We start from the raw sequence: 56246 nt of genomic DNA, 5'->3' as shown, positions 1-56246 counted from the left end.
CGACGACCGTGCCGGCGAACGCGGTCGTCGTCAGGTCGGTGCCGCGCCGCACCTCGAGGTTCCAGCCGAGGAGGGTGGGCCCGTCGATGAGGTTGCCCTCGAACGGGGTCAGCGCCGGGTTGGCGAACACGAGCTGCTGGATGGCGATCGCGCCGGCGAGCGTGACCACCGCCAGCTGGGCGCCGCGGATCCGCAGCGCCGGCAGGCCGACGGCGACACCGACGAGCGTGGCGACGCCCGCCGACACGAGGATGGTGAGCGGGAAGGGCAGCCCCCAGGCGACGGTGGCCCGGGAGAGCACGAACCCGCCAGTACCGGCGAAGGCCATGGAGGCGAGGGAGATCTGCCCCAGGTAGCCGGTGAGCACGACCAGGGACAGCGCGATCAGCGCCATGATGATCGAGGTGACGACCCCGAAGCGCCAGCTGCCGGACGTGAGGGCGATCGCGGCGGCGGCCACGCCCGCGAGCAGCAGGCCCGCCCGCAGCCGGCGCCGGGGCAGCGCCACCGCCGGCATCCGGTCCGCGCCGGGCGCGCCGCGGGCGGGGATGCCGCGGCCGAGCACGACGAGCGCGACGACGACGAGCACGAACGGCACCGCGTCGCCGAGCCCGGCCTGCGCCCAGGCGGGCCAGCCGTCGACGGTGCTCGCCAGCAGCAGCAGCGACTGGAAGCAGCCGATGCCGATGCCGGCGAGCCCCGCGGTCATGACCGACGTGAGCCGGGCCAGCAGCGCAGCGGCGAGCCCGGGCAGGACGTAGAACATGTAACCGATCGGGTCGAGCCCGACGGTCGGCGCGGCGAGGACCGCGACCAGCGCCGTCGCGGCGCCGGTGCACAGCCACGCGACGGCGGCGAGCCGGTCCGGCGAGAGGCCGGTGAGCCGGGCGGCCCGCTCGTCCTCGGCGCAGGCCCGGGTCGCGACGCCCCAGCGGGTCCGCCGGAAGTACACCGAGAACGCCACGGTCGCGGTCAACGCCACCGCGAGGAGGATCAGGTCGCTCACGTTGAGCCGCGTCCCGGCGACCCCGAGCGTCCGGTCGGTGAGCAGCGGCGCCGCGAGCGCACCGTCGGTCCGGAACCGCAGCGGCACCAGCGAGCCGATCGCGAGCATCAGCCCGACCGATGCCACCACCTGCGACAGCGGCGGCGCGCCGCGCAGCGGCCGGAACACCAGCCAGTGCGCGGCGAACGCCAGCGCCGCCGTGCTCAGCACCCCGAGCGCCACCGCCGTCCACGCTTCTCTTGCTGCGGTGCCCAACGGCACTGACCCGACCGGCAGAACCAGGGTGCCGCTGCGGCGCAGCTCGGCGACGACCCAGACGCCCCACAGCGCGAGCGAACCCTGCGCGAAGTTGAGGACCCCGGTGGCGACGTGCAGCGCCACGATGGACGTGGCGATGACGGCGTACACGGCGCCGGCGGCGAAGCCGAGCGTGAGGAAGAGCAGGACCTGATCCATGGTGCTGCTACACCGCGCCCGGGATCGCGGCGAGGACCTGCGGGACCGGCGTGATCCAGGTGTCCGTGACGGGCTTTGCCGAGCCGTCGGGCTGCACGACGTACAGCAGGATCTGCGTGGTGCAGTTCGGCGAGGTGGCGCTGCCGCAGTTGAGTCGCGGGCCGAGGAAGCTCGGGAAGTCCTTGAGGCCCTTGAGCGTCTTGAGCACGCCGGGGCCGGTCAGGTCGGTCTCGGCGGCGCTGGACATCGCCTTGGCGAAGTTCACCAGCAGCGCGAACTCGCCGACGGCGTAGTAGCCGCCGGTGCCGCCCTCGACGCCGTCGATGTACTTCGTGGCGAGGGACAGCTCCCGTTGCAGCTCGGCGGGCACGTACTTCGCCGCGACGGGCAGCCAGTTGGAGGAGTACAGCGCTCCGCCGGCGGCCTGCGCGGGGCCGGCCTTGATGTAGTCGGTGCAGGCGGCGGTGAAGATGTCGCCCTTGTACTGCAGCTGCCGCAGCGCCTTCACCAGCGCCGTGCACACGGCCTCGCTGGGGGAGGCGACGAGGCCGCCGACGTCGGGCTTGTCCTGGGCGATGGTGGAGGCGACGGCGGTGAAGTTGGGGTTGGTGGGGGAGAAGTAGATGCCCTTGGCGGTGATGCCGAGGGTCTTCGCCAGCACCGGCAGCAGGTTGTCGATGGTCTGGTGCGACGACGGGGTGTCGACGAGCGCGAGGGTGACCGACGTCTTCCCGGCGGTCTTGAACGCCTGGAGCGCGCCGACGAGGAACGACGCCTGCGGGGCGGCGAAGAACACCCGGTTCTCGGCCTTGGCGCCGGTGACGGAGTCGAACGGGATCATGCCGACGAGCGGGATCTGCGCGGCGGTCAGCGCGGGCAGGGTGGCGCTGGAGGACAGGTTGTAGCCGTCCATGACGGCGACGACCTTCTTCTCCACGAACGTGTTGGCGCACGACTGCGCCTTCTCCGGGGTCGTGTCGGTGTCGCAGTACACGACCTCGAGCGGGTGGCCGTTGATGCCGCCGAGCTCGGTGTTGACGTACTTGAGGGCGGCCTTGACGCCGGTGTCGGTGCCGGGCTGCGGGACCGGCCCGCCGTTCGGGTTGAGGAAGCCGACGGTGATCGGCGGCTTGGCGAAGCTGGGTGTTGCGCGCTGCGGTTCGGCGGTGTCCTCGGCGCAGGCGGCGGTGACCATGACGAGGGCGGCGGCGGTAAGGGCTTTGATTCGGAGCATGGGAACTCCACTTCGATCACATGGTTGCCTCGAGGGGGCGGGCGGGGCCCGTGAGGCGTCGCGGCGAGCTTTCCCGGCGACGCCCGTGGGGCGCCGCCAGCAGTGCTGGCGACGCCCGTGGATCGTGTAGGAGGCACTGTAAGTCAGCGTTAACTTCTTGGGAAGTATCCGCGCGGTCCTACTGTGAATCTCGACTAACTTCGTGCAGCCCGTAGGTCTTGGCGATGATGTCGCGCTGGATCTCGCTGGTGCCGCCGTACACCGTGGAGACGATCGACGAGCGGACCAGGCGCTCCATGTCGAACTCGGTGGCGTAGCCGTAGCCGCCCATCATCTGCATCGCGTCGAGCGTCACCCGGCGGGCGGTCTCGGTCGCCTTCAGCTTCGCCATCGACGTCTCCCGCGGCAGCACCGTGTTGGGCGCGCGGTCGACCTGCGCGGCCGTCGCGTACACGAGCAGCCGGGCGCACTCGATCTCGGTGGCGAGGTCGGCGAGGCGGTGCCGCAACACCTGGAACGAGCCGATCGGCCGGCCGAACTGGCGGCGCCCCTTCACGTAGTCCACGACGTCGTCGAACGCGCGCTGCGCGGTGCCGAGCATGAGGCTGGCGAGGATCAGCCGCTCCAGGTTGAGCCCTGCCATCAGCTGCCGCCAGCCGGCGTCGAGCGTGCCGACGACGGCGTCCGCGGGCAGCGCGCAGTCGGTGAAGTACAGGTCGTTGACCTCCCGGCCGCCCATCGTGTCGATGCCGGAGACGGTCAGCCCGGCCGCCGTCGTGGGCACCTGGAACATGGTGAGTCCACTGTGGTCACCGGCGCGGCCGCTGGTCCGCGCGACGAGCAGGATGCGCTCGGCGAGGTGCGCGTTGGAGCACCACGTCTTCTGCCCGTTGACCACCCACTCGTCGCCGCGGCGCTCGGCGCGGCAGCTGAGGTTCGCCACGTCCGAGCCGGCCTCGGGCTCCGACATGGCGATCGCCTCGATGGCGCCGCGGGCGACCCCGCCGAGGACGACCTTCTTCTGCTCGGGCGAGCCGAAGCGCTCGTACGCGGCGGCGACGATGATCGAGGTGGTGAAGCCGCCGATCGGGGCCATCGCCTTCGAGGTCGTCTCCAGGAACAGGCACAGGTCGACCATGCCGGCGCCGCCGCCGCCGAACTCCTCCGGCAGCGCCATGCCGAGCCAGCCGAGGTCGGCCATCTTGCGGTAGAGCTCGGGGCTGTGGTTCTCCCTGCCAGCGTCGGTCAGCGCCAGGCGCTGCTCCCGGCTGCCGGCCTCCCGGCGGCAGAAGTCCTGCACCGCGGCCACCAGGGATCGTTGTTCGTCGTTGTATTCCACAGCTGGTTCCTCCATGGATGCCGTTGTGAACGCGGGGATTGACACCGAGGCTAAACTATCGAATATCAAATGTCAGGGAGGTCTCGATGACGTCGACCGTCGCGCACGAGGTGGCTGTTGAGGCGGCGGTGGAGCGCGCCCGCGCCGCCGCCGGCTGGTGGGCGGGCCTCACCGCCCGGCAGCGGCGGCACCATCTGCTGGCGTTCAAGGCGTCGATCGCCCGGCGGGTCACCGAGCTCGCTTCGCTGATCCGCGAGGAGACCGGCAAGCCTCTCGCGGGGGCGCTGCTGGAGGTGATGCTCACCGTCGAGCACCTCGACTGGGCCGCCCGCCACGCCGGCCGCGTGCTCAGGCGCCGCTCCGTGTCCTCGGGCATGCTCGCCTTCAACCAGGCCAGCACCGTCGAGTACGTGCCGTTCGGGGTGGTCGGTGTGATCGGCCCGTGGAACTACCCCTTCTACACGCCGATGGGCTCCATCTCGCACGCGCTCGCCGCCGGCAACGCGGTCGTGTTCAAGCCCAGCGAGTTCACGCCCGGCGTCGGGTCGTGGCTCGCCTCGCTCTGGTCTTCGTTGGTGCCGGAGCACCCGGTCCTGCAGGTGGTCACCGGCGACGGCGCGACCGGCGCCGCGCTGTGCCGGGCGGGCGTGGACAAGATCGCGTTCACCGGCTCCGCGGCCACGGCCCGTCGCGTCATGGCGGCCTGCGCGGAGCGGCTCACCCCGGTCGTCATCGAGGGCGGCGGCAAGGACGCGCTCATCGTCACCGCCGACGCCGACCTGCCGGCCGCGGCGAGCGCCGCGGTGTTCGGCGGCCTCGGCAACGCGGGCCAGACCTGCGCCGGCGTCGAGCGCATCTACGTCGTCGACGCCGTCCACGACGCGTTCCTGGCCGAACTGACCCCGCTGCTGCGCGAGGTGCGGCCGGGCGCCGAGGCCGACGCGCCGTACGGCCCGATGACCACGCCCACGCAGCCGGAGATCGTCCGGCGGCACATCACCGACGCGATCGACCGCGGCGGCCGGGCGGTCGTCGGCGACGCGGCCTCGGTGCGCCCGCCGTTCGTCGACCCGGTCCTGCTCGCCGACGTCCCCGAGGACAGCGCCGCCGTCACCGAGGAGACGTTCGGGCCGGTGCTGATCGTCAACCGGGTCGCCGACGCCGACGAGGCGCTGCGCCGCGCGAACGCCACTGCCTACGGGCTGGCCGGCTCCATCTTCACCCGCCGCCGCGCGACCGGCCGGGCGCTCGCCGCGGGCCTGCGGGCGGGCGCGGTCTCGGTCAACTCGGTGCTCGGCTACGCCGCCGTGCCCGCGCTGCCCTTCGGCGGCGTCGGCGACTCAGGCTTCGGCCGGGTCCACGGCGCCGACGGGCTGCGCGAGTTCAGCCGGGCCAAGTCCGTGACGTGGCAGCGCTTCCGGCCGCCGATCGACCTGCTGACCCTGCAGCCCGCCGAGAAGGCGATGCGCACGTCGCTGGCCATGTTCAAGCTGCGTCACGGGCGCGGGTGAGGTCGGCCGTTGCGAAGCCGAAGCCAGTCCAGCGGCCGGGCAGGCCGGTCGTCCAGCAGCCGGTCCGGCGGGCCGCCGCCCCAAAGCCTGTCCACCAGATCGTTCAGCTCCACCAGATCGTTCAGCAGCCGGTCCGGCGGGCCGCCCCAAAGCCCGTCCGCTAGGTCGTCCGGCAGCCGGTCCGGTAGCCCGTCCAGCAGCGCGGCCCCGCCCGAGCTCCTCGAGGCGTCGCGGTCGCCGTTCGCCGGCGGCACGCCGGACGTCGAGCGGGTCGGTGCGGCGCTGCGCCGGGCGGGCGGGTCGTCCAAAAGCCAGTCCGGCAGGCCGTCCAGCGGCTCGTCCAGTGGCGAGGCGGCATGCCGTGATCGGGTGGATTCCGGTGTGCTGCGTTCCGCTCTCAGAGCACCTTACAGCATCTTTCCAAACCGGCAGGTCACGCGTGCTGTCACGATATCACTCACCGTGACGGGTGTCGGTGGGCGGCAAAATGCCAGGTCAGGCGGTCCAGAGGCCGAGGTCGTCGAGGTGCTTCACCAGGCGCTCGGCGCCGTCGGTGAAGTGGCGGGCCATGACGGGGCGGGCCGCGTCGGCGTCGTTGGCCGCCAGGGCCGCCAGCAGCGTCTCGTGGTCGGTGACCATGGCGGCGCGCCAGGCGGCGTCGGCGGCGTAGAAGCGGGTCGGCGTGTAGCGGGTCGCGGCCCGCAGCAGCCACGACAGCTTGCGGGCGTCGGCGAGCCGGTTGATGCCGCGGTGGAACTCGAACTCCAGCTGCTCCACCTTGCTCGCCTGCCGCGCCTGCGCGGCCTTGGCCAGCCGCTGGTGCACCGCGCGCAGCTCGTCCAGCTGTGCCGGGGTGATGACGGTGGCGACCCGGGCGACCAGCTCGCCGGCGATGTGTCCCTGCAGCCCGAAGACGTCGATGATGTCCTGCCGGGACAGCGGCGCGACCACGTGCCCGCGGCGCGGCTGCAGCTCGACCATGTCCTCGGCGCGCAGCATCAACAGCGCCTCGCGGACCGGGGTGATGCTCAGCCCGGTCTCCTCGGCGACCTGCTCGAGCCGGATCCGCGAGCCGGGGCGCAGCTGGCCGGACATGATCCGGTCCCGCAGCAGGCTCGCCACGGTCTCCGACAACTGCGGGCGGCCGTCTGACAGCTTGGACATGCCCGCAATAGTATCAAATGTCAAAAGTCAAAGAGGGAGCGCGATGAGCAGTGCCCTGCGGGTCGAGACCCGCGACGGCGTACGCACGATCTGGTTCGACCGGCCGGACCACCGTAACGCCATGACGTGGGAGATGTTCCGCGACTACTACGCGGCGCTCAAGGCGGCCGACGACGACCCGGCGATCCGCGCGATCGTCGTCACCGGCGCCGGTGACTGGTTCTGCGCCGGCGCCGACCCTGCCGCGCTGCAGGCGTTGCTCGACCCCGGGCACCGCGACCGGCTGCTGCACGAGCTCGGCTTCGCGCCGCACCTGCCGCTGACCCTCGGCACGCCGATCGTCGCGGCGGTCAACGGCGGCGCCGCGGGCCTCGGGCTCGTCCACGCCCTCTACGCCGACGTGCGGTTCCTCGCCGCCGAGGCGCGCCTGTCCACCGCGTTCAGCCGGCTCGGCCTCATCGCCGAATACGGCAGTGCCTGGCTACTGCCCCGCCTGATCGGCGTCGGGAACGCCATGGACCTGCTCGTCTCCGGCCGCAAGATCGACGCGGCGGAGGCGCAGCGGATGGGTCTGGCGCAGCGGGTCCTGCCCCGCGCCGAGGTCCTGCCCGCCGCCCAGGCCTACGCCGCCGACCTCGCCGTGCACTGCGCGCCGTCGTCGATGGCGATCATCCGGCGCCAGGTGTGGGCCGGCCTGGACAGCACCGCACAGGACGCGACCGCCGACGCCGTCCGCCTGATGGGGGAGTCCCTGTCAGGCCCGGACTTCCGTGCCGCGGCGGCAGCGTTGGTACAGGGCAGCACACCGAGGTGGGACGCATGAGCGGCCGGAGTACAGCGGAGGAACTGCGGATCGGCAGCGCAGCGGAGGTGGCGGCATGACCGGACCGCTCACGGGTGTCAGGGTCCTGGAGCTCGCCGGCATCGGGCCCGGACCGTTCGCCGCCATGCTGCTGGCCGACCTCGGTGCCGACGTCGTGCGCGTCGACCGCCCCGAGCCCGGCCCGCTGGCCGCCGGCGACCCCCGCACCGACCTGCTCAACCGCGGCAAGCGCTCGATCGTCGTCGACCTCAAGGACCCCGCCGGCGCCGGCCGGGTCCTCGATCTCGCCGCGAAGGCCGACATCGTCGTGGAAGGCTGGCGCCCCGGCGTCGCCGAACGCCTCGGCGTCGGCCCGGACGCGGCCCTGGAGCGCAACCCGGCCCTGGTGTACGGGCGGATGACCGGCTGGGGCCAGGACGGCCCGCTCGCGCAGACCGCCGGGCACGACGTCGACTACATCGCGCTCGCCGGCGCCCTGCACCCGATCGGCGCCGCCGACGGCCCGCCGCAGATCCCGCTCAACCTCGTCGGCGACTTCGGCGGTGGCTCGCTGTACCTCGTCGTCGGCTGCCTCGCCGCGCTGCACGTCGCCCGCACCACGGGCGTGGGGCAGGTCGTGGACGCCGCGATCGTCGACGGCACCGCGCACCTCACCACGATGTTCGCCGGGTTCCTCGCCACCGGCGCCTGGCGCCCGCAGCGGGGGCGGAACCTGCTCGACGGCGGCGCCCCGTTCTACGCCGTCTACGCCACCGCCGACGGCGGGCACATGGCCGTCGGTGCCCTGGAGCCGCAGTTCTACGCCGAGCTGCTGCGCCTGCTCGGCCTCGACGCCGACCCGGACCTGCCCGCCCAGCACGACGTCAAGGGCTGGCCCGTACTACGGGAGCGGCTCACAGCGGTATTCGCCACCCGTACCAGAGCGGAATGGACCGCGGTGTTCGACGGTAGCGACGCGTGCGTGTCGCCGGTGCTGTCCCTGGCCGAGGCCGCGGGCCACCCGCACCTGGTCGCGCGCGGCACCTTCGAGGTCCACAACGGCATCGTGCAGCCCGCCGCCGCGCCCCGCTTCTCGCAGACCCCGGGCGCGATCGGTGGCCTGCCACCGGTGCCCGGGCAGCACACCGACGACGTACTCAAGGACTGGCTGGGAGGCTCCTGATGCGCATTGCCACCGCACTCCCGGTGGACGCCGACCCGAGGACGGCCGCCGACCGCGTCGCGGCCTGGGAGGACGACGGGCTCGACATCGTGTGGGTGTCCGAGGCGTACGGGTTCGACGCGCCGACCGTCATGGGCTACCTCGCGGCGAAGACGACGAGGCTCAGCATCGGATCCTCGATCCTGCCGCTGTACTCCCGGACCCCCGCGCTCATCGCGCAGACCGCGGCCGGCCTCGACGCGGTCTCCGGCGGCCGCGCCATCCTCGGCGTCGGCGCCTCCGGGCCGCAGGTCGTCGAGGGCTGGCACGGCGTCCCGTACGACAGGCCGCTCGCCCGCACCCGCGAGCTGATCGGCATCTGCAGGAGGGTGTGGCGCCGCGAGACCCTCGTCAACGACGGCGCCTACCAGCTGCCGCTCCCGCCCGGCGCCGGGACGGGCCTCGGCAGGCCGCTGAAGATCCTCAGCCACCCGGTCCGCGACAGCATCCCGATCTACGTCGCGGCGCTCGGCGACCGCAACGTGCGGATGACCGCCGAGCTCGCCGACGGCTGGATGCCGTTCCTGTACGACCCTTCCCGCGCCGCCGACGTGTGGGGCCCCGCCCTGGCCGCCGGCCGGGAGAAACGCGACCCGGCGCTGGGGCCGCTGGAGGTCGCCGCCGGCGGGCCGCTCGCGATCGGCGACGACGTCACCGGGCTGCGGGACCTGGCCCGCCCGCTGATCGCGCTCTACGTCGGCGGGATGGGCGCCAAGGACCGCAACTTCTACCACGACCTCGTCAGCCGGTACGGGTTCGCCGCCGAGGCCGACCGAATCCAGGAGCTGTACCTGGCCGGCCGCAAGGAGGAGGCGGCCGCCGCCGTGCCGGCGGAGCTGCTGGAACGGACCAGCCTCATCGGGCCGGAGAGCTACGTCCGGGACCGGGTGCGGGCATACCGCGACGCCGGCGTCACGATCCTCAACGTGACGCCCCTCGGGCCCGACCCGCGCCGCCTGATCGCCGCCGTCAAAGCCATGACCCAGTAGGGAGTCACCGTGGAGCGCACCGTCTTCACCGCCGAGCACCGGGCGTTCGCCGAGCTGGTGCGGGCGTTCATCGACAAGGAGATCGCCCCGCACCACGAGCGGTGGGAGGCCGACGGGGTCGTCGACCGGGACGTGTGGCGGGCCGCCGGCGCCGCGGGCCTGCTCGGGTTCTTCGTCGACGAGCGTTACGGCGGCGCCGGCGTCACCGACCGGGTGTTCAGCGCCGTCCTCACCGAGGGCCTCGCCCGCGCCGGCGCGACCGGGCCCGCGTTCGGCCTGCACAACGACATCATCGGCCCGTACCTCACCGACCTCACCGACGAGGAGCAGAAGCGGCGGTGGCTGCCGGGCTTCTGCTCCGGCGACATCATCACCGCCATCGCCATGTCGGAGCCGGGTGCGGGCAGCGACCTGCAGGGCATCACCACCACCGCGGTGCGCGACGGCGACACGTACGTCGTGAACGGGCAGAAGACGTTCATCAGCAACGGCATCCTGTCCGACCTCGTCATCGTCGTCGCCCGTACCGACCCGGCGGCGGGGCACCGGGGGATCAGTCTGCTCGTCGTCGAGCGCGGCATGGCCGGCTTCGAGCGGGGCCGCAACCTCGACAAGATCGGGCAGAAGGCGCAGGACACCGCCGAGCTGTTCTTCTCCGACGTGCGGGTGCCGGCCGCGAACCTGCTCGGTGAGGAGGGGCAGGGCTTCGCGTACCTCATGCGGAACCTGCCCTTCGAGCGGCTGTCGATCGCCGTCGCCGCGCTCGCCGCGGCCGAGGCCGTGTTCGAGCAGACCGTGGCGTACTGCCGGCAGCGGCAGGCGTTCGGCAAGCCGATCGGCAGCTTCCAGCACAACCGGTTCGTGCTGGCGGAGCTGGCGACGGAGCTGCGCCTCGGCCGGGTCTTCGTGGACCGCTGCCTGGTCGAGCCGACGCTGACGGCCGAGACGGCGGCGATGGCGAAGTGGTGGTGCACGGAGCTGCAGCAGCGCACCGTGGACCGGTGCCTGCAGCTGCACGGCGGCTACGGGTACATGCGCGAATATCCGGTGGCGAAGGCGTTCCTGGACTCGCGGGTGCAGACCATCTACGGCGGCACCACGGAGATCATGAAGGAAGTGATCGGCCGGTCGCTGGGGCTGTGAGCAGGCCCGCCTCCCGCACCTGGGTCAGGGAGACCGTGGCGAGGCTGAGCTCGTGCGGCGCCGGATCGTCGACGAGGACGATCCGGCGCAGGCTCGGCAGGTCCGCGAGGATCGGCCGCCATCTGGCCAGCTCGGCGGCGCTCTCCAGCACGAGCAGCTGCGGTGCGGCGTGCCGGGCGAGGTGCCGCAGCCGGTCGGGGCGCGTCGCCGGGTCGACCGCCGCGGGCACCGCGCCGAGCGAGGCGGCGGCGAGGTCGATCAGCCACTGCTCGGCCCGGCCGGGCAGCACGATCAGCAGCCGGCCGCCGGGCCTGAGCCCGATCCGGGTCAGGCCGCGGGCGAGCAGTGCCACCTCGGGGGGAAGGTCGGCGTCCATGGCTTCATTCCGGGCGCAGCATCGGCACGAGGAACTGGCGGGCGACCGCCGCCAGCTGCTCCTCGTCGTCGAGGTCGACGACCTTGCTCGGGATCGCGAGGAACGACGCGGAGACCCGGACCATCATCTCGGCGACGAGGTCGGCGTCGAGGTCGCCGGGCAGGTTGCCGGCGCGCTGCTCCTGGCGCAGCTGCCCGGCGACGAACTGCCGCACGGTGGCGAGGGTCTGCCCGCCGTCGCCGAGCATCGAGGGCATGAGCAGGTCGGGCTCGGCGGCCATGAGCCCGCCGATGAGCGGGTTGCGCCGGATCGCCCGCAGCGAGCTCACGAACCCGAACACGACCCGGTCGGCGACGGTCTCGGCCTGCTGGATGTCGGTGAGGAACACCTCGAAGTAGCGCCGGAACTCGCGGCGCACGACGTGCTCGACGAGGAGGTCCTTGGTGGCGAACCGCCGGTAGACGGTGATCCGGGAGACGCGGGCCCGCCGGGCCACGTCCTCCATGGTGGAGCGCTGGATGCCCATGCGGCAGAACTGCTCGTAGGCCGCGTCGAGGATGCGGCCGCGGGCCTCGTCGAGGTCGTCGACGCGCTCGACGGCGTCGAGGTAGGCACGCTCCAGCAACGACTGGTCCGGGTCCACGATCACCTCCTGCTGGTGCCGATTCTGCCCTGCCCGGCAGTCGATGTCACTGGATGCCTTGTGATTACCGACACCATGTGTTGTCATCGATGATACACGGACGCGGGATGCGTTTCATCGTATCACTGCCGGTCCGGTACTCGAAGGAGGCGAAGGCATGGGCAACATCAGCCGGCGCAAGGTATTGACCACCGGCACTGCATTGGGCGCGCTCGGCGCGCTGAGCGTCGCCACGCCGGCCTGGAGCTGGTCGCCCGCCGGGTCGGTGGCCGGCGCGGGACCCGGCGCCGACCCGCGCTGGGTGTGGGACGACGAGGCCGACCCGCTGGTCGCGTCGCTGCTCGACCGCGGCGACGTGCCGCAGGTCAACGCGCTGCTGCGCACCTGGAAGAAGAACGGCCAACCGCTGCCCGACGGGCTGCCGGCCGACCTGCGCGACTTCATGGAGCGGGCCCGCCAGCTGCCCGCGTGGACCGACCAGCGCAAGCTGGCCCTGGCCGTCGAGTTCAACCGCAAGCGCGGCCTCTACCTCGGCGTCCTGTACGGCCTGGCCAGCGGAATGATGAGCACCGTCATCCCGCACGAGGCCCGGGCCGTGTACTACTCCCAGGGCGGCGCGGACATGAAGGACCGCATCTCCAAGACCGCCAAGCTCGGCTACGACATCGGCTCGCTCAAGGCCTACCAGCCCGACGGCGAGATGATCGTGACCTGCGTCAAGACCCGCCTCGTCCACGCCGCCGTACGCCACCTGCTGCCGCAGTCGCCGTACTGGCCGGGCGCCGCCGACGAGCAGATCCCGATCAGCCAGCGCGACATGATGGTCACCTGGCACAGCCTGCCCACCACCGTGATGCAGAAGCTGACCGACTGGCGGGTGCCGATCCCCGCCGCCGAGTCCGACGCGTTCCTGCACTCGTGGCAGGTCGGCGCGCACATGCTCGGCATCCGCGACGAGTACATCCCCGCGTCGTGGGCCGAGGCCAACTCGCAGGCCGCCCAGGTCCTCACCCCGGTCCTGGCGCCGACCCCGGAGGGCATCAAGCTCGCCGACATCCTGCTCAGCCTGGGCGCCGTCGTCGACGCCGGCATCCTCACCAAGCCGATCCTGGGCTCCTTCACCCGCTTCATGCTCGGTGACCAGATCGCCGGATGGCTGCGGATCCCGCGCGAGCCGGTCTGGGACTCGCTGCTCAAGGTCGCCTGGGGGCCGTTCATCGCCGTCCGCGAAGGGCTGCTGCCCTTCCCGCTCGCCCCGCAGGCGTACTGGCTCTTCGACGAGTTCCTGCGCAAGGCGGCGCTGCTGTTCCTGTCCGAAGCCGGCCCGATCAGCATCGAGATCCCGCAGACCAACCGCCCTTCATGAATTGGACATCATCGATATGACGGAATTGAGCAGACGCAAAGTGCTGATGGCCGGCGGCGCCCTCGGGGCGCTCGGCGCGCTGAGCGTCGCGACGCCGGCCTGGACCTGGGCCCCCGAAGGGTCGATCGCCGGCGCCGGCGTGGGCGCCGACCCGCGCTGGGTGTGGGACGAGGAGGCGGACCCGCTCGTCGCGTCGCTGCTCGACCGCGGCGGCGTCCCGGAGGTCAACCGGCTGCTGTGGGACTGGACCCGCAACGACCAGCCCACGCCCGCCGGCCTGCCCGCCGACGTGAAGGCGTTCATCGACCACGCGCGGCAGCTGCCGGACTGGGCCGACCGCGGCAAGCTGGAGGCCGCCGCCACCTTCAACAAGTCCCGCGGCCTCTACCTCAACCTGCTCAACGGCGTCGGCGGCGGCATGCTGAGCACCGCCATCCCCAAGGAGGCCCGCGCGGTCTACTACTCCAAGGGTGGCGCCGACATGGAGGACCGCGTCGCCAAGACGAGCATCCTCGGCTTCGCCGTCGGCGCGCTCAACGCCTACCGCCCCGACGGCAACTGCATCGTCAACGCCGTCAAGACCCGGCTCGTGCACGCCGCCGTCCGGCACCTGCTGCAGCAGTCCCCGCACTGGGACGGCACCATCCCGATCAGCCAGGAGGACATGCTCGTCACCTGGCACACCCTGCCGACCTTCGCGATGCGCAAGATGCGCGAGTGGAAGGTGCCGATCCCCGCCGCCGACGCCGAGGCCTACCTGCACGTCTGGCAGGTCACCGCGCACCTGCTCGGCATCCGCGACGAGTACATCCCCGCCACGTGGACCGCCGCGAACGCCCAGTCCGACCAGGTCCTGCCCCGCAACATGGGACCGACCCCGGAAGGCGTCATCCTCACCGACGTCCTGCTCGGCCAGCTCGCCGAGCAGACCAGCCCCGGCAGCGTCAGCCGGCCGCTGTGCAACGCGCTCGCCCGGTACCTCGTGGGCAACCAGGTCGCCGACTGGGACGCCATCCCGCGCGAGCCGGTGTGGGACCCGCTGATCGCCACCGTCTGGCCGCCGCTCGTGAGGTTCCGCGAGGGCCTCATGCCGCTGCCGCTCGTCCCCGCCGCCGCGTGGGTCGTCGACGAGGCGGTCCGCCAGTACATCCTCTTCTACCTCACCAAGGGTCAGGAGACGAAGATCGAGATCCCCACCATCAACCGGCCGTCGTGAGCGAGGGCATCCGGCGGCGGCAGTTCATCGGCTTCGTCGTCGCCGCTCCTGTACTGGTGACCGCCGCCGCACTGGATGCCCCGGCACCCGCCGCCGCTGCCGCCGCCGACATCACCGACATCGTGGACCTCAACGACCTCATGACCGTGGCCGCCCTGCCGACCTCGGGCCTCATCTCCGTCGAGGTCACCCCGGACGGCACCGTGTCGTTCGCGCTGCCCCGCGCCGAGGTCGGGCAGGGCATCACCACCTCCACCGCCATGCTGATCGCCGAGGAACTGTCCGTGCCGCTGGAGCGGGTGCGGGTGACGCTCGCCGACGCCCGGCCCGAGCTGCTGTTCAACCAGCTGACCGGCGGATCCAACACCACCATCGCCACCTACACGCCGATCCGGGTCGCCGCCGCGATCGCCCGGACCCGGCTCCTGCAGGCCGCCGCGGTGTCCTTCGGCACCGCCGTGGCCGACCTGACCCTGCGGGCCGGAGTGATCACCGATCGCTCCGGCCGGCACGTCGACATCGGTGCGCTCGCCGTCGCGGCGGCGAGCGCCCGCACGACGCAGATGGCGGTGGAGCTCACCGCCCGCGAGAGCTTCACCGTCATCGGCAAGCCCCACAACCGTGTCGACGCCCGTGACGCCGTCACCGGCCGCAAGCGCTTCGCCATGGACCTCGACGTCCCCGACGCCAAGCCGACCATGGTCTGCCGCCCGCCGACCATCAACGGCAAGGTCGGCTCGGTCGCCAACCTCGCCGAGGTCCAGGCGATGCCCGGTGTCACCCACGTCGTCGTCATCGGCACCGGCGTCGCCGTCCGCGCCCAGACGTTCGGCCAGTGCATCGACGCCGTCCGCGCCCTGCGCGTCACCTGGCGGCCCGGCACCGCCGAAGGCAAGTCCGACCAGACCATCCGGCAGGAGCTCGCCCTCGCCGAGCTGCCGATCGGGCTGCGGCCGCCGACCCCGGTCGTCGACGCCCGCTTCACCTTCCACTTCCGCAACAACAGCGCCCTGGAGCCCAACTGCGCCATCGCCGACGTCCGCGCCGGCCGCGCCGAGATCTGGTCGGCGCTCAAGGCACCGATCGTCGCCAAGCAGGCGATCGCCGCCAAGCTCGGTCTGCCGGCCGGTGCCGTCACGGTCCACGTCACCGAGGGCGGCGGCTCGTTTGGCCGCAAACTGTTCTTCGACGCCGCCCTCGAGGCCGCCGAGGTGTCCCAGAAGATCGGCCGGCCGGTGAAGCTCATGTGGCACCGCGCCGACGACTCCCGCCAGGGACGCGTGCACCCGATGGCGACGTCGCGGGTGCGCGCCGCGTACCTCGGCAACACCGTCCTCACCTACGACCAGCGGCACACCAGCGTCGCCACCGACCTCAGCCACGGCCTCGGCGAGATCATCACCGCCTTCGCCGCCCGGCTGCCCGTCGGCGACATCGGCTTCTCCGAGACGTTCTTCCAGCTCAGCCAGACGATGTCCTACGACTTCGGGGTCACCAGCCGGCTGCTCAACGAGACCGACAAGGGCTTCAACACCGGCAGCATGCGCAACGTCTACTCACCCGACGTCACCTGCGCCCGCGAGCTCGTCGTCGACCAGCTCGCCGCCCGCATGGGCCGGGGCCCGTACCAGTTCCGGCGGGCCTTCCTGCGCGACGACCGCTCCCGCGCCGTGCTCGACCGGGTCGCCACCGCCGGCGGCTGGGGCCGTTCCCTACCGGCCGGCGTGGCGCAGGGCATCGCGTTCCACGCCGAGTACAAGGCCGTCAGCGCCGTCCTCGTCGAGCTCGACTGCCGCCCCGCCACCGTCAACCGCCCCGTCCGCGACGGCGTCGCCGGTCCCCGCGTCACCCGCGCGGTCGTCGCCGTCGACGTCGGCCTCGCCGTCAACCCGCGCGGGCTGGAGGCGCAGATGATGGGCTGCGTCATGGACGGCATCGCCCTGGCGCTGACGTCCAGCCTGCACCTGCGCGACGGGTACTTCCTCGAGGCCAGCTGGGACAACTACTTCTACACCCGCCAGTGGAACACCCCACCCGACCTGCAGGTCATCGTCATGCCCAGCACGTCCGACCAGCCCGGCGGCGCCGGCGAGCTCGGCGTGGCCGCCTCGATGGCCGCGGTCGCGTGCGCCTACGGCCGGGCCACCGGCACCATGCCGACCACGTTCCCGATCAACCACGGCACGCTGTCCTTCACCCCCAAGCCGACCGTCCCGCCGATCCCGCCGTCGCCCACCGACGGGCTTGCCTAGGAGCCGCTCGCATGCCCCAGCACACCTTCCGCGTCAACGGCTCCCAGGTCACCGTCGACGCCGCCGACGACGAGCGCCTGCTGTGGGTGCTGCGCGACCTCCTCGGGATCACCGGCCCCAAGTACGGCTGCGGCATCAACGTCTGCAAGGCCTGCACCAGCCACCTCAACGGCCGGGCCGTGAACCCGTGCGCCATCCCGGTGAAGGACCTCGCCCCCACCGACGAGGTCACCACCATCGAGGGCCTGGCCGCCACCGCCGGCGGCGACCTGCACCCCATGCAGCAGGCGTGGCTCGACCATGACGTGGCCCAGTGCGGCTACTGCCAGCCCGGCCAGATCATGGCCGCCGTCGACCTCGTCCGCCGCACCGCCGCCGAGGGCCGCGACATCACCGACGCGGACCTCGACACCCTGCGCAACATCTGCCGCTGCGGCACGTACCCCCGCATCCGCGCCGCCATCAAGGACGCCGCGAAGCGAATGTAGCCCTCGTCAGCTCGGGCACTGGATCGACAGGGCCGCCATCGCCGCGTTCGCCTTGGTGTAGATGTCGCCGATCTTCACGCCGTCGTTGCGGGCGGTGTACTGCTTGAGCTCGCTCACCAGGTTGGCAAGCGGCTGCCGCAGCTCGGCCTGCTGCACCTTGCCGGCCGGCGGCTCCAGCGCCGCCAGACACTCCTTGCCGATCGCCAGCTCCTCGTCGATCGAACTGAGGAATGCGACGTTGTCCTTGCCCTTGCTGAGGGCGATCGGCGGCTACGCGGCGAGGGCGGCGAGGAGGTTGTCCACCGCGGCCTCGGCCGCGCGGCGTGAGCTCTCGGCCGTGGCCGCGCCCAGGTGCGGCGTCGGCACCACCCGGGGCTGACGCAGCAGCTCGGAGGGCTCCGGCGGCTCGCGCTCGAAGGCGTCGACCGAGTAGAGCGCGATCCGCCCGGCGCGCAGCTCGGCCAGCAGGGCGGCCTCGTCGACCAGCGTCGAGCGGGCCGTGTTGAGCAGCACCACGTCGTCGCGCAGCAGGGCCAGCTCGGCCGCGCCGAGCAGCGGCCCGTCCGGGGACGGGGGCACGTGCAGGGACACGACCTCGCTCGTGCGCAGCAGCACGTCGAGAGACACCAGCGGCACGTCCGCGACGTCGACGAACGGGTCGTGGGCCATCACGGTCATGCCGAGCCCGCGGGCCAGCCCGGCGAGGCGGCGCCCGATCGCGCCGTAGCCGACGATGCCCAGGCTGCGCCCGGCCGCCTCCCGGCCGGTGCTGCGCTGCCACGTGCCCGAGCGCAGCGCTTCGGCCGCCTCGGGCAGGCCGCGCAGGCCCATCAGGGTCAGCGCCAGGGCCAGCTCGGCGACGCCCTGCGCGTTGGCGCCCCGGGCGGTGATGACCCGCACGCCGTGCGCCTCCGCGGCGCGCGCGTCGATCGCGTCGCTGCCGGCCCCGTTGCGGCTGATGACGCGGAGGCGGTCGGCGCGGGCCAGGACCTCGGCACCGATCGGCTCCACGCCCGCGACCCAGCCGACCACGCCGGGCACCGCGTCGAGCAGTTCCTCGGTGGTGGGCTGGCGCCCGGGCGACGGGGTGACGATCTCGTAGCCGGCGGCGCTGAGCCGGTCCAGCGCGGGCGAGCCCGCCGCCGACATGCTGCGCGGCGTGACCAGGACCTTCATACGGCCACGACCGGCGCGACGGGGTTGAGCACGCGGATGAGGCGGGTGACCTCGGCGGCCATGACGTCGCGGGCGGGCGCCACGTACTTGCGGGCGTCCATGAGTTTCGGGTCGGCCTCCAGGCGGGCGCGGACCACGGCGGTGAAGCACTTGTTGAGGTGGGTGGCGATGTTGACCTTCGTCATGCCGGCGGTCACCGCCCGGGCCAGCGTCTCGTCGTCGACGCCGGAGGAGCCGTGCAGCACGAGGGGCACCGGCACCCGGGCCGCGATCGCCGCGACCAGCTCCACGTCCACGACGGCGTTGCGGGTCGCCATGGCGTGCGAGGTGCCGACGGCCACGGCCAGGGAGTCCACGCCCGTGTCGGCCACGAACGCGGCGGCGTCGCCGGGGTCGGTGCGTACCCCGGGGGCGTGCACGCCGTCCTTGCCGCCGACCTCGCCCAGCTCGGCCTCGACCGCGACCCCGGCGGCGTGGCAGAAGGCCACGACCTCGCCCGTGACGGCCCGGTTGCGCGCGTCGTCGAGCCGGGAACCGTCGAACATGACCGAGGTGAAGCCCAGGTCGACCGCCTCGTGGACCAGGTCGACGTCCTCGGCGTGGTCCAGGTGCAGCACGACCGGCACCGTCGCGGCCTCGGCGAGGGCCCGGGCGGCCAGGGCCAGCGGGCGCAGGGAGCCGTGGTAGCGGACCGCGTTCTCGCTGATCTGCATGATGAGCGGCGCCGTGGCCGCGTCGGCGCCGGCGGCGAGCGCCTCGGCGTGTTCGAGCAGGGTGGTGTTGAAGGCGCCGACGCCGTGCCCGCTGGCGCGGGCGGCGGCGAGGATGGGGCGTGGATCAGCGAGGGGCACGGTGGAACTCCAAGAGCGTTATGTGACTTCGGACTGGGCCCGCACGGCCGCGCGGGCGGCGTGGAAGCGGGCCCGGGGCAGGGCGTAGTCGGCGGCCGCACCGGCGCGCGGGGCGACGACGTCGGTTTCGCCGGCCTCGGTGCCGGCGGCCAGCGGGGCGGTCGAGTCCCAGGCGCCGATGCCGAGCCAGCCCAGGGCCGCCGCGGCGAGCGCCGCGCAGTGCTGGACGTCGGCGGGGCGGGTGACGGGCCGGTCGAGCAGGTCGGCGAGGACCTGGAGCAGGAGGGCGCCGCGGGCGCCGCCGCCGACGGCGGTGATCGGGGCGCCGGGCGGCGCGCCGGCGAGCATCACCGCGGCGGCGTCGGCCAGGCTGAAGCCGATGCCCTCCACGACGGCGCGGGCGACGTGGCCCTGGGTGTGGCCGAGGTCGAGCCCGAGGAACGCGCCGCGCACGGAGGGGCCGCCTTCCACGACGGTGCCGCCGGCGAGCGTCGGCACGCAGGTCAGGCCGGCGGCGCCGACGGGGGCCTCGGCCGCCTCGGCCAGCAGCGCGTCGAGGTCGCCGTCCCGCCCGAGCAGGCCGGCCAGCCAGGTGAGGCTGCTGCCGCCGCCGAACGTGGACAGCGCCGAGACGTACAGGCCGGGCAGCACGTGGTCGAAGACGAACGGCCGCTGCACGGCGTCGAGGACCGGCTCGGCGCCGGCGACGGTGACCCAGTTGGACGAGCCCAGGGAGAGGTACGCGGCGCCGGGCCGGTCCAGGCCGGCGCCGAGGGCCATGCAGGAGTTGTCGACGCCGCCGGCCACGACGGGCACCCCGGCCGGGATGCCGGTCTCGGCGGCGGCCGCCGCGGTGACGGTGCCGACGACCGCGGTGGAGGCGACGATGTCGGGCCACCAGCCGGCCGGCACGCCGAGCGCCGTGAACACGTCCGGGCGCAGGGTGCGGGTCTGCAGGTCGTAGGCGCCCGACCCGGAGGCGTAGCTGGGGTCGGTGGCCTGCACGCCGGTGAGCCGGGCGTTGATCCAGTCCTTGCTGCCCAGGATGCGTGCGACCCGGGGGCCCAGCGGTGTCCCGGACCGCAGCCAGGCCGCCTTGAACACGGTGTACATGCCGGCGGGGAAGCCGTTGCCCGTGGACGCGTACCAGTCGTGCTCGGCCAGGTGCCCGAAGAAGGCCGTCGCGGCGGCCTCGCCGCGCACGTCCGACCAGATGGGCACGGACTCCAGCAACAGCGCGCCGTCCGTGTCGACCGGGACCATCGCCAGGCTGTGCCCCGACAGCGCCACGGCCCGGACCCGGTGCCCGGACAGCGGCAGCCGGCTCGTCGCGGCGGCCAGGGCGGCCCACCAGTCGGCCGGGCGCTGCTCGTGGCGACCCGGGGCCGGATAGTCGGTCGGGTAGGCGACGAACGCGGTGGCGAGCACGCGCGCGGAGGCGTCGACGAGGGCGGCCTTGCAGCCGCCGGTGCCGAGGTCGAAGGCGAGGACCACATCAAGCGTCGTCATGCGCGCGGCATCCCCGATCGCATCCGGGACAGCCGCGTCTTCATGGTGCGGATGTCCTCCAGGGCGGACTCCTCGCGGCGCAGCAGCACCATCGTGGCGAGGATGTCGACGACGACGAGCTGGGCCAGGCGCGAGATCGTCGGCGTGTAGACGTCGGTGTTGTCCAGCGACTCGACGAGGATGGCGATGTTGGACAGGTCGGCCAGCGGCGACGGGCCGCCGGTGATGCCGATGACGGTGGCGCCGCGCTCCCGCGCGACGCGCACGGTGTCGAGGATGGACACGGTGCGGCCGGTGTTGGAGATGGCCACGAACGCGGTGTCTGGCCGGCTGGTCGAGGCGGCCAGGAACTGCTGGTGGGTGTCGATCTGGGCCGAGCACGGCACGCCGAAGAGCGGGAACTTCTGCTCGGCGTCCATCGCCACGATCCCGGACGCGCCGAGGCCGATGAACACGATGTTCGAGCAGGAGGCGAGGGTGTCCACGGCCCTGCCGATCGCGTCGAGATCGAGGTGGCGGCGCACGTGGTCCAGCGAGGTGATGGAGAAGTCGAAGATCTTGCCGACCGTGGTGGCGGTGTCGTCCTGGGCCTCGATGACCGACTGGGTGGCCGGCACGCCGAGCGCGACGCTCTGCGCCAGCTGGATGCGGAAGTCGTGGAAGCCGTCGCAGCCGATGGCGTTGGCGAAGCGCACGATCGTGGGCTGGCTGACCCCGGCCGCCTCGGCGAGCTCGGCCAGGGTCATCTGCACCACGCCGCGCGGGTTGGCCAGCACCACGTCGGCGACCTTGCGCTCGGAGCGGCGCAGCTGGTCGAGGTGCTGGTTGATCCGGACGAGCACGGGGCCGCCGGCCGGGCCGTTCATCGACGCCCCCGCAGGATGATCGTGGCGCCGTGCACCGGCAGCTGGACGGTGACGCCGAGGCGCCCGGCGAGGCCGAAGTCGAACCCGGCCGGGTCGGCGGAATTGAAGGCGAACATGCCCCAATGATGTGGGACGAGGGTGCCGATCCCGGCGGCGGCGCACAACCGCACGGCCTCCTCGAAGGTGAAGTTGCCGGGCACGCCGTTGTCGCGGCGGTGCGCGTCGCGCCCGTTGACCGGCAGCAGCGCCACGTCGACGGCCATGGACCCCAGCCACTCGGCCAGGCCGTCCCAGGGCGCGCAGTCGCCGGAGTGGTAGACCCGGGTGCCGGCGGCGTCGATGACGTAGCCGAGGAACCGGTCGTCGCCGTGCTCGTCGAGCTCGCGCTCCTCGTGGGCGGAGGGCACCGCGCTGATCGCGAACGGGCCGTAGCCGGTCTGCTCGCCTGCGCGCAGCGGGTCCAGCCGGGACGCGTCCGCGCCGCTGCGGCGCAGTGCCTCCCCGATGACGGCGCGCGGGCAGACCAGGCGCAGCCGCGGCTGGTCTGCCATGAGCGGGGTCAGGGTCGCGGGGTCCATGTGGTCGGTGTGCGCGTGGGTGCACACCACGGCGACCAGCGGCGGCAGCTGCCGCGGGGCGAGCGGGGCGGGGCGCATGCGGGTGTGCGGGAACAGGCGCCCGGCGTACTTCTCGGCGAGTGAGTCGGACAGGTACGGGTCGACGGCGAGCTGCGCCACCCCCGCGGTGAGCACGAACCCGGCCTGGCCGAGCCAGCGGGCCAGCATGGTCACCGGACCTCCTGCGCCGCGGCGTAGAGCCGGTCGAAGCCGGCGCCCTCCGTCGGCAGGCCGAGGTCGAAGACGGCGTCGATGGCGCGGGTCCAGCCGTGCACGAAGTACCGCCACCCGTCCTCGACGGTGAGCGCGTCGGCGGCGGCGCGGGCCCGGGCCTGGCGCAGGAAGCCCAGCTCGCCGCGGTAGTTGAACTCCCAGACCGCCCCGCCGCGCGGGAAGACGGCCGCGTCGGTGAGCGGCGAGCCGGGCCGGTCCTTGCCCATCCCGGTCGCGTTGACCACGAGCGCGCCGGGGGCCAGCTCGGCCAGCAGCGCGTCGTGGTTGTCGCCGCGGGCCAGCAGGCGGGACTGCCAGGCGATGCCCGGGTCGCCCCCGGCGGTCGCCTTGACGATGGCGGTCAGGCGCTCCTCGGCGATGTCGGTGACGACGACGCTCGCGGGGGCGTCGGGGCCGGACCGGTGGGCGAAGTAGTCGCACAGCGCGAGGGCGGCGCCGCCCGCGCCCATGACGAGCACGTCGCGCCCGGCGAGGGCGGGCACGATCGCGTGCAGTGACAGCTCGCTGGTGATGGTGTCCAGCGCCAGTCCGTCGATGCGGCCGTCGCCGGCGACGAGGGCGCTGACTTCGTGCAGCCGCGCGGCGTCGCCGTTGACGCCGCGCAGCTGGTCCTGGGTGGCGGCGTAGAGGTCGAGCTTGTGGGTGGTGACCAGGGCGCCGCGGGAGAGGGGATCGTCGCGCAGGTGGGCCACGACCGCGCGGTAGTCGGCGGCGGGCGCACCGACGGGGATGTCGATGCCGGTCAGGTCGACGCCGTCGAGGCCGAGCAGGGGGCGCCAGGCGGCGAAGACGCGGTGGATGGCGGAGGAGCCGGTGGTGACGCCGACGAAGTACATGGTCGGCGCGGTGGCAGGGACCAGGGTGGCGGGGGTGAGGACGGTGGGCATCAGGCGCCGGCCTCGGCGACGAGCCGCACGGCGACGGCGGTGTTGATGCCGAAGCGGGTGGCGCCGGCGGCGATCAGCGCGCGGATCTGCTCCAGCGAGCGGACGCCGCCGGAGGCCTTGATCTCGGGCCCGGGGCCGGCGGCCGCGCGCATGATCTCGACGTGCCGCGGGGTGGTGGCCACGCCCTGCCAGCCGGTGCCGGTCTTGAGCGAGGTGGCCCCGGCGTCCAGGGCGGCGCGGGCGGCGTCGCGGAGCTGCCCCTCGTCGAGCAGCCCGACCTCCAGGATCACCTTCACGGGCACCGCGCCGCCGACCGCCGACAGCACCGCCGCCACGTCCCGGCCGGCCGCGGCGAGCTCGCCCGAGCGCACCAGGCCGATGTTCATGACGACGTCCATCTCCTGTACGCCGGCCTCGATGAGCCACCCTGCCTCGGCGACCTTGATCGGGGTGGCCGAGCCGCCGGAGGGGAACCCGACCGGCGAGCCGGCGTTGGTGGTGGACCCGGCCAGCAGCGGGCGCAGCACCGGCAGCCAGGACGGCAGCACGTGCGCGGCCACGAAGTCGCCCTCGAGGGCGTGCCGGGCAAGGGCCTCGACGTCGGCGCGGCCGTGCTGGGCCTGGACCGCGCTGATGTCGACCATGCGGGCCAGGGCGCGGCCGGTCAGCTCATCGGGCGACATAGTTGGGGTTCTCCTTCAGGCGCCATTCCCCGGCGTCGTCGACGGCCAGGTGCCGCATGCCGCCGGCGCGGGCGATGATGCCGTAGTCCTGCCCGGCGTCGGCCGGGTAGCAGAAGACGGTGACCAGGTCGGTGTCGCCGACGTTGACGCTGCGGTGGATGTGCACCGGCGGGACGTAGGCGATGACGCCCGGCCGCAGCTCGGTGACGACGGTCTGCCCGTCGAGCGTCTCCATCAGCATGAGGCCGTGCCCGGCCAGGCAGTGGTAGATCTCGGTCCGGTCGTGCTGGGCGTGGATGTGCCCGCGGGTCATGTGGAACTCGTCGCCGACCTTGCCCGGCGAGAGCGTGGAGATGCCGGTGATGAGGTCGCCGGCCGCCTCGGACGGGCGGAACTCGTCGACGTGGTAGATGACCCGGTCGGCCTCCTGGGCCAGGCGGGCGGCGAACGCCCCGGCGTCGGCAAAGAGGCCGTCGAGGTCGGCCAGCCTCTTCTCGTACCGGCCCGTGCGGTTCGTCAGCCCGTCCGGCGTGACGACCAGTTCGGGGCCGCTGCGCACTTCGCTCACCGTGCTCCTCCGTCGTACGTGGTGCTTGCTGGCTTCAGTTTGTAGCAAACTTACAAGACCGTGTCACGTGGAAGTTGAATCCACTACAAAAAGCCACCTCGAATGTAGTGAAGTTCCACGACATTGCGACCGGCCACCTGGCTAAAAGCCCATGTAACCGGACATAAGCGCACACACATTCGGGCGGAGCTGACACGCGTACGTAACGATCACAAAATCTTGCGTTGACAACTTCCGGACCGGATGTAGTGTGGCTCCACAAGTGATGTGGGTTCACCCACAACCCCCACACGGAAATCCACAGGGCACTCCGTGCGGACGGCAGGGAAGGGAGGTGGCGCGATGCAGGCGGCCGAGCGCCGGCGCGAGATCACCGAGATCGTCCGCAGCAGCGGGCGCGTGCAGGCAGCCGAGCTGTCGAGCCGCTTCTCGGTCAACGCCGAGACCATCCGCCGCGACCTGTCAGCGCTGGAGGCCGCGGGCGACCTGCAGCGGGTGCACGGCGGCGCCGTGGCCCGCGCGACGCTCGCCGCCGAGGGACGCGTCTCCAACCGGATCGCCGAGCGGCGCGATGAGAAGATCGCCATCGCCCGGGCCGCGGCCGAGGAGATCCCGCCCTTCGGCGCCATCTTCATCGAGGCCGGCTCCACGACGGGCCACCTCGCCGCACTCCTGCCGGACCGCGGCGACCTGCTCATCGTCACCAACGCCCTGCAGATCGCCCTCGCCCTGACCGACCTGGGTCACTCCACGGTGATGACGATCGGCGGCCGGGTGCGCCCGGCAAGCTACGCCGAGGTCGACACCTGGGCCCTGGAACGCCTGGCCGGGCTGCGCTTCGACGTCGCGTTCGTCGGCGCCAACGCGATCGACCTGGCGTGGGGCCTCTCCACGCCCGATCCGGCCGAGGCGGCCGTCAAGGCGGCCATCCTCGCCTCCGCGCAGAAGTCGGTGCTGCTCACCGACAACAGCAAGTTCGGCCTCCAGGCCGCCTGCCGCTACGGCTCGATCGAGGACATCGACCTCGTCGTGACCGACAGCGGCCTCAGTCCCACCGTCGTCGAGGAGATCCGGGCCCTGGGCACCGAGGTCCGCCTCGCCGGCGGCTGAACCACGACCCCCCGAAACACCGCATCCCAAGGCCCCGCACGGCCGCATGGGCGCACACACCCCTTGGAGGACAGATGAACCTACGCACCGGGATCCGGTCGGTCACGCGCGGCACCGCCGTGCTGGTGGCCGTCGCGATGCTCGCCGCCGCCTGCGGTGGTGGCGATGACAGCAAGGCCGCCTCCGGCCCGTCCGACGTCATCAGCGGCCGGCCCGCGCCGACCGACCAGAAGCCCAGCAGCCAGGTCAAGGTGGCGATGATCGGCTTCGCGAACAACCCGTACTGGGTGTCGGTGAAGTCGGGAGCGGACTACGCCAACCGGGTGCTCGCCTCCCGCAACGGCAAGGTCGACTGGATCGTCGCCGGCGACAACATCGACGTGCAGACGGTGTCGAGCGCGATCAAGGGCGCCGACGCGCAGGGGTACAAGGGCATCGGCTTCTTCATCGCCGGCGAGGGCAACTGCGCCGACATCAAGACGCTGTCGGCCAAGGGCAACAAGCTCGGCGCGTACAACACGCTGTTCGACTGCGTCGGCTCCTCGGGCGGCACGGTCAACTACGCGCAGGAGCAGTACAAGGCCGGCCAGACCGCGGCCAAGGAGATGATCAAGGCGACCGGCGGCAAGGCCGGCAAGGTCGGCATCATCGTCAGCCAGTTCACCGCCCCGGGCTCCGAGCAGCGCCGCAAGGGCTTCGTCGACGGCCTGCAGGGCTCCAGCCTGACCCTCGTCGGGCAGGGCGTGGAGGCCAAGGACTCCGCCTCCAACACCTTCACGGCCGCGCAGAACTACCTGCAGTCCAACTCGGACCTGGTCGGCATCTACGCCACCGCCGGCGGCCCGTTCGGCGCCGCGCAGGCCGTCGCCGCCGCCAAGAAGCAGGACACGGTCAAGGTCATCGGCTTCGACATCACCACCGAGAACATCGACGCGATCAAGAACGGCTCGATGTACGGCGTGATCGGCCAGGACGCGTTCGGCCAGGGCTACAACGTCGCCATCCAGCTGTACAACGCCGCCGTCACCGGCAAGAACCCGGACCAGGTCAGCCAGGAGGCCGAGGCCCCGTTCGTGACCAAGGACAACCTGGCCCAGCACGACCCGTCCTCCGTGCCGCTGGGCACGCCGGGCGCTTCCTGACCGGCAGCACCTGAAGGTTGTGGCAAGCATGACGACCACTGAGAAGCCGGCGGCCCTCGAAGTCGCCGGCCTGGCGAAATCGTTCGGTGCCGTCCGGGCCGTGCGCGACGTGTCGCTGGCCTTCCCGGCCGGGCAGGTCACCGGGCTGCTCGGCGAGAACGGCGCAGGCAAGTCCACCCTCATCCGGCTCTGCTCCGGCGAGATGCGCCCCGATCGCGGGCGGCTCACCCTCGCCGGGCAGGAGGTGAGCTTCGGCTCGCCGCTCGAGGCGATCGCAGCCGGCGTCGTCGTCGTGCACCAGGAGCCGCTGCTCATCAGCGAGCTCACCATCGCCGACAACCTGTTCCTTTACGACCTCGGCGAGCGGCCCGCCTACGCGGCCGCCCGCCGGGGCGAGAACGTCGCCCGGGCCCGCGAGCTGCTGCGCGACCTGGGCATGACCGACTACCTGCCGGACCCCGCGACGCTGTGCCGCGAGCTGTCGGCCGCGTCGCGGCAGATGGTGGACATCGTGCGGGCCCTGTCCCGCCAGCCCAAGGTGCTGTTCCTCGACGAGCCCAACTCCAGCCTCACCCACGAGGAGTCGGAGCGGCTGTTCAGCGTCGTGCGGCGGCTACGCGCCGACGGTGTGGCGGTGGTGCTGGTCAGCCACCGCCTCGCCGAGGTGTTCTCGATCGTCGACCACGTCATCGTGCTGCGTGACGGCACGTTCGTCGCGGCCGGCGACCCGACCGAGATCCACGAGCAGCGGGCCGTGGCGCTCATGGCCGGCGAGCGCAAGCGGGCCGTGGTCGCGGAGACCGTCGCGGAGCGCCGCGACGCCGTCGCGCACGCCCGGGACGCCGAGGTCGCGCTTGAGCTCGCCAACCTCTCGGGCGAGGGCTTCGCCGACGTGAGCTTCGCGCTGCGCCGCGGCGAGATCCTCGGCATGTCCGGTCTGGTCGGCGCCGGGCGCACCGAGATCGCCGAGGCGGTCATCGGCGCGCGGCGCATCAGCGGCGGCCGGGTCCTGGTCGGCGGCCGCCCGGCCCGCATCTCCGGCCCCGGGCGGGCCCAGAAGCTCGGCATCGCCTACGTCGCCGAAGAGCGGCGGACCGAGGTCTTCCACGCCCAGACGGTCGGCTACAACCTCACCGTCCGCATCCTGTCCACGCTCGGGCCGTTCGGCTTCGTGTCGGCCCGGCGCACCAACGCCGCGGCGCGCGAGCTCACCCGCCGCTTCGGGGTGAAGACCGCCTCCACCGAGGCGCCGATCACCTCGCTGTCCGGCGGCAACCAGCAGAAGGTGCTGCTGGCCCGCGCCCTGGCCGCCAAGCCGCGGGTGCTGATCCTCGACGAGCCGACCCGCGGCGTGGACGTCGGCACGAAGGCCGAGATCTACGCGACCCTGCGCGAGCTGGCCCACACCGAGGGCCTCGCCGTGTGGTTCATCTCCTCCGAGCTCGAGGAGGTCGTGGAGCTGGCCGACCGCGTCGTGGTGGTCCGCCAGGGCCGGCTGACCCTCGACGCCCCCAACACCGCAGGACCGCAGCCCATCGTGGCCGCCGCCATGGGATCGACCGAAGGATGAGCATGTCTGCCCCCACCGTCACCGCACCGGCCCCGCCGCGCAGCCGCTCCGCGAAGGACGTCGCGCGCGCGGTCTTCAAGCGGCAGGAGACCGGCCTGCTCGGCGTGATCATCCTGCTGGGCTTCGTCGTCAGCCTTCTCAACAGCAACTTCCTGCGCACGGACAACCTCTACAACGTCCTGCAGACCGTCGTCGTGGTCGGTGTCATCGCCGTCGGCCAGACGTTCGTGCTCATCGCCAAGGAGATCGACCTGTCGGTCGGCTCCGTGCTGGCGCTGTCCGCGGTCACCGCCGGCTCCGTCTACGGCAGCGGCGCCAACCCGTGGATCGCCATGCTCGCCGGCATCGCGGTCGGCGGCGTCTGCGGCCTGCTCGTCGGCACCGTCGTGGTCATCGGCCGGGTCAGCTCGTTCATCGTGACCCTCGGCATGCTGTCCATCGCCCGCGGCCTCACCCAGCTCGTCACCGGCGGCCTGCCCCAGTCGATGCCCTCCGAGCTGTCATTCATCGGGCAGGGCCGGGTGTTCGGCGGCGTCCCGGTCAGCGTCATCATCTTCATCGTGCTGGTCCTCCTCGGCCAGCTGCTGCTCACCCGCACCGTCTTCGGCCTGCGGGTCACGGCGATCGGCGACAACGACGCCGCCGCCCGCACCGGCGGCATCCCGGTCGGGCGCACCCGCATCCTCACGTTCGTGCTCATCGGCCTGCTCGCGGGCCTGGCCGGCATCATCTTCTCCACCCAGGTCGGCGTCGCCGAGGCGCAGGCCGGCACGGGCTACGAGCTCGACGTCATCGCCGCCGCGGTCATCGGTGGGGCCAGCCTCTCCGGCGGCCGCGGCTCCATCATCGGCGCGTTCCTCGGCGCCTGCCTGCTCGGCGTCCTGCGCAACGCGTTCATCCTGCTCGCCCTCTCCCCGTTCCTGCAGCAGCTCAGCATCGGCCTGGTCATCGTCCTGGCCGCGCTGTTCGACCAGGGCCGGCAGGGCAACCTGCGCCACCTGAGCCCGGCCGCGCTGCGCCAGCGCTTCCTGTCCGGCCGCTGAGCCGGCTCCGTTCTCCGAAAGGACCCTGACATGAAGCCCCAACCCTTCCGTGTCCACGACCAGCGGGTCGTCAAGGCGTTCGTCGAGGCACGCCGCTCCCACACCGCCGACGAGCCGCGCCTGAAGTTCGGCTGGAGCAACTGGGGCTTCGGCACCGAGGAGCTCGGCGTGTCGGCGCAGCGGCTGGCGAATTACGGCGTGCAGTACATCGAGCTGCACGGCAACCTGTACTCCGACGACTTCGGCTACAAGCCCGACGCCACCCTCAAGACCCTCGGCGACCACGGCATCACCGTCTCGGGCATCTGCGGCATGGTCACCCCCGACCAGGAGTTCGCGCACAACAAGCCGCACGTGCGCGCCCGGGCCGTGGAGTACTTCCGCCGGCAGGCCGCCTTCACCCAGGCCGTCGGCGGGACGTACCTGCTCTTCGGCGCGGGCTCGGTCGGGCGCCCGGCCGCGTTCGACTCCTACGAGATGGAGCGCTCGGCGAGCACCATGCGCCACGTCGCCGACGACTTCGCCCGAGCCGGCATCCGCGGCGCCGTCGAGCCGATCCGGCCCGAGGAGACGAGCGTCGTGCACACCTTCGAGCAGGCGCTGCGGCTGCTCGACCTCGTCGACCACCCGGCGATCTCGCACATCAACGGCGACACTTACCACATGCTCAGCGGCGAGCTGCACATCGGCGCCACGCTGCTCGACCACGGCCACCGGATGCTCAACCTGCACCTGGCCGACACCAACCGGCGCGCCCTCGGCCACGGCCTGCTCGACCTCGACGTCATCATCATGGCGTTGTACGCGATCGGCTACCAGCGCGGCGACAACTACTGCTCGGCCGAGCCGCTCGGCGCCGGCGGCAACCCGTACGCGGCGATGAACCTGCCGCCGCAGGCCGACAGGCTCGACGAGCTCGTCCGGGTCACCGCGCAGACGTTCCGCGAGCGGGAGCAGGAGGTCCTCGCGGCCTCCGACGAGGAACTGTTCGCGCTGTACCAGATCGACGGCGAATAGTGACAGGCTTCACCCTGCACGTGGTCTGCCCCAACCCGGCCCTCGACCGGCTGCAGGTCGTCGAGCACTTCGCGCCGTTCGAGGTCAACCGGGTCGTGGACGTGCAGAGCCTCCCCGGCGGCAAGGGCATGATCGTGTGCCGGGGCGCCCGGCGCCTCGGCGCCACGGTCGCCGCCCACGGCTTCGTCGGCGGCTTCGTCGGCCAGGTCATCCGCCGCGGCTGCGAGGAGATGGGCGTCGCCGACCGGCACATCGAGATCGCCGGCGACACCCGGGTGACGCCGGTCGTCATCGAGCGGGCCACCGGGCGCTCGACGGTGCTCAACGAGCGCGGTCCCCAGGTCACCCGCGGCGAGCAGGAGCAGCTCGCCGCGGGCCTGGCCGCCGCGGTCCGGCCGGGCGACGTGGTCGTCTCCACGGGCAGCCTGCCGCCCGGGTGCGCGCCCGACCTGCACGCCGTCGTCGCCCGCGTGGCCCTGAGCCACGGAGCGACCGCCCTCGTCGACGCCCACGGCGACGCCCTCGCCCGGGTCATCGACGACGCCGGCACCCACGGGACGCGCGGCGGCCGGCTGGTGATCAAGCCCAACGCCCACGAGCTGGCCGGCATCCTGGGCCGCGAGCTGTCCGACCCGGCCGACCTGCTCGCCGCCGCGCGCGAGCTGCACGCCGCGACCAGCGCCACCCTCGTGGTCACCAGCGGCGCCGGCGGCGCGGTCTGGGTCGGCCCCGGCGAGCAGCTCACCGCGGACAGCCCGGCGGTCGACACGGTCAACGCCACCGGCTCCGGGGACTCGTTCCTGGCCGGGCTCGCGGTGGCACTCGGCCGCGGCGAGACGCCGGAAGCGGCCCTGACCCTGGCGGCGGCGATGGGCGCGGCCAACGCGGCCTCGCTCGCCCCGGACGTCGACCCGGACCTGGTCGCCACCCTCCGCGAGCGCGTGACGGTCTCCAAATGAGCTTGTTCCTCGGTGTCGACATCGGCACCACCCGGACGAAGGTCGGCTGTTACGACGTCGAGGCCGGACGGCTCATCGCGCTGTACTCGGCGCCGACCGAGGTCAGCGACGACGCGTGGGGCGGGCGGCGCGACGCCGCCCGGCTCACCGCGGCGGTGGCCGGGCTGCTGCGGCAGCTGCTGGACGACCCGGCCGTCCGCCCGCAGGCCGTCGCCGGCATCGGCGTCGGCTCCGTCGGCGAGGAGGTCGTGATGCTCGGCGCCGGCGGCGAGGTCACCGCCCCGGTGCCGGCCTGGTTCGCCGGCCACGGCCGCGAGGCCAAGCCGCACGCGGGCGAGGCCTGGGCGGGCGTCGACGACACGTTCTCCGTCTTCAAGCTGCTCTGGCTGGACCGCGCCGGCCTGCTCGGCGGCGCCCGCACGTTCACCTCCCTCGCCGACTTCGTCGCCCGGGACCTGCTGGCCGACCCGTCCGCGCCGGTGTTCCTCAACGTCTCGCACGCCTCCCGCACCGGCCTGCTCGACGTGCGGGCCGGCACCCTGGACGAGGCGGCCCTGCCCTCCCTCGGCCTGAGTGCCTTGCGCCTGCCCGTCCTCACCGGCAGCGCCACGGTCGTCGGGCACACCTCCGGCGCCGGGGTCCTGCCCCGGGGCGTCGCCGTCGTCACCGGCGGCCACGACCACATGTGCGGGGCCTTCGGCTCCGGCGTGCGCAAGCCCGGCGACGTCTACGTCTCGGCGGGCACGTCGGAGGCGCAGGTGCTGCTCGTCGACGCCCTGCCCGAGCGGGTCGACGCCGGGATCGACGTGGGCGTGTTCGTGGCGGGCGGGCTGCGGTACCTGCACCGCGCCACCCCGTCCGGCCGGTTCTACCAGTCGTGGCGGCGGATGCTGTACGCCGAGCAGCCCGACGACGTCATGTGGTCCGAGGTCGACGCGGCCCTGGACACCGTCGGTCCGGCCGGCATCGACTCGGACGCGCGCACGGCGCGCCCGGCCGCCCTGCCCATGGACGTCACCCGGGCCCAGGCCATGGCCAGTCTCCTCAAGGGCCTGGCCGTCGAGGCCGACGCCACCACCACCCGTCTCGGCGCACTCGGCGGCACCCGTATCGCGGACGTGACCGTCGCGGGCGTCGCCGCCGGCTGGGCTCCCTGGCGCCGGCTGCGCCAGGACGCCACCGCGCGCCGGCTGCGCTTCGTCGCCGAGCCGGAGGCCACCGTCCTCGGCGTGGCCGCCCTGGCCCGGCTCGGCGTCACCGGCGCGGCAGACGTTCCCACCCGAATCCTCGCGAAGGACCCCGCCTCATGAGCAGCATTGTCGATGTCGTCGGCGGCAACCGGATCGTCCCCGTGGTCGTGCTGGACGACCCGGCTGCCGCGGAGCCCCTGGCCGACGCCCTGGTGGCCGGCGGCCTGCCGATCGCCGAGGTCACGTTCCGCACGGACGCGGCCGCCGCGGCGATCGCCCGGATGGCCAGGCACGGCGGCGTCACGGTCGGCGCCGGCACGGTCACCACCCCGGCCCAGGTCGACGCGGCCGTGGCCGCGGGCGCCAAGTTCGTCGTCTCCCCGGGCCTCAGCGCCGCGGTCGTGACCCGGTGCCGTTTCCACAACGTGGCCGCCCTGCCCGGCGCCACCACGGCGACCGAGATCATGGCGGCGCTGGAGCTGGGCGTCGACGTGCTGAAGTTCTTCCCCGCCGGCACGTCCGGCGGCGCCCGCGCGGTGGCCGCGCTCGCCGCCCCGTTCGCCCAGGTCCGCTTCGTGCCGACGGGCGGGATCGACGCGTCGAACGTGCGGGACTACCTCGCCGTGCCCTCGGTCCTGGCCGTCGGCGGCAGCTGGATGGTGCCCCGCGCATCCATCGCCGCCGGCGACTTCGCCACGGTGACCGCCCTCACCGCCGAGGCCGTGGCCGCCGCGGCCTGATCAGAGCAGGTTGAGGAGCCGTTCGGCCTGCTGCTCAAGGGTGCCGGGTGGGTTGCGGTGTTCGGCGGGGCCGCCGGGGCGGAGCATGTGCAGCCAGAAGACGGCGTAGAGCCGACGGGCGTCGAGCAAGCGGTCGCCGTCGAGGTCGAACGTGGTGAGGAACGCCGTCCAGTCGGCGCGCCGGGCCGCGAGGTGTTCGACCAGGTCGGCCAGTTCGAACTCGGGGTCGGACCGGCCGGCGTCCTCGAAGTCGACGATCCGGATGCGCTGCCCGTCCCACAGGTAGTTGGCGAGGTTCGGGTCGGCGTGGCCCAGCACGGTGCTGCCGGCGGGGCTGAGGCGGAGCCTGGCCAGGAAGGAACGGGCGGCGTGGGCGGCCTCGCCCGCCGGGCCCGGCAGGTCCAGGCCGGCCAGGCGCCGCGTCATCAGCGCGTGGAGCTCGGCGGGGTGATCCCGCCGTGCGGGGAGATCGGCGCACGGCACCGACCACAACCGGCGTAGCGATCGGGCGAACGCGGCCTGCTGACCGGCGTCCAGGTCGTCGGTCAGTGGAGTGCCGGGCAGCAGGCCCATGGTGACGGTGGGTGGGTCGGCGTCCAGGTCGGCTTCGAGCGGCTCGGGCACGAGGTCGGGGCGTCAGGCGTGCACCCGGTGCAGCACGGCCCACTCCCGGCGGTGTTCCCCGCGCGACCACGAGACGTACCGCTTGATCAGTCGGCCCCCGTCGACGTGAAGATGGTGCGTCTGCGACACCCGTCGAATCTATGCCGTCAGGGGGTCCTCGTCGGGGTCCCAGGCGACGAGCAGGTCGAAGTGGCGGCGGTCGCCGGTGAGGGGCAGGGAGTCGAAGGGGATGCGGCCGTACAAGGTGAGGACCAGGTCGCTGGCGGTGGCGTGCAGGGCGGCGTCGGCCGGGGTCGGGGCCGGGGAGCGGGTGAGGCGGACGGCGTCGGCGGTGAGGGACAGGCGCCAGGAGCGGCCCTCGGTGGCGTGGTAGTCGAGGGTGGCGGGGGTGTGCGGCCAGTGGTAGGCGCCGGCGCAGCAGGTGGCGAGGAACTCGTCGACGCCGTCGAGGGCGATGGCGGTCGGGAGAGGTTGTGGGGCGCCGGTGGTGAGCTGGGCGTCGTACGTGTGCACGGCGACCTCCTGGAGCTGGTGGCGGGCCACGGCGCCGCTGGTCTGCGGGGACTCCGAGTCCGCCCACCAGGTCCAGCAGCCGCGGTCGGGGCCGGCGGACCGCAGCGCGTCCAGCAGCTGCCGTGTCGAGGCGGCCAGCCAGGGCAGCAGGGCCGAGTGGTCCTGCGGCGCGGGTTCCGCCGGGACGGGCGGCGGCGGGGGAGTGGACGCGGGGCCGGCGGCGACGATCGACGCCCACTTGCGGCGGCCGTCGCCCAGGTGGTGTGCCAGGTCGAGCAGCGTCCACCCGGGACAGGTCGGCACCTGCGCGTCGAGTGCGGGCGCGGCGGCGACCGCGGCGCTGAAGGCGGTGGACCGTTCGTCGATCAGCCGGAGCAGCTCAGGAAACTCCACCCGGGTTGTGTACCACCGGGCGAAGGGGACGGACAGCGAGTTTCGGGCGCGGCAGGCAGACTGTGATCATGGACGGGGATGTGTCGATGCGGGCGTTGCTGGTGCCGCCGGGTGAGGGCGAGCTGATCGACGTGGCGGGGGTGGAGCACCTGTTCCGCCTGACGTCGGCGCAGACCGGTGGGCGGTTCGGGTTCGAGGAGTTCACGCTCGGGCCGGGCACGGTCGGCGCGCGGCCGCACGTCCATCACGCGCATGACGAGTTCTTCTATGTGCTGGACGGGGAGCTCACGCTGCACGACGGCAGCGGCGAGGTCACGGCCGGGCCGGGGAGCCTGCTGGCCGCGCTGCGCGGGGCGCCGCACGGGTTCCGCAACGCCGGCGACGCGCCCGCGCGGGGGCTGTGCCTGTACACGCCGGCCGGGTACGAGGACTACTTCCGGCAGGTGCACGCGGCGGTCGCCGGCGGTGCGGAGGTCGACGACGAGATGCTCAACGAGTTCCGCGGCCGGTTCAACACCACCCCACACCGGACCGCCTGAGCTACTCCTCGGCGAGCAGCCTCGCCTTCGGCAGGCCGCGCAGGGACCGCACCGGCAGGATCGCGGCGGCGACGGCCAGCAGCGTGCCGGCGAGGGCCGCGGCGGCGGCGACCGCGAACGAGGTGCTGGTGAGCTCGGAGCTGAGCAGGGCGGCGGTGCCGAGCGCGATGCCGGTGCCGGGGGTCGCGCCCAGGACGCCGAGGGCCAGCGCCTCGTATCCGGCGAGGCGGGCGGTCCACGCGTCGGTCCAGCCCACCGCGCCCAGCAGGGCGAACTCGGCGGCCCGTTCGCGGATGTTGACGTAGAGGACGTCGGCGACCGTGGCGGCGCCGAGCAGGGTGGTGAGTGCCGCCGCGATGTAGTCGGTGGCCTGCACCTGAACGGTGATCGCGTCGCCCAGGACCGTACCGGAGACGCTGCCGCGGAACGTCAGATTGATGATGACGAGGAGGGTCAGCGAGGCCACGCCGATCGCCAGGCTGGCCGCGCCGACGGCGGTGCGGCCGGGAGTGCGCAGGACGTTGCCGAGGGCGAGGCCGGCGATGCGCTGCGGGGCCCGGCGGCGGGCCGACGCGACCGCGGGCCGCACGGCGGCGGCCGGGTCGGCGCGGGTGGCCCGCCACGCGGGTGGCAGCGCCGCCAGGAGACTCAGCAGCAGGGCCGCCGGGATGGCCAGGAGCGCGTAGCCGGCGCCGAGGTCGACGCCGAGCACGCGGGACAGCGCCAGCGCCAGGATCGTGCCCAGCAGACCGGCGACCGCTCCCACCGCCGTCGACTCCGCCGCCACGAGCGCGAACAGGCGCCTACGGGGCCAGCCGACGCACGCGAGCACGGCGAGCTCGGTGGACCGGCCGCGGACCGCCGCGCCGGTCGCGTTGCCGACGGCGAGGGCGCAGGCGACCAGGACGAGGATCGACAGGACCAGCGACTTGCGGTCGATCGCGGACACGATGGTGGTGGCGACGCCGAGCTTCAGCCAGTTGTCGCGGACGGCGAGGGCCGGGCGGCCAAACTTGCCGGCCGGCAGCGCCAGCGGCACGGCCGCCGCCGACGAGCCGACGGTGAGGTCGACCCGCAGCCCGGTCGCGAGGTGGATCTGGTCGGCGACGGCGCGGACCCGCTCCCGGGAGAACGCGTCCATGCCGACGGTGCCCGCGACGCGGACCCGCACCATCGAGATCGGGGCGCCGGCGTCGACGCCGTGCGCGGGGTCCAGGCTGTTGTACGGCGCCCGGTGCAGCGCCGGCAGCGCCGACAGCGTGGTGAGCAGGTGCGGCCGCTGGCCGAGCGGGCCGGCGAAGCTGGTGCCGGCGATCAGCGGCCGGTCGCCGAGCGCGGCGCGGGCCGCGTCGTCGGCGCCGGTCGCGGCGGGCACGGCGTACAGGTCGAACGGCGGCCGGGACAGGGCCGGGCCGGTGTCGACCTTCGCCGGGTCGTACACGCCGACGCCGCGCAGGAACGCGTTGGCCGTCTTGGAGTCGCCGTCCCGCCCGTGCCGGACGACGGCGCGGACGGGGTCGTCGGCGAGGCCCATCGGCAGCGGCTTGCTGTCCGGCATGCCGTGCGGGACCTTCCCCCACTCGCCGCCCGAGTAGGGCACCACGGCGGCGGAGCCGTCCGCGAGCGTCAGGGGGCTGGTGGTCCACCACTCGTTGACGACCGAGGTGCCCGCCGCCGGTGGGAAGCCGCCGGCGCCGGGAGGGTGCGCGATCGCGTCGAGCACGGCCGGGTACACGTCCTGCGCGCTGAACGCCCGCGCGCCGATCGGCGTGGACGGCTGGGTGGCGTAGTAGTCGACCGCGTTGTCCAGCCGCATGCCGGCGCCGGTCTTGTCGGCGGCGTCGCCGCCGATGCGTTCGATCTCCACGCGCACCTGCTGGTCGAGGTCGAGGCTGCCGGCGGCGAGGACCGGGATGCCCGCGGCGGTGTCGCCGGCGTTCAGGTAGCCGCCGGAGACGACGGCGCGGTCGAGGCCGTTGAGCCTGGCCTCCTGCACCGGGTCGATCGCGGCGAGCAGCAACGGGATCGGGAAGAGCACCCGCACCTGCGGCCGCGGGGTCTGCTCGATGCTGGACGTGGGGTCGCTGGACCAGCAGTGGGCCTCGGTGCGGTCGCTCACCGACAGCGCGTCGACTGTGTCGAAGTACCCGGTGATGCCTTCGCACACCGCGGTCACGCCGGCGGCGCCGTGCTCGTGGATCTCCGGCGGCTTGGGCAGGGCCGAGCTGTCGTAGTTCTTGCCCTCGATCCACGGCTCCCCGGGCACGAACTCCAGGGCGTTCCTCGTCGCGTAGAGGTACTTCGGCCCGTCGGCGATGCTGGACAGGCCCCGGTCGCCGATGAAGACGGGGCGGACCCGCAGCACCTGCCGCTGCCCGCCGGCGGCGACGTGGTCGGTGAGGTCGACGGTGATGACGGCGGTCTGCGTGACGTAGCCGGCCATCGCGACGGGCGCGGCCACGTCCACGCCGGGCAGGTCGAGGATCCGCCGCCACTGCGCCTCGGTGATGCCGCCGTAGGTGGAGGTGACCCGGTCGGTACGGACCAGCCCGTCCTCCGATGGCACGGCGGCGGGCGGGCGGACCAGGATGTCGTACGTGGGCCGGTAGTTGGCCTGCACCGTGCCGTTGACCTGGACCTGAGACCCGCGGGACGCCGACGCCAGCAGCGCGAAGCTGGCCACGGCCACGGCGACCGCCGCGATCGTGGCGACCAGCCGGCCGCGGCGGAAGAGCAACTGAGCGCGGATCAGCGAGAACAACGGCCACCCCCGGCAGCGGATCATCCACGCAGGGACGTCCGACGCATTCAGGGCCCCCGCTCCGTGCACCGACCATCCATTGATCAGGCTCTTGTGTCAAGACGCGAAAAAACGGGTGCCCGGGGGCGGCGAGTCAGGGTCGGTGGAAGACTGATGACCATGAGCGACTGGAATGACAAGATCATTGAAGAGTTCCGCGCCAACGGCGGCAAGGTCGGGGGCAACTTCGAGGGCGCTCCGCTGCTGTTGCTGCACACGGTCGGCGCCCGCAGCGGCCAGGAGCGGGTCCACCCGATGATGTACCAGAAGGTCGACGGCGGGTACGCCGTGTTCGCCTCCTACGCCGGCGCACCCACCAACCCGGCCTGGTTCCACAACCTCGTCGCCCAGCCCCGGGTCACGGCCGAGATCGGCACCGGCACGCAGGAGCTCGTCGCCCGGGTGACCGACGGGGATGAGCGGGAGCGGATCTGGACCGCGCAGAAGGCGGCGTACCCGGGCTTCGCCGACTACGAGCTCAAGACCACGCGGCAGATCCCGGTCGTGGTCCTGGAGCCCGCCGCCTAACGCGGAAGGGAGGCGCCGGACGGCTCGCGCAGTCCTCGGTGGACGGCGAGCGCGCCGAGCAGGGTGACGGCGCCGTCCACCAGTAGCGCCAGGCGGATGCCGGACGGCAGGGTCGGGGCGGCCGCGGCGACGGCGCTCATCACCGGGATGCCGACGGTGAGCGCCACCTGCTGGGTCAGCGTGCTCAGCCGGTGGCGAGACCCTGCTCGCCGTCGGGCAGGCCGGAGGTGGCCGTCACCGTGTACGCGACGATCGCCGCCACGTGCCCGACGAAGCCGACGATGAAGGCGAGCATGAGCCACCCGTACATGGCCCGGGAGTCGCCGACCCGGGTCGCCGTCGGCTGCGGCGCTGCAGCTGCTGGCCCGGGCGGTCTACGGCTGAGGCTCACGCCGCGCGGAGGTGCTCCTCGGCGGCGGCGGGTGCCGTCTCGTAGATCATGAAGGTCTGCGCGTCGGCGGTCTCGCAGCGGACCCGGTTGTCGGAGATGCGGCGCAGCCACGTGTTGATGGCCCGGTCGAGGCGGTAGGCGTCGATGTTGTGCCGGCAGATGTCCAGCGAGATGACGCCGTCGTGCTGCTCGGCGTGGCGGTACATCGCCTCGATGAGCTTCACGAACATGCCGTGCTCGTGCGTGGGCACGGCGACGAACCCGCAGTACCAGATCCGCTGGTCGGCGTAGTGCACCGGCCAGCGCCGGGCGAAGTACTCCGGCGAGATCAGCGGCCAGGCGCTGAGCTGGTTGGTGTATGTGGCGAGCCCGAGCAGGACACCGTCGTCGGAGTACGCGAGCCACTTCTCGACCCGGCGGTCGGACATGACGTCGTCGAACTCCGAGCGGTACATGAGATGCCGTTGAATGGTGAGCGCGTTGAGGTGCCGGAACGCTGCCTCGTACAGCTGCCATGCCTGTTCGAGCTGCTCGTCGACGAGATCCGTGCGGACGTCGATCTTCATCTGACGCCTCCCGAGTACGTTCGGTACAGAAGGTGTGTACAGAATGTACGTACGGATCGAGAGATCGACAATCAGCGAAATTCCCGCCATAAGGGAGGCCACAACCGGGTGTGCAGGACTCCGAGTCCAGGACTCGCGGGCCGGTCCCGCCCCAGGACCCGATCCGGACGCGGGGGGAGCGGGCAGCCAGGCGTTCGGCGGTGCACCGCGCAATGTGCATGTTCCGAACCTGCGCTGTATCAACGGACGCGTCGTGCGCTCCCGCAGTCGAGTCCGGTTGGCTCGAGCACCTCGATGTCGACGACAGTCGCGCAGGTGGGATCGAGACCGAGCAAGATGACGTCCACCCCGTCCCGCTCCAGCAGAGCAAGGTAAGGTCCAGCCGCCCCGGACGGCGCGGTCAACAGGTTGGTGCAAGCGTACGGCGAGAGTCGATCAGCCCCTGGCGGTCCTGCTAAGGTCCGCACATGTCAGGGCGGGGGCAGCGGCACCACCGGGAGCTGCTGGTCTCCGACCTTGACGGAACGCTTCTTCGACCAGACGCGACGTTGAGCGCGTTCACGATCAGCGTGATCAACGAGTACATCGCCGATGGCGGACTGTTCACCTATGCGACAGCCCGGTCCTACACCTCTGCCGCTCGCGTGACCGCGCCGTTGCGGCTGCGGCTTCCGGTTCTGACGTACGGCGGCGCGGTCGTCGTGGACCCGGCGACCGGCCAGGCCCGTCAGGCGCAGTTCCTGCCGGTCGCGTTGGTGGAGGAGGTGTTTCGTCGAACCGAGGGTTCACGGCTCGTGCAGCCGATTGTCTTCGCCATTCGGGAGGGCAGGGACCGTGCCTGCTGGCTGGCCGACCGGATCACACCTGGGGTGGCGGACTATCTGCGCACCCGAGCCGGCGACCCGCGGCTGCTGGCCCTTTCCAGCTGGTCGGGCATCGATGCGGCATCGGTGTTCTACATCTCCTTGATCGGCGACCGGCAGCTGTTGCACAAGCTTTTCGAGCAACTCGCCGACCTTCCCGGCGGCTGCCACTTCGTCCTCGCCGAGGACATCTACTCGGCCGGGCAATGGTGGCTGGAGCTGACCTCGAGCAGCAAGGCCGCCGCGGTTGCCGCGTTGAAGGCCGAAGTAGCGGCAGAAACGGTGACATGCTTCGGTGATCAGCTCAACGACCTGCCGATGTTCGCGGTCGCCGACACGGCACTGGCGGTCGGGAACGCCGCGGCTGAGGTCCGCGCGGCCGCCACACAGGTGATCGGCACCAACACCGACGACGGCGTGGCCCGCTGGATCGCCGCGACCGCGACTTCAGGCCGAGGTGCCGCCGAAGCCCGACAGCACCACTGAGGGCGGCGTGGGTATCGTCGCGGCGCCCGGGGCAGGCGAGAGGTGGGATGCATTGCTTGGCGCATCGAGGGTTCCGCTCGTTGACATTGTTGGCGCCTGGGACATACCGGCCTGGCAGAAGGTTCCGGAAACCATCTGCTCGGCTCTCGAACGAGGATTCTTCCAGCTTCCTGGTTCTGGAGTTTCTGCGACTGTGACCTTTCCTGGTGAGGGTGAGCACTATTGTCTTGGCGAGCAAACCCGATTGCCGGGGTGGATTGTATTCGCAATCTTTGGTGTCGCGACCGGCACCGGCATCGTGCGTCACGCCAAGGTGTACAACCCACTATATGGACGGCAGGGTGAGGTCCAACTCCTCCCCCCGACCTTCGTCAATAGCACCGTGTCAAGTTTCGCTGCTTGTCTGGACGAGAGTGTTGCACTCAGCAGCAGGCTTGATGAGATACGCAATGTTCCCCTCGCTGAGTGGGACGAGGATGCTGGGCGCGTACGCGAGGTAGACGCGTTGACCGGCAGTACCCGGCGCATACTCGAACTGGACTCAAGGGCGTTCGAAGATTGGCGAAACTTCTGGTATCTCGAGATCGGAACTCTGTGGGATGAGCAGATGAGTGGCGGACTCGAACGCTTCGAAGCAATTGTTGCGAACTCGTCTCCGTAGATGTGCGCAGCAACCTGTCCGGTCCGGTGGCGGGCTCCCCGCAGCGACCGTGGCCGGGCCGCCGATCCAAGGCCTCGTCCTGGCCTTTATCGAACAGTGATGTTTGCATCTGGTTCGATGGGGGAATCGAGGCGCAGGTGCAAGGGCGGGTGCTCGGTGGGCGGTACCACCTCGACGAGGTGCTGGGTGTGGGTGGCATGTCGACGGTGTGGCGTGCCCACGACGTGGTGCTCGGGCGGGACGTCGCGGTCAAGGTGTTGTCGGGGCGGCACGCCGGTGATGCCGGCTCGCGGCGGCAGATCCGGGTCGAGGCCCGCGCCGCCGCCGGGCTGGCGCACCCGAATGTCGCCCAGGTCCACGACTTCGGTGAGACCGTCGAGGACGGGCAGCGCACGCCGTACATCGTGATGGAGCTGGTGCCCGGACCGACGCTGCATCAGCGCTTCGGCGGCGCGCCGCTCCCGCCGCCGCTGGTGTTCCGGATCTGCGCCGAGGTGGCCGCGGGGCTCGCCGCCGCGCACGCCGACGGTCTCGTGCACCGCGACGTCAAGCCCGCCAACGTGATCCTCGCCCCGACTGGGGCGAAGGTCGTGGACTTCGGCATCGCGGCCGGGTTCGGCGCCGTCGAGGACGACGACCTGCTCGGCACGCCGGAGTACCTGGCGCCGGAGCGGATGACCGAGGATGCCGTCACGCCCGCGTCCGACGTCTACAGTCTCGGTGTCCTGCTGTACCGGCTGCTGGCGGGCCACCTGCCGTGGACCGCGTCCGGGTCGGCCGGCCTGCTCGAGGCGCACCTGCTCACGCCGCCGGCGGCGCTGCCGGCGTTACCGGGCGTGCCTTCGGCGCTCGCGCAGCTGTGCGAACGGTGCCTGGCAAAGGATCCGGCGGACCGGCCGACCGCGGCGGAGGTGGCCGCCATCCTTGCGGCAGCCGCCGTGTCCACGCCGGCCGGCGCGTTCGGCGCGGCCTTTCCCGACGCCGCCGGTGACGAGCCGGCCATTGCGGCGTCTGTACGCGCACCGGCCGCGACCGGTGGTGCCACAGCGGTCGTGCCCGATGGCTCTGCGGCGGCCGCGCAAAGTGGCGCCACGGCAGGCGCTGCCGGTGGTGCCACGGCGGGTGCGGCCGGTGGTGGCGTGGCGGGCGGGTCTGGCGGTGGTGGGTGGCGCCGGACGCGGCTCGCCGCCGGGCTGGCCGGGGCGACGGCCGCTGGGCTACTCGTCTGGCTGGTGCTGCCGGCACCCGACCCCATCTCGTCGGCTCCCGCGCAGGCGGATCCCGGTGTACAGAACCCAACAACACCCGCAGGGTTGACGCCGGCGGGTCTGCCGTCCGCCGGGACCGTTTCCCCAACGCCCGGGGCGTCCGGCAATCCCGGCACATCGGGAACATCGGCGGCGTCCGGCCCGTCGGCACGCCCCGGCGGAGGCGCCGGCCCGGGTGGCCCGACGTCGCCGGGCAGCGCCACCCCGGCGAGCGTGACTCCGACCACGAGCGCGGCGGCGCCGCCCGGCCCCGGCGCGGCGGAGACGTTCGCATCCGAAGGAGGGACCGTCCGGGCCCGGTGCGCCTCGCCGGGCGTCGCGGAGCTGCTCTCGTGGGCGCCGGCGGCCCCGTACCGGACGGACTGGGTGAGCGCGGGCCCGGCCGCCGCCGCGACCGTCACGTTCGTGCACGGCAACCGGACCGTCGGCATGACCGTCACGTGCGGCGGCCTGGACCCCAGCTCCGGGACCACCACGACCGGCGGCTGACGTTTCAGCGCGGTTTCAGCGCCCACCGGCACGGTTTCCTCATCAGCCTTCCGAACTCGGGATCGAGGAAACGACTCATGAAGATGCGCAACCTTGCCGTCGTCGCGGCCGCGGCGGCCGTCCTGCTCGGCGCCGCCGGGGCGCAGGCGTCCGCCGGGGCACAGGCGTCCGGCCCGGAGGTGCCCGACGCGGTGCGGGTGCCGGCCGGCAACGTGCTCGTCGCGGCGTTCCTGGCGCGTGGCGTGCAGGTGTACCAGTGCACGGGCGGCGCCTGGTCGTTCGTCGAGCCGGCCGCGCACCTCGCCGGCTGGGCGAAGCGGCCCGGCAGCCTCGCCACGGCCGTGCACTTCCGCGGCCCGACGTGGGAGTCCACAGAGGACGGTTCGCTGGTGGAGGCGAAGGCCGTCGCGTCGGCGCCGGTGCCCGGGTCGATCCCGCAGCTGCTGCTGCAGGCGACCCGCACCCGCGGCGACGGGGTCTTCGGCGCCGTCAGCTACATCCAGCGCCTGTCGACCCGCGGCGGCGCCGCCCCGGCCGGCACCTGCACCGACGGCGCGACGACCGGCGTCCCGTACACCGCCGACTACCGCTTCTACCAGCCGGCCAGCTGAAGCACCGCTGAGCGCGCTGCCGTGCGCCGCCCGCCGTCGACGCGGGCGGCGCACGCGGGCGTCAGCGCGGGCGGGTGGGGGTCGCGTCGCGGATGACGGTGCCGTCGGCCAGGGTCAGGTCGAAGCCGCTGTTACGCGGGCTGCGAGGTCCTGCACGGCCGCGTGGAACGCCGTCAGCGCGGGCGCCGGCGGGGTGTCGCGGGTGACGGTGACCAGGCGGCGCCGCAGCGTCGACTCGGCGAGGTCGCGGACGGCGAGCGCCGGGTCGCCGGGTGGCAGGGCGAGCGGCGGCATCAGGGCGACCGCGGCGCCGACCCGGACGAGCTCCAGCTGCACGTCGGCGTCGTTGGAGCGGTGCCGCACGTCGGGCTCGTAGCCGCCGAGCGCCCGGCACGTGCCCTGGACCATCGCGTGGTGCCCGGTGCCTTCGGCGGACGCGGTCCACACGTCGTCGCGCAGCTCGGCGATCGCGACCGGACCGCCGCCGCCGGCCAGGGGATGCGCGGCCGGGAGCACCACCCGCAGCGGCTCCTCGAGCAGGACCGCGAAGCGCATCCCGGCGGGGCGTGGCCGTGGATGGCCGTCGTACTCGTCGCCGATCACCAGGTCCACCGTGCCGAGCCGCAGGCCGGGCAGCGCCTGTTCGAGCTCCAGCTCGAAGATCTCCACCCGCACCCCCGGCCGTTCGGCCCGCATCCGGGCGACGGCGGGCACGAGCAGCCGCCGTGCCGCGGACTGCAGGCCGCCGGCGCGGACGGTGCCGCGGATGTCGCCGCCGAGCGCGGCCAGGTCGGCCTCCGCCGCCTCGGCGGCCGACAGCAGCACCCGCGCGTGCCCGGCGAGGAGGCGGCCGGCGTCGTTGAGCCGCACCCCGCGGCCGGCCTTCTCCAGCAGCGGGGTGCCGACGTCCTTCTCCAGCAGCGTCAGCTGCTGCGAGACCGTCGACGGGCTGTAGCCCAGCGCGGCGGCGACCGCGGCGAGGGTGCCGCGCTCCTCGAACTCGCGCAGGAACCGCAGCCGGCGCAGATCCAGCGCGACCATGCGGGAATCCTAACGAATCAGCACCGGGAATCATCGCTGGACCTGCACGGTTTCATGGTCAACGCTCGACGCATGGGTCCGGCACTGTGTCTCGTCTCCGCGGCGTGCTTCGGCGCGCTCGCGATCTTCGGCAAGTTCGCCTACGACGCGGGCGTCTCGCCGGGGGCGTTGCTGCTGGTCCGCTTCGTCCTCGCCGCCGCGCTGCTGTGGCTCGTCCTGCTGCTGCGCCCCGAGCTGCGCGGCGGCGCGTCGTCGCGGCGCGCCGTCGGCACCGCCCTCGGACTCGGCGCGATCGGCTACGCCGCCCAGGCGAGCCTGTTCTTCGCGGCGCTGCGCCTCATGGACGCCTCGCTGCTGTCGCTGATCCTGTACACGTTCCCGGTCCTGGTGACCGTCGCGGCGGTCCTGCTCGGCCGCGACCGCCTCACCCCTCGCCGGGGCGCGGCCCTCGTCGCCGCGTCGACCGGCACGCTGCTGGTCCTGCTCGGCACCGGCAGCGTGAGCTTCCACCCGCTCGGCGCGCTGCTCGGCTTCGGCTCCGCGGTCGTCTACACCGTCTACATCCTGGTCGCCGACACGGTCGTGCACAGCATGCCGCCGGTGCTGCTGTCCGCGCTGGTGATGACGGGCGCCGCCGGTACCCTCGCCGCCAACGCCATGCTGAACGGCGGTGTCGGCCTGAGTTTCGCCCAGGTGGGTTGGCTGTGGCTGGGCTGCATCGCGGTCGTCTCGACGGTCGCGGCCATGCTGACGTTCTTCGCCGGCCTCCAGCGCACCGGCCCGTCCACCGCCGCGATCCTGTCCACGTTCGAGCCGGTCGTCACGACCGCCCTCGCCGCCGTCCTCCTCGGCGAGTCCCTGACCCCGGTCCAGCTCACCGGCGCCGCCCTCGTGCTCGCCTCCGCCGTCGTCCTGCAGACGGCGGCTCGCAGGGAACCCGCCGTTTTGCCCGTCGCCGCAACGGTGGCGGACTAACTTGGGCGGTGATGAACAGCGACGACTTCTGGCGGATGATCGACGGCGTCCTCGACCTGCCGTTCGACGCGCGGGCGGCCCGGCTGGTCGACCTGCTCGCCGCGCGGGCGGAGGGCGACATCACCGGCTTCGAGGACCGCCTCGCCGAGGCGCTGCACCGGCTGGACACGCCGGCGCACGCCGTGGCGCACGGTGACGCGTTCCTGTACATCCGCTGCGCCGCGGTGCTGTCCGGATCGCGGGCGCACCAACGCATCGTCGAGGACCCGCGGTCGCTGCTCGCCCTGGCCGACGTCGAGGCGGAGGAGCTGCTGTTCGTGGCGTCCACGGCGTACGAGCGGGTGACGGACCGGCCCTGGGAGCACCGGGCGCCGGTGAGCTACGAGAGCGGCACCAGCGCCGCGTGGGGCCGGCCGGTCGAGGACGGCACGGATGAGTGGCAGCCGGAGTGGCTGAGCTGGTCCGGTGGCTACGGCCTCGGCGTCCAGATGTCTGCGGAGTACGAGCTGACGCGGCTTCACCTGGTCGAGGCGCTGGACGCGACCGAGGGGTGGCGGCAGTGGTGGAGCGCCGCGCCGGCACCGCAGGCCGACGTCACGTTCGTCGTCGACCCGGGCATGCCGGAGCAGACGAAGGTCCGGAAGGGGCGCAAGGTCGTGCGGGCCGAGGTGGTCCGCGACCGGCACGGGTTCGCCAGTGCCCCCGCCGCCACGGAGCCGGAGAAGGCCCGCGACGACCTGGTCGCGGTGCTGACCATCACCGCGGAGCAGCTCCGGATGCCGGCGATGCCGCAGTTCCCGCCGATGCCTGTGCTGTCCGAGGAGGAGTTGCGCAACCAGTGCCAGGGTCACGAGGAGTCCGCCGCGATCGATCGCATGGCCGCCGAATTGGTGGCCCGTCACCTCGGCCAAGGCGTGTGGGGCGCCATGCCCTGACGGTAATTAGAATGCGACGATGCCGATCACCCGGGGCGCGGCCCGCCCGATCACCTACTACGGCACGCCGGTGCTGCACCGCCGGTGTGCCGACGTCACCGCCTTCGACGAGCCGCTCGCCGCGCTGATCGACGACATGTTCGCCTCCATGTACGCGGCGGAGGGTGTCGGCCTGGCCGCCAACCAGATCGGCGTGGACCTGCGGGTGTTCGTCTACGACTGCCCGGACGACGACGGCGTCCGCCATGTCGGGCACGTCGTCAACCCGGTGCTGCAGGAGGCGTCCGCGCTCGCCGGGACGGCCACCGACACCGAGGGCTGCCTGTCTGTGCCGGGGCCCCGCGCGGAGGTGCCGCGGGCCGCGGTCGCGACGGTGACGGGCTTCGACCGGAACGGCGCGCCGATCACGGTGACCGGCACCGGGTTCTTCGCCCGGTGCCTGCAGCACGAGTGCGACCACCTCGACGGCACCGTGTACGTCGACCGGCTCCCGGCGCAGCGGCGCGAGCGGCTGCTGCGGGAGGCCGGGCTGCTCGGCTCGTGACGAAAGGGCGGGCCCGGCACATGCCGGGCCCGCCCCCTCACGACGGACTGGTCAGGACCAGGTGCCGCCGGCCCAGCCGTCGCTGGACCAGGTGCGGCCCGACCAGGTGCCCGCCGACCACGTGCGGCCGGACCAGGTGCGGCCGGACCACGCCGGGTCGCTCCAGCCGGCGGCGGCGCTGCCGGCCCACGGCGCGGCGGCCCACGTCGCCGACGCCCACGTCCGGGACGCCCAGGACGTGCCGGTCCAGTCGTTGCCGGCGATCTGGTAGCCCAGCCACGAGCCGCCGGACCAGGACGGCGTGGTCGACTTGGCCCACTGGGCGCCGTTGAACGAGCCCCAGATGGTGCGCTCGCCGGTGAGCTTCACGCCGTCGAGGGTGAGGCTGCTGGTGCCGCGCGAGCCCTGGAGCGAGCCGGTGCCGCTGGACAGTTGCAGCGCCGGCGCGGTGACGGTCGTGCCGGTGCGGGCGAGCGCGCCGTTGACGTTGAGCGTTGCCAGGCCGAGGGTCTTCGCCGTGCCGGTGCCGAGCGCGGTGGCGCCCTTGACCAGCCAGTCCTTGACCTGGTTGGGAGTGGCGGCCGGCTTCGCCTGCAGCACCAGCGCGGCGGCCGCGGTGACGACGGCGGTGGCCTGCGAGGTGCCGCTGCCCTTGAACAGGGTCTCGCCGACCCGCGCCGACGGGTAGAGGTTGTCGACGTTGGAGCCGGGGACGCGCAGCGACGCGATCGACGTGCCCGGGGCGAGCAGGTCCACCTGACCGGCGACGCCGGCGGTGGTGGTCGAGGCCAGGTTGGTGAAGGTGGCCAGGGTGTCGTCGGTCGTGGCGGTGGTGCCGTTGGTGGCGGTTGCGCCGACGGCGACGATCCAGTCGTTGACGGCCGGGTTGGTCAGCGTGCCGGCGGCATTGCCGTTGTTGCCGGCCGCGGCGACCACGACGATGCCGGCCTGCCACGCCTTCTCCACCGCGAACTGCAGCGGGTCGGTCCACGACTGCCCTGAGCCGCCCGAGCCGTAGGACAGGTTCAGCACCCTGATCGGGTTGGCGGCGTCGTCGTTGCGGTGCGCCACGACCCAGTCGATCGCGGCGATCATCTGCGACACGTCGACGGCACCGGTCGACGTGCCGATCTTCAGCGAGGTCAGCTTGACGCCGGGGGCGATGCCCTTGGTACCGGTGGCGGTGTCGTTGCCGACGATGATGCCGGCCATGTGCGTGCCGTGGCCGTAGGTGTCCAGGTACCGCAGGTTCGCGGCCTGCGACTCGAACGACAGGTCCGGGCCGTTGACGATCTGCGCCGCGGGCAGCCCGGGCACCGACGCCACACCCGTGTCGATCAGGGCCACGCCGACGCCCTTGCCGGTCAGTGTCGCCGCGGTGCCGGTGTCGGCGCCGATGGCCGACCGCACCTGCGCCAGGGTGGTCGCCGACGCGGCCGTGTCCGCGGCCTTGACGGCCGCATGCGCCTGCCCCGCGGCGAGCGCGACCGCGGCCGGCGCCAGCAGCGCGCCCGCCGCGGCGGCCCGCAGTCTCTTGGCGATGTTCACGGTTGGGAGCTCCGTCCTTGGAGGTGATCTCTTCGACCTCCCAACCATGACCGTCTTCGGTTGCGGCTCCACCGGGCGCGGCGACGAACTGTCCGGCCACCCGACACGAACTGCCCACCCGGTGTCCGCCGGTCGGTTCGACGCTCACCGATCAGCAACCGGACCGCACCGCTTCAGAGTGCGGGCCGGATGCGGAAGGAGCACTCGACCCGGAACGCGGCGCTGCCGTCGTCCTGGTCGACCCAGAGCTGCTCGCCGCGGTGGTGCAGGAACCAGCCGGGGTAGATCTGCGCGTCCAGCACGACCGTGCCCTCCGTCGCACCGGCGCGGGCGCAGAACGTGGCGTCACCGCGGAACAGCGGCGTGCCCTCGTCCCGGCTGAGCTGGAACCGCCACGACGCGTGCCGCAGGAACCGGCCGTCGTCGGCGCGGAACGTGAAGCATGCCGGGTCGGCCAGCCCGGCGAGCACCGTGAACGTCGCGTGGCGCCGTTGCGCGGCGTCGCCGTCCGCCGGGACCGCCGCGAGCACGCCGAGGCCGTCGACGGTCGTGACGAACAGCCCGGGCTCGTGGGCCGACTCGATCGACACGGTCCGTCCGGGCGCCAGGGTCGCGGTGCGCGCCGGCGGCGAGCCGGTGGCGGCGGTGGTCGCCGGCGGTTTCGACGGTGGCCCGGCGGGGGTGGCGGTGGTCGCGGCGGGCGGCACCCGGACCGCCGCCGTCGTCGCTGCCTGCAGCCCCTGGGACGGCGGTGGGTCGGCGGGCAGGGCGGTCACGGTGACGGCGGCGCCGGCGGCAACGGCGACGGCCACGGTCGCGGCGAGGGGGTGCGCCGCGAGGATCTGGGCGAGGTGACCGAACACCCCGGCCTGGACGGTCGCGCCGAGGGTGGCCTTGCCGATCAGGCCCGAGCTGAGCGTGGCCGGGACCGGCAGCAGCGCGAACCCGGGCAGCAGCCGGTCCGCGCTGATCAGCCCCTCGGCGGCGGGAGCACAGACCCGGCAGGTGCGCACGTGCCGGGCGAGGCGCTTGCGCCACAGCGGGCCGGGCGTGCCGTCCCAGCCGGCGACGAGCGCGTCGAGGTCTGGGCACCTGGGCGTGGCGTCCAGCGCGGCCACGATCTCGCGGCTCAGGTCGAGCTGGTGGCGCATGCGCTGGACGCGGACGGCGGCGTGGGCGACGCTGACGCCCAGCGCCCCGGCCAGCTCGGTGCGGCTGAGCACGCCGGCATGCTCCAGCCACCACAGCGGCAGCAGGGCGCGGTCGGCGGGGTCGAGCCACCGGGCGGCCCGCCTGACCTGGCGGCGCTGGCCGGACAGCTCCAGGCGCAGCCCGGTGACGTCCTCGACCTCGGCGCCCGCGTCCGGCACGTCGGCCGCCTCGTCCAGCGGGGCCGTCCGCCGCGCGGCGGTGCTGCGGCGGTGCAGGTGGGTGCTCACCTGATGGACCGCGATTGCCGCCAGCCAGGCCCGGAAGCTCTCCGGCTGGTGCAGTGCCGGCAGCCGCCGCACGGCCCGCAGCATGGTGTCCTGCACGACGTCGTCGACGTCGGCGTGCCCGTCCAGCGCGCGGCGGACGATCGTGTAGACCAGCGGCAGGCCGGCGGTGACGAGCCCGTCGACGGCCCGCCGGTCACCGGCCTGGGCCGCCAGCACGAGGTCCGTTTCGTTCACGTCGGTGGTTCGCATCGTCACATCGCAGTCACAGCATTCACCGTGCAGCCGCCCGGCATGGTCGTTGACTGTCACCGACAACCGGCCGCCGCGTCAAGCATCCGGCGGGTGCGACCATGTGCTCCCGCCGTGCATAACACAAATCCGTCGGCTTCTTTGTTGTTATTCGCGGGTCGCCGGAAATGTCGCAGGAATTCACGGATGAAAATTTCGGCGATGTTACGTCACGAAAGACATCCCGTGTCCGTGGCCTCTTGAATGTTCGCATTCGGTCTGGCAATCTCGCGGTCTGGATGTGAGCGCTAACACGATTTCGAGGAGCACCGCATGGCGGTCCGTAACAAGGCGTCGGGCATCGTCACCCTGCTCGTCGCGACCCTGGTCGGCGGTGCGGTCGCCGTCACGAACATGACCACCGCATCGGCCGCCACGGTCGACACGAGCGCCTCCTACGTGCTGGTCAACCGCAACAGCGGCAAGGCCCTGGACGTCTACAACTTCTCCACCGCCGACGGCGGGCGCATCACGCAGTGGACCCGCGGCGACGGCGCGAACCAGCAATGGCAGTTCGTCGACTCCGGCGGCGGTTACTACCGGATCCGCTCCAAGCACTCCGGCAAGGTCCTCGACGTCTCGAACTTCTCCACCGCCGACGGCGGGTCCGTCGTGCAGTGGTCGGACCTCAACGGCACGAACCAGCAGTGGCGGCTCGCCGACTCCGCCGACGGTTACGTGCGGCTCATCAACCGCAACTCCGGCAAGGCCCTGGAGGTGCAGGGCGCCTCGACCGCCGACGGCGGCAACATCGTGCAGTACGCCGACTGGGGCGGCAACAACCAGCAGTGGCAGCTCGTGAAGCTCGGCGGCACCAACCCCACCACGCCGTCCGGGCAGTACAACAACCCGGTCGTCTGGCAGGACTTCGCCGACGGCGACATCATCCGCGTCGGCGACGCCTACTACTACTCCGCGTCCACGATGCACTACTCGCCGGGCGCGCCGATCCTGCGCTCCTACGACCTCGTCAACTGGGAGTACGCCGGGCACTCGGTGCCCCGGCTGGACTTCGGCTCCAGCAACTACGACCTCAGCGGCGGACGGGCCTACGTCAAGGGCATCTGGGCATCCACGCTCAACTACCGCAAGTCCAACAGCACCTACTACTGGCTCGGGTGCGTCGAGTTCAACCGCACCTACGTCTACACGTCCACCGCGGTGGACGGCACCTGGCAGAAGCGGTCGCAGATCAACAACTGTTACTACGACGCCGGGCTGCTCGTCGACGACAACGACACCATGTACGTCGCGTACGGCAACAGCACGCTCAGCGTCGCCCAGCTGTCCGCCGACGGGCTCAGCCAGGTCCGGACCCAGCAGGTGTTCACCACACCGTCGAGCGTCGGCACCCTCGAAGGCTCGCGCTTCTACAAGCGCAACGGCAGCTACTACATCTTCGTGACCCGGCCGGCCAACGGCCAGTACATCCTGAAGTCCAGCAGCCCTTGGGGTCCGTACGAGATGCGGCAGGTGCTGCTCAACATGCCGAGCCCGATCTCCGGCGGCGGCACCCCGCACCAGGGCGGCCTGGTCCAGACGCAGAACGGCGACTGGTACTACATGTCCTTCGTGGACGCCTACCCCGGCGGTCGCGTCCCCGCCCTCGCCCCGATCACCTGGAGTGCGGACGGCTGGCCGAGCGTGCAGACCGTCAACGGCGGCTGGGGCGCCACGTACCCGAAGCCGAACATCAGCACCACGAAGACCGTCAAGCCGATGATCGGTGCCGACACGTTCACCGGCACGGCGCTCGGCCCGCAGTGGGAGTGGAACCACAACCCCGACACCTCGAAGTTCTCCACCGGCAGCGGGCTGCGGCTGCAGGCCGCGACGGTGACCAGCGACCTGTACCAGGCCCGCAACACCCTCACCCACCGCATCCAGGGGCCGACGTCGACCGCCACGGTCGAGCTCGACTACTCCGCGCTCGCCGACGGCGACCGGGCCGGCCTGGCCATGCTGCGCGACTCGTCGGCCTGGATCGGCGTCAGGCGCGACGGCACCGCCACCCGGGTGTCCATGGTCAACGGTCTGGCCATGAACAGCAGCTGGGGCACCAGCAGCACCGGCTCGGAAGCGGCGAGCGCCGCGGTCTCCGGCGGGCGGATCTGGTTGCGGGTCACCGCCGACATCAGGCCCGGCTCCGGCCGGCAGGCCCGGTTCTCCTACAGCACCGACGGCACCAACTTCACGTCGCTGGGCACCGCGCTGACGCTCAACAACGCGTGGCAGTTCTTCATGGGCTACCGCTACGCGATCTTCAACTACGCCACCAAGGCGCTCGGCGGCACCGCCACCGTCACGCGCTTCGAGATGACCGCCCCGTAAGCGAGAGGGACTCCACCATGAAATTCCGAAGACTCCGCGTGATCCTGCCGCTCGTGGCGGCGACCGTGCTGGCCGGCGGCGCCGCGGTGCTGCTGGGCGGCTCCGCCGACGCCGGCACCACCCTCGGCACCTCCGCCGCGGAGAAGGGCCGTTACTTCGGCGCCGCCGTCGCCGCCGGCCGCCTCGGCGACAGCACCTACGCCGGCATCCTCGACCGCGAGTTCAACGCGATCACGCCCGAGAACGAGATGAAGTGGGACGCCACCGAGCCCAACCAGGGCCAGTTCCGCTGGACCGGCGGAGACCAGATCGTCGCGCACGCCCAGGCCCACGGGCAGAAGGTCCGCGGGCACACCCTCACGTGGCACGCCCAGCAGCCCGGCTGGGCGCAGAACATGTCCGGCAGCGCGCTGCGCAACGCGATGGTCAACCACATCACCCAGGTCGCCACCCACTACAAGGGCAAGGTCTTCGCCTGGGACGTGGTCAACGAGGCGTTCGCCGACGGCGGCAGCGGCGGCCGGCGCGACTCCAACCTGCAGCGCACCGGCAACGACTGGATCGAGGTCGCGTTCCGCACCGCGCGGGCCGCCGACCCGGGCGCGAAGCTCTGCTACAACGACTACAACACCGACGGCATCAACGCCAAGAGCACCGGCATCTACAACATGGTGCGGGACTTCAAGTCCCGCGGCGTGCCGATCGACTGCGTCGGCTTCCAGTCCCACCTCGGCAACTCGGTGTCCGGCGACTACCAGGCCAACCTGCAGCGCTTCGCCGACCTCGGCGTCGACGTGCAGATCACCGAGCTGGACATCGCCGGCAGCAACCAGGCCAACAACTACGCGACGGTCGTGCGCTCCTGTCTCGCCGTCTCCAGGTGTACGGGCATCACCGTCTGGGGCATCCGGGACAGCGACTCGTGGCGTACCGGCGAGAACCCGCTGCTCTTCACGGCCTCCGGCGCGAAGAAGGCGGCCTACACCTCGACCCTGAACGCGCTCAACGCCGGCACGAACCCCGGCCCGACGGGCTCCACGGGCGTGGACACCGGCGCCTGGTACGTGCTGGTCAACCGCAACAGCGGCAAGGCCGTCGACGTGTACGACTTCGCCACGAACGACGGCGGCCGGATCACCCAGTGGACGCGGACCGGCGGCGCCAACCAGCAGTGGCAGTTCGTCGACTCCGGCGGCGGCTACTACCGGATCCGCTCCAGGCACTCCGGCAAGGTCCTCGACGTCTCCAACTTCTCCACCGCCGACGGCGGGACCGTCGTGCAGTGGACGGACCTCAACGGCACCAACCAGCAGTGGCGGCTCGCCGACTCCGGCAGCGGCTACGTCCGGCTGATCAACCGCAACTCCGGCAAGGCCCTCGAGGTGCAGGGCGCCTCCACCGCGGACGGCGGCAACGTCGTGCAGTACGCGGACTGGGGCGGCACCAACCAGCAGTGGCAGCTCGTCCGCGCATAGCTGACACCCCGTCGAAGAAGGAGCACACCCCGCACATGAGCACGTATCGAACACGACGCCGCATCGGCCTCGCCGCGGCCGCCATGGCCCTCGTCGGCGGCGGCGTGGTGGTCCTCAACATGACGACCGCCGCGGCCGCCACCGTCGACACCAGCGCCTCGTACGTCCTGGTCAACCGCAACAGCGGCAAGGCCATCGACGTGTACAACTTCGCCACCAACGACGGTGCCCGGATCACCCAGTGGGCCCGCAGCGACGCCTCCAACCAGCAGTGGCAGTTCGTCGACTCCGGCGGCGGCTACTACCGGCTGAAGTCGAAGCTGTCGTCGAAGGTCCTCGACGTGTACAACTTCTCCACCGCCGACGGCGGGTCCGTCGTGCAGTGGTCGGACCTCAACGGCACGAACCAGCAGTGGCGGCTCGCCGACTCGTCCGACGGGTACGTGCGGCTCATCAACCGCAACTCCGGCAAGGCCCTGGAGGTGCAGGGCGCCTCGACCGCCGACGGCGGCAACATCGTGCAGTACGCCGACTGGGGCGGCAACAACCAGCAGTGGCAGCTCGTCCGCGTCGGCGGCACCACGCCCACCACGCCGGGCAACACCGGCGGCGGCTGCACGCTGCCGTCGTCGTACCGCTGGTCGTCGACGGGGTCGCTCGCCAACCCGCGCTCCGGCTGGGTGTCGTTGAAGGACTTCACCAACGTCGTCTACAACGGCAAGCACCTGGTCTACGCCACCACGCACGACACCGGCTCGACGTGGGGGTCGATGAACTTCGGCCTGTTCACGAACTGGTCCGACATGGGCTCCGCCGCGCAGAACGGCATGAACTTCGGTGCGGTCGCGCCGACGCTGTTCTACTTCGCGCCGAAGAACATCTGGGTGCTGACCTACCAGTGGGGCGGCGCGGCGTTCAACTACCGCACGTCCAGCGACCCGACCAACGCCAACGGCTGGTCCTCGCCGCAGACGCTGTTCTCCGGCAGCATCTCCGGCTCCGGCACCGGCCCGATCGACCAGACGATCATCGGCGACAGCCAGAACATGTACCTGTTCTTCGCCGGTGACAACGGCAAGATCTACCGGGCCAGCATGCCGATCGGCAACTTCCCGGGCAGCTTCGGCTCCTCGTACACCCAGATCATGAGTGACTCCACGAACAACCTGTTCGAGGGCGTCGAGGTGTACAAGGTGCAGGGCCAGAACCAGTACCTGATGCTCGTCGAGGCGATCGGCAGCCAGGGCCGCTACTTCCGGTCGTTCACGTCCTCCAGCCTGAGCGGCTCGTGGACCCCGCAGGCGGCGACGGAGAGCAACCCGTTCGCCGGCAAGGCCAACAGCGGCGCCACCTGGACCAACGACATCAGCCACGGCGACCTGGTCCGCAGCAACCCGGACCAGACCAAGACCGTCGACCCGTGCAACCTGCAGCTGCTGTACCAGGGCCGCTCGCCGAGCTCCGGCGGTGACTACGGTCTGCTGCCGTACCGCCCGGGTGTGCTGACCCTCCAGCGCTAGCCGATCCGACGGGCGGCCGCCTCCCCGGGCGGCCGGCCCTCCCCTTTTC

Annotated in this window: 53 protein-coding genes and 1 pseudogene (1 of these 54 running past the window's edge); 29 read left to right on the top strand and 25 right to left on the bottom strand. The window is 72.5% G+C overall.

Annotated elements, in window-relative coordinates:
* From ABD332_RS29110 to ABD332_RS29100, 3 genes are all read right to left on the bottom strand, one after another.
* Positions 1 to 1462, bottom strand: the 5' portion of a protein-coding gene (locus tag ABD332_RS29110) for an ABC transporter permease (protein WP_344505450.1). 458 nt of this gene lie to the left of the window's left edge; 1462 of the gene's 1920 nt are visible here — the first part of the coding sequence; it begins with the start codon at positions 1460 to 1462; its stop codon lies off the left edge, out of view.
* Between the two features lie 7 nt (positions 1463 to 1469).
* On the bottom strand, positions 1470 to 2696 hold the full coding sequence (locus ABD332_RS29105) for an ABC transporter substrate-binding protein (protein WP_344505448.1): 1227 nt from the start codon (positions 2694 to 2696) through the stop codon (positions 1470 to 1472).
* 178 nt (positions 2697 to 2874) lie between these two features.
* Positions 2875 to 4050: an acyl-CoA dehydrogenase family protein gene (locus tag ABD332_RS29100; protein ID WP_344505447.1), complete on the bottom strand. Its 1176-nt coding sequence runs from the start codon at positions 4048 to 4050 to the stop codon at positions 2875 to 2877.
* A gap of 71 nt (positions 4051 to 4121) precedes the next feature.
* Between ABD332_RS29100 and ABD332_RS29095 the strand changes: the two genes are divergently transcribed.
* Positions 4122 to 5546, top strand: a complete 1425-nt coding sequence (locus ABD332_RS29095) for an aldehyde dehydrogenase family protein (protein WP_344505446.1) — start codon at positions 4122 to 4124, stop codon at positions 5544 to 5546.
* Here the strand turns inward: ABD332_RS29095 and ABD332_RS29090 are convergent.
* Both ABD332_RS29090 and ABD332_RS29085 read right to left on the bottom strand, forming a co-directional pair.
* Entirely contained in the window at positions 5531 to 5854 is a 324-nt protein-coding gene (locus ABD332_RS29090) for a hypothetical protein (protein ID WP_344505445.1), read from the bottom strand. The two genes, ABD332_RS29095 and ABD332_RS29090, sit on opposite strands and share 16 nt — an antisense overlap.
* A gap of 187 nt (positions 5855 to 6041) precedes the next feature.
* Positions 6042 to 6710 carry a GntR family transcriptional regulator gene (locus ABD332_RS29085; protein ID WP_344505444.1) on the bottom strand — a complete coding sequence of 223 codons (669 nt, stop codon included), beginning with the start codon at positions 6708 to 6710 and terminating at the stop codon, positions 6042 to 6044.
* Between the two features lie 43 nt (positions 6711 to 6753).
* Between ABD332_RS29085 and ABD332_RS29080 the strand changes: the two genes are divergently transcribed.
* From ABD332_RS29080 to ABD332_RS29065, 4 genes are read left to right on the top strand one after another with little or no spacing between them, the layout of a single operon-like run.
* On the top strand, positions 6754 to 7533 hold the full coding sequence (locus tag ABD332_RS29080; RefSeq protein WP_344505443.1) for an enoyl-CoA hydratase-related protein: 780 nt from the start codon (positions 6754 to 6756) through the stop codon (positions 7531 to 7533).
* 55 nt (positions 7534 to 7588) lie between these two features.
* Positions 7589 to 8695: a CaiB/BaiF CoA transferase family protein gene (locus ABD332_RS29075; protein ID WP_344505442.1), complete on the top strand. Its 1107-nt coding sequence runs from the start codon at positions 7589 to 7591 to the stop codon at positions 8693 to 8695.
* The gene (locus ABD332_RS29070; protein ID WP_344505441.1) at positions 8695 to 9723 is read left to right on the top strand and encodes an LLM class F420-dependent oxidoreductase; all 1029 of its coding nucleotides are present in this window, start codon (positions 8695 to 8697) and stop codon (positions 9721 to 9723) included. Before ABD332_RS29075 ends, ABD332_RS29070 begins: the two co-directional genes overlap by 1 nt.
* 9 nt (positions 9724 to 9732) lie before the next feature.
* Complete coding sequence (locus ABD332_RS29065) at positions 9733 to 10866, top strand: acyl-CoA dehydrogenase family protein (RefSeq protein ID WP_344505440.1); 1134 nt, start codon at positions 9733 to 9735, stop codon at positions 10864 to 10866.
* Here the strand turns inward: ABD332_RS29065 and ABD332_RS29060 are convergent.
* Positions 10829 to 11242, bottom strand: a complete 414-nt coding sequence (locus ABD332_RS29060) for an AMP-binding protein (RefSeq protein ID WP_344505439.1) — start codon at positions 11240 to 11242, stop codon at positions 10829 to 10831. The two genes, ABD332_RS29065 and ABD332_RS29060, sit on opposite strands and share 38 nt — an antisense overlap.
* Before the next feature lie 4 nt (positions 11243 to 11246).
* Positions 11247 to 11885 carry a TetR/AcrR family transcriptional regulator gene (locus ABD332_RS29055; protein ID WP_344505438.1) on the bottom strand — a complete coding sequence of 213 codons (639 nt, stop codon included), beginning with the start codon at positions 11883 to 11885 and terminating at the stop codon, positions 11247 to 11249.
* 157 nt (positions 11886 to 12042) lie between these two features.
* Here ABD332_RS29055 and ABD332_RS29050 point away from each other — a divergent pair, with 157 nt between their 5' ends.
* Genes ABD332_RS29050 through ABD332_RS29035 form a run of 4 tightly spaced genes read left to right on the top strand, consistent with a single transcriptional unit; the run spans position 12043 to position 17207 of the window.
* Positions 12043 to 13251 (top strand): oxygenase MpaB family protein, encoded by a 1209-nt coding sequence (locus ABD332_RS29050; RefSeq protein WP_344505437.1) that lies wholly within the window; start codon positions 12043 to 12045, stop codon positions 13249 to 13251.
* Positions 13252 to 13267: 16 nt separating this feature from the next.
* Positions 13268 to 14467 (top strand): oxygenase MpaB family protein, encoded by a 1200-nt coding sequence (locus tag ABD332_RS29045; RefSeq protein ID WP_344505436.1) that lies wholly within the window; start codon positions 13268 to 13270, stop codon positions 14465 to 14467.
* Complete coding sequence (locus ABD332_RS29040; RefSeq protein WP_344505435.1) at positions 14464 to 16719, top strand: molybdopterin cofactor-binding domain-containing protein; 2256 nt, start codon at positions 14464 to 14466, stop codon at positions 16717 to 16719. The genes ABD332_RS29045 and ABD332_RS29040 overlap by 4 nt, the downstream gene beginning before the upstream one ends.
* A gap of 11 nt (positions 16720 to 16730) precedes the next feature.
* Positions 16731 to 17207, top strand: a complete 477-nt coding sequence (locus tag ABD332_RS29035; RefSeq protein WP_344505434.1) for a (2Fe-2S)-binding protein — start codon at positions 16731 to 16733, stop codon at positions 17205 to 17207.
* 6 nt (positions 17208 to 17213) lie between these two features.
* Here the strand turns inward: ABD332_RS29035 and ABD332_RS29030 are convergent, their stop codons facing one another.
* The 9 genes from ABD332_RS29030 to ABD332_RS28990 form a co-directional block, all read right to left on the bottom strand.
* Positions 17214 to 17363: a hypothetical protein gene (locus ABD332_RS29030; protein ID WP_344505433.1), complete on the bottom strand. Its 150-nt coding sequence runs from the start codon at positions 17361 to 17363 to the stop codon at positions 17214 to 17216.
* A gap of 114 nt (positions 17364 to 17477) precedes the next feature.
* Positions 17478 to 18383, bottom strand: coding sequence for an NAD(P)-dependent oxidoreductase (locus ABD332_RS29025; RefSeq protein WP_344505432.1), 906 nt, complete (start codon positions 18381 to 18383; stop codon positions 17478 to 17480).
* On the bottom strand, positions 18380 to 19234 hold the full coding sequence (locus tag ABD332_RS29020) for a class II fructose-bisphosphate aldolase (RefSeq protein WP_344505430.1): 855 nt from the start codon (positions 19232 to 19234) through the stop codon (positions 18380 to 18382). Before ABD332_RS29020 ends, ABD332_RS29025 begins: the two co-directional genes overlap by 4 nt.
* A gap of 18 nt (positions 19235 to 19252) precedes the next feature.
* Positions 19253 to 20743, bottom strand: a complete 1491-nt coding sequence (locus ABD332_RS29015; protein ID WP_344505429.1) for an FGGY family carbohydrate kinase — start codon at positions 20741 to 20743, stop codon at positions 19253 to 19255.
* Positions 20740 to 21609: an SIS domain-containing protein gene (locus tag ABD332_RS29010; protein ID WP_344505428.1), complete on the bottom strand. Its 870-nt coding sequence runs from the start codon at positions 21607 to 21609 to the stop codon at positions 20740 to 20742. The genes ABD332_RS29015 and ABD332_RS29010 overlap by 4 nt, the downstream gene beginning before the upstream one ends.
* Positions 21606 to 22394 (bottom strand): MBL fold metallo-hydrolase, encoded by a 789-nt coding sequence (locus tag ABD332_RS29005; protein ID WP_344505702.1) that lies wholly within the window; start codon positions 22392 to 22394, stop codon positions 21606 to 21608. Before ABD332_RS29005 ends, ABD332_RS29010 begins: the two co-directional genes overlap by 4 nt.
* Before the next feature lie 2 nt (positions 22395 to 22396).
* Positions 22397 to 23347, bottom strand: a complete 951-nt coding sequence (locus ABD332_RS29000; RefSeq protein WP_344505427.1) for a hypothetical protein — start codon at positions 23345 to 23347, stop codon at positions 22397 to 22399.
* Positions 23347 to 24030 carry a deoxyribose-phosphate aldolase gene (gene deoC / locus ABD332_RS28995; protein ID WP_344505426.1) on the bottom strand — a complete coding sequence of 228 codons (684 nt, stop codon included), beginning with the start codon at positions 24028 to 24030 and terminating at the stop codon, positions 23347 to 23349. The genes ABD332_RS29000 and deoC overlap by 1 nt, the downstream gene beginning before the upstream one ends.
* Positions 24017 to 24598 (bottom strand): glucose-6-phosphate isomerase family protein, encoded by a 582-nt coding sequence (locus ABD332_RS28990; RefSeq protein WP_344505424.1) that lies wholly within the window; start codon positions 24596 to 24598, stop codon positions 24017 to 24019. The genes deoC and ABD332_RS28990 overlap by 14 nt, the downstream gene beginning before the upstream one ends.
* Before the next feature lie 342 nt (positions 24599 to 24940).
* On the opposite strand from ABD332_RS28990, the gene ABD332_RS28985 reads away from it, so the two are divergent.
* The 8 genes from ABD332_RS28985 (at position 24941) to eda (ending at position 33369) form a co-directional block, all read left to right on the top strand.
* The gene (locus ABD332_RS28985; protein WP_344505423.1) at positions 24941 to 25708 is read left to right on the top strand and encodes a DeoR/GlpR family DNA-binding transcription regulator; all 768 of its coding nucleotides are present in this window, start codon (positions 24941 to 24943) and stop codon (positions 25706 to 25708) included.
* Positions 25709 to 25782: 74 nt separating this feature from the next.
* On the top strand, positions 25783 to 26850 hold the full coding sequence (locus ABD332_RS28980; protein WP_344505422.1) for a sugar ABC transporter substrate-binding protein: 1068 nt from the start codon (positions 25783 to 25785) through the stop codon (positions 26848 to 26850).
* 28 nt (positions 26851 to 26878) lie between these two features.
* A complete protein-coding gene (locus ABD332_RS28975) occupies positions 26879 to 28420 on the top strand; it encodes a sugar ABC transporter ATP-binding protein (protein WP_344505421.1) in 1542 nt (513 codons plus the stop codon).
* A gap of 2 nt (positions 28421 to 28422) precedes the next feature.
* Positions 28423 to 29463, top strand: a complete 1041-nt coding sequence (locus ABD332_RS28970; RefSeq protein WP_344505420.1) for an ABC transporter permease — start codon at positions 28423 to 28425, stop codon at positions 29461 to 29463.
* A 30-nt stretch (positions 29464 to 29493) separates the two neighbouring features.
* Entirely contained in the window at positions 29494 to 30480 is a 987-nt protein-coding gene (locus ABD332_RS28965; protein WP_344505419.1) for a sugar phosphate isomerase/epimerase family protein, read from the top strand.
* A complete protein-coding gene (locus ABD332_RS28960; RefSeq protein WP_344505418.1) occupies positions 30480 to 31439 on the top strand; it encodes a 1-phosphofructokinase family hexose kinase in 960 nt (319 codons plus the stop codon). The genes ABD332_RS28965 and ABD332_RS28960 overlap by 1 nt, the downstream gene beginning before the upstream one ends.
* Positions 31436 to 32749: an FGGY-family carbohydrate kinase gene (locus ABD332_RS28955; protein WP_344505417.1), complete on the top strand. Its 1314-nt coding sequence runs from the start codon at positions 31436 to 31438 to the stop codon at positions 32747 to 32749. Before ABD332_RS28960 ends, ABD332_RS28955 begins: the two co-directional genes overlap by 4 nt.
* Complete coding sequence (eda, locus tag ABD332_RS28950; protein WP_344505416.1) at positions 32746 to 33369, top strand: bifunctional 4-hydroxy-2-oxoglutarate aldolase/2-dehydro-3-deoxy-phosphogluconate aldolase; 624 nt, start codon at positions 32746 to 32748, stop codon at positions 33367 to 33369. Before ABD332_RS28955 ends, eda begins: the two co-directional genes overlap by 4 nt.
* Here the strand turns inward: eda and ABD332_RS28945 are convergent, their stop codons facing one another.
* Together ABD332_RS28945 and ABD332_RS28940 are read right to left on the bottom strand one after the other, a co-directional pair.
* Positions 33370 to 33993 (bottom strand): phosphotransferase, encoded by a 624-nt coding sequence (locus tag ABD332_RS28945; protein ID WP_344505415.1) that lies wholly within the window; start codon positions 33991 to 33993, stop codon positions 33370 to 33372.
* 138 nt (positions 33994 to 34131) lie between these two features.
* On the bottom strand, positions 34132 to 34899 hold the full coding sequence (locus tag ABD332_RS28940) for a maleylpyruvate isomerase family mycothiol-dependent enzyme (RefSeq protein ID WP_344505414.1): 768 nt from the start codon (positions 34897 to 34899) through the stop codon (positions 34132 to 34134).
* A 68-nt stretch (positions 34900 to 34967) separates the two neighbouring features.
* Between ABD332_RS28940 and ABD332_RS28935 the strand changes: the two genes are divergently transcribed.
* Positions 34968 to 35438 carry a cupin domain-containing protein gene (locus tag ABD332_RS28935; RefSeq protein ID WP_344505413.1) on the top strand — a complete coding sequence of 157 codons (471 nt, stop codon included), beginning with the start codon at positions 34968 to 34970 and terminating at the stop codon, positions 35436 to 35438.
* Between the two features lies 1 nt (position 35439).
* Here ABD332_RS28935 and ABD332_RS28930 read toward each other — a convergent pair whose 3' ends face one another.
* Positions 35440 to 38199 (bottom strand): FtsX-like permease family protein, encoded by a 2760-nt coding sequence (locus ABD332_RS28930; RefSeq protein WP_344505412.1) that lies wholly within the window; start codon positions 38197 to 38199, stop codon positions 35440 to 35442.
* Positions 38200 to 38358: 159 nt separating this feature from the next.
* On the opposite strand from ABD332_RS28930, the gene ABD332_RS28925 reads away from it, so the two are divergent.
* Positions 38359 to 38766 (top strand): nitroreductase family deazaflavin-dependent oxidoreductase, encoded by a 408-nt coding sequence (locus ABD332_RS28925; RefSeq protein ID WP_344505411.1) that lies wholly within the window; start codon positions 38359 to 38361, stop codon positions 38764 to 38766.
* Here ABD332_RS28925 and ABD332_RS28920 read toward each other — a convergent pair.
* The 3 genes from ABD332_RS28920 to ABD332_RS28910 form a co-directional block, all read right to left on the bottom strand.
* On the bottom strand, positions 38763 to 38933 hold the full coding sequence (locus ABD332_RS28920; RefSeq protein WP_344505410.1) for a hypothetical protein: 171 nt from the start codon (positions 38931 to 38933) through the stop codon (positions 38763 to 38765). The two genes, ABD332_RS28925 and ABD332_RS28920, sit on opposite strands and share 4 nt — an antisense overlap.
* A 17-nt stretch (positions 38934 to 38950) precedes the next feature.
* Complete coding sequence (locus tag ABD332_RS28915) at positions 38951 to 39076, bottom strand: hypothetical protein (protein WP_344505409.1); 126 nt, start codon at positions 39074 to 39076, stop codon at positions 38951 to 38953.
* Between the two features lie 77 nt (positions 39077 to 39153).
* On the bottom strand, positions 39154 to 39723 hold the full coding sequence (locus ABD332_RS28910) for a hypothetical protein (protein WP_344505408.1): 570 nt from the start codon (positions 39721 to 39723) through the stop codon (positions 39154 to 39156).
* 467 nt (positions 39724 to 40190) lie between these two features.
* Here ABD332_RS28910 and ABD332_RS28905 point away from each other — a divergent pair, with 467 nt between their 5' ends.
* From ABD332_RS28905 to ABD332_RS28890, 4 genes are all read left to right on the top strand, one after another.
* The gene (locus ABD332_RS28905; RefSeq protein ID WP_344505407.1) at positions 40191 to 41072 is read left to right on the top strand and encodes an HAD hydrolase family protein; all 882 of its coding nucleotides are present in this window, start codon (positions 40191 to 40193) and stop codon (positions 41070 to 41072) included.
* 7 nt (positions 41073 to 41079) lie between these two features.
* Positions 41080 to 41733 (top strand): hypothetical protein, encoded by a 654-nt coding sequence (locus ABD332_RS28900; RefSeq protein ID WP_344505406.1) that lies wholly within the window; start codon positions 41080 to 41082, stop codon positions 41731 to 41733.
* Between the two features lie 137 nt (positions 41734 to 41870).
* On the top strand, positions 41871 to 43490 hold the full coding sequence (locus ABD332_RS28895; protein WP_344505405.1) for a serine/threonine-protein kinase: 1620 nt from the start codon (positions 41871 to 41873) through the stop codon (positions 43488 to 43490).
* Positions 43491 to 43567: 77 nt separating this feature from the next.
* Entirely contained in the window at positions 43568 to 44101 is a 534-nt protein-coding gene (locus tag ABD332_RS28890) for a DUF3455 domain-containing protein (RefSeq protein ID WP_344505404.1), read from the top strand.
* A gap of 114 nt (positions 44102 to 44215) precedes the next feature.
* Here the strand turns inward: ABD332_RS28890 and ABD332_RS28885 are convergent, their stop codons facing one another.
* Complete coding sequence (locus ABD332_RS28885; protein ID WP_344505403.1) at positions 44216 to 45142, bottom strand: LysR family transcriptional regulator; 927 nt, start codon at positions 45140 to 45142, stop codon at positions 44216 to 44218.
* Positions 45143 to 45214: 72 nt separating this feature from the next.
* On the opposite strand from ABD332_RS28885, the gene ABD332_RS28880 reads away from it, so the two are divergent.
* The 3 genes from ABD332_RS28880 to def are packed head-to-tail and all read left to right on the top strand — an operon-like array spanning position 45215 to position 47596.
* Entirely contained in the window at positions 45215 to 46117 is a 903-nt protein-coding gene (locus ABD332_RS28880) for a DMT family transporter (protein ID WP_344505402.1), read from the top strand.
* 11 nt (positions 46118 to 46128) lie between these two features.
* Positions 46129 to 47052 (top strand): DUF4240 domain-containing protein, encoded by a 924-nt coding sequence (locus tag ABD332_RS28875; RefSeq protein ID WP_344505401.1) that lies wholly within the window; start codon positions 46129 to 46131, stop codon positions 47050 to 47052.
* A 19-nt stretch (positions 47053 to 47071) separates the two neighbouring features.
* Positions 47072 to 47596: a peptide deformylase gene (gene def / locus ABD332_RS28870; protein ID WP_344505400.1), complete on the top strand. Its 525-nt coding sequence runs from the start codon at positions 47072 to 47074 to the stop codon at positions 47594 to 47596.
* Positions 47597 to 47647: 51 nt separating this feature from the next.
* Here the strand turns inward: def and ABD332_RS28865 are convergent, their stop codons facing one another.
* Together ABD332_RS28865 and ABD332_RS28860 are read right to left on the bottom strand one after the other, a co-directional pair.
* Positions 47648 to 49144 carry a S8 family serine peptidase gene (locus ABD332_RS28865; RefSeq protein WP_344505399.1) on the bottom strand — a complete coding sequence of 499 codons (1497 nt, stop codon included), beginning with the start codon at positions 49142 to 49144 and terminating at the stop codon, positions 47648 to 47650.
* 173 nt (positions 49145 to 49317) lie between these two features.
* On the bottom strand, positions 49318 to 50832 hold the full coding sequence (locus ABD332_RS28860) for a sigma-70 family RNA polymerase sigma factor (protein ID WP_344505397.1): 1515 nt from the start codon (positions 50830 to 50832) through the stop codon (positions 49318 to 49320).
* 312 nt (positions 50833 to 51144) lie between these two features.
* On the opposite strand from ABD332_RS28860, the gene ABD332_RS28855 reads away from it, so the two are divergent.
* The 3 genes and pseudogenes from ABD332_RS28855 (at position 51145) to ABD332_RS28845 (ending at position 56197) form a co-directional block, all read left to right on the top strand.
* Positions 51145 to 53202: a family 43 glycosylhydrolase gene (locus ABD332_RS28855; protein ID WP_344505396.1), complete on the top strand. Its 2058-nt coding sequence runs from the start codon at positions 51145 to 51147 to the stop codon at positions 53200 to 53202.
* A 17-nt stretch (positions 53203 to 53219) separates the two neighbouring features.
* Positions 53220 to 54671, top strand: a pseudogene (locus ABD332_RS28850) (endo-1,4-beta-xylanase); the annotation flags it as partial.
* Between the two features lie 41 nt (positions 54672 to 54712).
* A complete protein-coding gene (locus ABD332_RS28845) occupies positions 54713 to 56197 on the top strand; it encodes a non-reducing end alpha-L-arabinofuranosidase family hydrolase (protein ID WP_425552303.1) in 1485 nt (494 codons plus the stop codon).
* The last annotated feature ends 49 nt before the right edge of the window (positions 56198 to 56246 follow it).

The sequence above is a fragment of the Dactylosporangium maewongense genome (assembly GCF_039531485.1).
Lineage (GTDB): Bacteria > Actinomycetota > Actinomycetes > Mycobacteriales > Micromonosporaceae > Dactylosporangium > Dactylosporangium maewongense.
Note: the sequence above shows the minus strand (reverse complement) of the source record. Positions and strands in the feature narration are given on the sequence as shown.

Coding starts and splice junctions, on each gene's coding strand:
- ABD332_RS29095 (WP_344505446.1), top strand. CDS start 4,122: ATGACGTCGACCGTCGCGCACGAGGTGGCTGTTGAGGCGGCGGTGGAG.
- ABD332_RS28925 (WP_344505411.1), top strand. CDS start 38,359: ATGAGCGACTGGAATGACAAGATCATTGAAGAGTTCCGCGCCAACGGC.
- eda (WP_344505416.1), top strand. CDS start 32,746: ATGAGCAGCATTGTCGATGTCGTCGGCGGCAACCGGATCGTCCCCGTG.
- ABD332_RS28955 (WP_344505417.1), top strand. CDS start 31,436: ATGAGCTTGTTCCTCGGTGTCGACATCGGCACCACCCGGACGAAGGTC.
- ABD332_RS28885 (WP_344505403.1), bottom strand. CDS start 45,142: ATGGTCGCGCTGGATCTGCGCCGGCTGCGGTTCCTGCGCGAGTTCGAG.
- ABD332_RS28935 (WP_344505413.1), top strand. CDS start 34,968: ATGGACGGGGATGTGTCGATGCGGGCGTTGCTGGTGCCGCCGGGTGAG.
- ABD332_RS28890 (WP_344505404.1), top strand. CDS start 43,568: ATGAAGATGCGCAACCTTGCCGTCGTCGCGGCCGCGGCGGCCGTCCTG.
- ABD332_RS28845 (WP_425552303.1), top strand. CDS start 54,713: ATGAGCACGTATCGAACACGACGCCGCATCGGCCTCGCCGCGGCCGCC.
- ABD332_RS28905 (WP_344505407.1), top strand. CDS start 40,191: ATGTCAGGGCGGGGGCAGCGGCACCACCGGGAGCTGCTGGTCTCCGAC.
- ABD332_RS28980 (WP_344505422.1), top strand. CDS start 25,783: ATGAACCTACGCACCGGGATCCGGTCGGTCACGCGCGGCACCGCCGTG.
- ABD332_RS28975 (WP_344505421.1), top strand. CDS start 26,879: ATGACGACCACTGAGAAGCCGGCGGCCCTCGAAGTCGCCGGCCTGGCG.
- ABD332_RS28860 (WP_344505397.1), bottom strand. CDS start 50,832: ATGCGAACCACCGACGTGAACGAAACGGACCTCGTGCTGGCGGCCCAG.
- ABD332_RS28970 (WP_344505420.1), top strand. CDS start 28,423: ATGTCTGCCCCCACCGTCACCGCACCGGCCCCGCCGCGCAGCCGCTCC.
- ABD332_RS29075 (WP_344505442.1), top strand. CDS start 7,589: ATGACCGGACCGCTCACGGGTGTCAGGGTCCTGGAGCTCGCCGGCATC.
- ABD332_RS29035 (WP_344505434.1), top strand. CDS start 16,731: ATGCCCCAGCACACCTTCCGCGTCAACGGCTCCCAGGTCACCGTCGAC.
- ABD332_RS29100 (WP_344505447.1), bottom strand. CDS start 4,050: ATGGAGGAACCAGCTGTGGAATACAACGACGAACAACGATCCCTGGTG.
- ABD332_RS28965 (WP_344505419.1), top strand. CDS start 29,494: ATGAAGCCCCAACCCTTCCGTGTCCACGACCAGCGGGTCGTCAAGGCG.
- ABD332_RS29045 (WP_344505436.1), top strand. CDS start 13,268: ATGACGGAATTGAGCAGACGCAAAGTGCTGATGGCCGGCGGCGCCCTC.
- ABD332_RS29085 (WP_344505444.1), bottom strand. CDS start 6,710: ATGTCCAAGCTGTCAGACGGCCGCCCGCAGTTGTCGGAGACCGTGGCG.
- ABD332_RS29050 (WP_344505437.1), top strand. CDS start 12,043: ATGGGCAACATCAGCCGGCGCAAGGTATTGACCACCGGCACTGCATTG.
- ABD332_RS29015 (WP_344505429.1), bottom strand. CDS start 20,743: ATGACGACGCTTGATGTGGTCCTCGCCTTCGACCTCGGCACCGGCGGC.
- ABD332_RS29070 (WP_344505441.1), top strand. CDS start 8,695: ATGCGCATTGCCACCGCACTCCCGGTGGACGCCGACCCGAGGACGGCC.
- ABD332_RS28875 (WP_344505401.1), top strand. CDS start 46,129: ATGAACAGCGACGACTTCTGGCGGATGATCGACGGCGTCCTCGACCTG.
- ABD332_RS29025 (WP_344505432.1), bottom strand. CDS start 18,383: ATGAAGGTCCTGGTCACGCCGCGCAGCATGTCGGCGGCGGGCTCGCCC.
- ABD332_RS28915 (WP_344505409.1), bottom strand. CDS start 39,076: ATGTACGGGTGGCTCATGCTCGCCTTCATCGTCGGCTTCGTCGGGCAC.
- ABD332_RS28985 (WP_344505423.1), top strand. CDS start 24,941: ATGCAGGCGGCCGAGCGCCGGCGCGAGATCACCGAGATCGTCCGCAGC.
- ABD332_RS28880 (WP_344505402.1), top strand. CDS start 45,215: ATGGGTCCGGCACTGTGTCTCGTCTCCGCGGCGTGCTTCGGCGCGCTC.
- ABD332_RS28910 (WP_344505408.1), bottom strand. CDS start 39,723: ATGAAGATCGACGTCCGCACGGATCTCGTCGACGAGCAGCTCGAACAG.
- ABD332_RS29010 (WP_344505428.1), bottom strand. CDS start 21,609: ATGAACGGCCCGGCCGGCGGCCCCGTGCTCGTCCGGATCAACCAGCAC.
- def (WP_344505400.1), top strand. CDS start 47,072: ATGCCGATCACCCGGGGCGCGGCCCGCCCGATCACCTACTACGGCACG.
- ABD332_RS29060 (WP_344505439.1), bottom strand. CDS start 11,242: ATGGACGCCGACCTTCCCCCCGAGGTGGCACTGCTCGCCCGCGGCCTG.
- ABD332_RS29005 (WP_344505702.1), bottom strand. CDS start 22,394: ATGCTGGCCCGCTGGCTCGGCCAGGCCGGGTTCGTGCTCACCGCGGGG.
- ABD332_RS28855 (WP_344505396.1), top strand. CDS start 51,145: ATGGCGGTCCGTAACAAGGCGTCGGGCATCGTCACCCTGCTCGTCGCG.
- ABD332_RS29080 (WP_344505443.1), top strand. CDS start 6,754: ATGAGCAGTGCCCTGCGGGTCGAGACCCGCGACGGCGTACGCACGATC.
- deoC (WP_344505426.1), bottom strand. CDS start 24,030: ATGTCGCCCGATGAGCTGACCGGCCGCGCCCTGGCCCGCATGGTCGAC.
- ABD332_RS29105 (WP_344505448.1), bottom strand. CDS start 2,696: ATGCTCCGAATCAAAGCCCTTACCGCCGCCGCCCTCGTCATGGTCACC.
- ABD332_RS29000 (WP_344505427.1), bottom strand. CDS start 23,347: ATGCCCACCGTCCTCACCCCCGCCACCCTGGTCCCTGCCACCGCGCCG.